Here is a 57,671-nt window from a genome sequence, read left to right as displayed (position 1 = left end):
ATACCGCGACCTCGTTGCGCGTGTCAGCGGCAACCGTCTGGTCCTCACCTACAACCCGTTCGAAGCCGGATGCCTGTGGCTATATGCGGAAAAGGAGTGGGAGCGGGTGCGCGACGACGTGATGTCCAAGCCCAATACCCAGCGCGTGGTCCGCACGCTGCAGCAGAAACTGGTGGGTTCTTCGGCGGTGCTCGAGCTGGACGCCAACTGCCGTCTGAGCATTCCGGCCAGCCATCGCAATGCAGTGGGCATCGAGAAAAAAGCCGTGCTGCTGGGCATGGGCGACAAGTTCGAACTCTGGAGCGAGCAGGCACATCGCGCACTGATCCAGCAGACATTGTCTGACGGGGATCTGGGCGATGAATTGCTCGATCTCAGGTTGTGAGCCGGGGTGCCCGGATGCGCGGTGAAGCGCAGCCCGGTCACCCGGTGTCGCAGTCCCCGGCGGCCCATGTGCCGGTGCTGTACACGCAGGTGCTGGATGGCCTGCAAGTGACCGAAAACGGAACGTATCTGGATGGCACGTTCGGGCGTGGCGGGCACGCGCGCGGCGTGCTGGAACACCTTGGCCCGGGAGGTCGACTGCTGGTGATGGACAAGGACCCCGACGCGATCGCGGTGGCCGAACACAGCTTCGGTGGCGATGCGCGCGTGTCCATCCATCGCGGCAGTTTTGCCGGACTCGGCCAGGTGGTTGCCGCCGCCACCGTCGACGGCATCCTGCTGGATCTGGGCGTGTCTTCGCCGCAGCTGGACGTGGCCGAGCGCGGTTTCAGTTTCGGCAAGGACGGCCCGCTGGACATGCGCATGGATCCGGACAGCGGCCAGAGCGCAGCCGAGTGGCTGGCGCAGGCCAGCGACCGCGAGATCGCCGATGTGCTGTGGACCTATGGCGAAGAACGCCAGAGCCGCCGTATCGCGCGCGCCATCGTGGCGCGGCGCGCCGAACAGCCGCTGCTGCGCACCGCGCAACTGGCCGACCTGATCGCTTCGGTGATGCCGCGCGGCGACAGCAAGACCCACCCGGCCACACGCAGCTTCCAGGCCATCCGCATCCACATCAACCGCGAGCTGGCCGATCTGGAAGCCGGGCTGGATGCCGCCCTGGGCGCGCTCAAGCCGGGCGGCCGTCTAGCGGTGATCAGCTTCCACTCGCTGGAAGACCGCATCGTCAAACAATTCATGGCTCGTTACGCCAAGGCGCCGCCGAGCAACCGCCGCTTGCCCGAAGCCCAGCCGTTCGTTGCCACGCTGCAACTGGTGAGCGGCGCGATCAAGGCCGACGACGCCGAATTGCACGTCAACCCGCGCGCACGCAGCGCGGTATTGCGGGTGGCTGAAAAGCTGGGATTCGGGATTCAGGATTCGGGGTTGGAGAGGTGCTCTGCGCGAATCCCCAATCCCCAATCCCCAATCCCGGCATCTCCAGGAGACGCCCAATGAGCCGCTTGCTGCTCGTCGTGCTGCTTGCCTGCAGCATCGCCTCGGCGATCGGTGTGGTGTACATGCGCCACATGCATCGCAAGCTGTTCGTGCAGTTGTCCAAGCTCGAACACACACGCGACGAATTGAATATCGAATTCGGCCGGCTGCAGCTGGAGCAGGCCACGTGGGCGGAAAGCAACCGGGTCGACCAGGTCGCGCGTGCGCGCATCGGGATGAAGTTCCCGGAGACCAACGACATCGTGGTGGTGCGCCCATGAGCATGCGGCAAGACAGCCGTTTTGCACGGCGCAGCCGCCCGCAGGGTGGCGCTTATGCAGGTGCGCCCATGACAAAACGGCAGGACAGCCGTTTTGCACGGCGCAGCCGCCCACAGGGTGGCGCTTCTGCAGGTGCCGCCATGACAAAACGGCAGGACAGCCGTTTTGCACAGCGCAGCTGCCCGCAGGGTGGCGCACACGGAGGTGCGCCATGAAAACCGGCCGCAACCGTCCCCGTAGCAATTTCAATCTCCGTGGTCGCCTGACCCTGGTTGGTATCGCGCTCGGCCTGTGCTCGGTGACGCTGATCGGGCGCGCGGCCTACGTGCAGCTGGTCAATCGCGATTTTTACCAGCGTCAGGGCGAAGCGCGTTACCTGCGCGAACTGCCCATCGCCACCTCGCGCGGCATGATCACCGACCGCAACGGCGAGCCGCTGGCGGTGTCCACGCCGGTGGAATCGATCTGGGTCAATCCGCAGGAACTGCTGCGCAACCCGGACCGCATTCCCGAGCTGGCAAAAGCGCTGGGGCAGCCGCTGGACGATTTGAACGCCAAGCTGGCACAGAAGGCCGGCAAGGAATTCATGTACCTGCAGCGCCGGATCAATCCGGACAAGGCGCATGCGATTGTCGATCTGAAGATTCCTGGCGTGTTCTCGCAGCGCGAGTTCCGTCGCTTCTATCCGCAAGGCGAGGCGATGGCCCATGTGCTGGGCTTCACCAACATCGACGACCGTGGCCAGGAAGGCCTGGAGCTGGCTTTCGACGAATGGCTGCGCGGCAAGCCCGGTTCCAAGAAGGTGGTGCGCGATGCGCGCGGCGCCATCGTGGAAAGCGTGGACCTGGTGCGTCCGGCGCAGCCGGGCAAGGACCTGACGCTGAGCATCGACCGCCGCATCCAGTTCCTTGCCTACAAGGAACTGCGCAATGCCTTGGTCGAAAACAACGCGGCCGGCGGTTCGATGGTGGTGATGGACGTGACCACCGGCGAAGTGCTGGCGATGGTCAACCTGCCCACCTACAACCCCAATTCGGTCACCGGCATCAATCCGTCGGCCCGCCGCAACCGTGCGGTCACCGATCTGGTCGAGCCGGGTTCGACGATGAAGCCGCTGACCGTGGCCACCGCGCTGACCGCCGGCGTGGTGACCAAGGACACCGTCATCGATACCAACCCCGGCTACATGTCGGTGGGGCGCTTCACCATTCGCGATGTGCCGCGCAACAACGGCGTGCTCAACGTCACCGGCGTGATCACCCGCAGCTCGAACATCGGTGCGGCCAAGATCGCGGCCAAGGTGCCGGACCAGACCTTCTACCAGTCGATCCGCAACTTCGGTTACGGCAGTGCGCCGCATAGCGGGTTCCCCGGCGAATCGGCCGGCGTGGTGCTGCAGCCGGCGCGCTGGAGCGGCCCGTCCAAGACCACGATGTCCTACGGCTACGGCCTGTCGGTGACGCCGCTGCAGATTGCGCAGGCGTACGCCACGCTCGGCAACGGCGGCAAGCTCACCCCGCCGACCTTCGTGCGCGGCCAGCACAACGAAACCCGTCAGGTGATCACGCCGGAAGTGGCGCGTCAGGTCATCGACATGATGGAGACCGTGGTGACCCAGGGCGGCGCCAAGGGTGCGGCAATTCTGGGGTACCACGTGGCCGGCAAGACCGGCACGGCGCGCAAGAACGGCGCCAACGGCTACGAGCGCGGGCATTACAACGCCCTGTTCGCCGGGCTGGTGCCGGCCACGCGCCCGCGCTTTGCCACGGTGATCGTCATCAACGATCCGCAAGGCAAGGTGTATTACGGCGGCCTGGTGTCGGCGCCGGTGTTCCATCGCGTGATGGAAGGCGCGCTGCGCTTGATGGACGTGCCGCCGGACGATATCCAGTCGTGGCTGGCCGCACAGGCTGCCGGCAAGACCGGCCAGCCGGTGGTCAAACCGCAGTCGGTCGATCCGGACCCGGCGCTGGTGCCGGACCCGGTGGATGAAGTCTCTGCCGGCATCCCGACCGCCCTGGCGCCTGCGCCGGCTGCCGCACCAGCGCAGCCCGCGCCGTTGCAGGAGAGCCGCCAGTGATCCGCTCCATGGCGCTCTCGCAGTTGCTGCCGGACGTGGCGTTGACGCACGACGTGCAGGTGTCCGGGCTGGTGATGGATAGCCGTGCCGTGCGTCCGGGCGATGCATTCGTGGCAATCGCCGGTTTCGGTGCGCATGGTCTGGGCTTTGTCGAACAGGCGCGCGCCAATGGCGCAGCGGCGGTGTTGTTCGAGCCGCCGGCTCCCGATGGATTGCCGGTCCCGGCCGATGCGATTGCCGTGCCCGGTTTGCGCGCGCGCCTCGGCGTGATGGCCGATCAATTCCATGGCCGGCCGTCGCAGGCGATGCGCATGGTCGGCGTCACCGGGACCAACGGCAAGACCTCCACCGTGCAGCTGCTGGCGCAGGCATTGACGCTGCTCGGTACGCCCACCGGCACGCTCGGCACCTTGGGCGTCGGCCTGTATGGCGCGGCCGTGCCGACCGGATTCACCACACCGCTGGTGTTGCCCACGCATGCCTTGCTGGCGCAGTTGCGCGAAGACGGCGCGCAGGCCGTGGCGATGGAAGTCAGCTCGCACGCGCTCGATCAGGGCCGTGTGGATGCGGTGCATTTCGACGTGGCGGTGTTCACCAATCTCACCCGCGACCATCTCGATTACCACGGCGACATGGCGCAGTACGGCGCGGCGAAGGCCAAGCTGTTCGCCCGCGCGGGGTTGAAAGCGGCCGTGGTGAACCTGGACGATGCATTCGGCCACACCCTGTTCGCGGCGCTCGATCCCGCGCTGCGCGCCATCGGTGTGAGCTCGCGCGCGCATGCCGACGCCAGCGTGAGCGCGCAGGCACTGCAGCTGGACCACAACGGCATCAATTTCGCGCTCAATATCCGGGGCCAGGTGCATCCGGTGCATTCGCCGCTGCTGGGCCGTTTCAACGTGGATAACCTGCTGGCCCTGGCCGGCGCGTTGTGGGCGATGGAGTTTGCGCCTGCGCAGATCGCCAGCGTGCTCGGCCAGTTGCAGCCCATCCATGGCCGCATGAACCGCTTGGGTGGCGCACATGGCGCACCGTTGGTGGTGGTCGATTACGCACATACGCCCGATGCGCTGGAGCAGGCATTGAGCAGCCTGCGCTCGCATGCGCAGGACCGCCTGATCTGCGTGTTCGGCTGCGGTGGCGAGCGCGACACCGGCAAGCGCCCGCAGATGGCGGCGATCGCCGAGCTCAAGGCCGACGTGGCGATCGTGACCGACGACAACCCGCGTGGCGAAGACGGCAATGCGATCGTGGCCGATATTTTGCGCGGCTTCGCGCGACCGGATGCGGCCATCGTGCAGCGCGACCGCGCCGCTGCGATCCATCAGGCCATCGGCATGGCCAGCCCATCGGACATCGTGTTGATCGCCGGCAAGGGCCACGAGCCGTATCAGGAAGTTGCCGGCGTGCGGCACGCCTTCGACGACGCCCTCGTGGCGGCGCAGGCGCTGCTGCCGCGGACCGTGTTGGGAGTGCGCCCATGAAGCTCACGCCCCTGTCGTTGATTGCCCATTGGGCCGGCGGCGAGCTGCACGGCGACGACGCCATGATCGATGCGGTCGGCAACGACACCCGCACGCTCGCCGACGGCAGCCTGTATGTGGCGCTGCGCGGCGAGCGCTTCGATGGGCACGACTTCGCCGCCGAGGCGGTGGCGTGCGGCGCCAGCGGTGTGCTGGTCGATCGCCTGCTGCCGGCGCTGAGCGTGCCGCAGGTGGTGGTGAACAACACCGAGCTGGCGTTGGCGCGCATCGCCGCCGGCATGCAGCGCGACCGTGCCACGCGCGTGCTCGCGCTGACCGGCTCCAACGGTAAGACCAGCGTCAAGGCGCTGCTGCTGTCGATCCTGCAGGAAGCCGGGCGCGTGGATGGCACCACCGTGTACGCCACGCCGGGCAACCGGAACAACGAGATCGGCCTGCCGCTGGCGGTGCTTGCCGCGCCCGACGATGCGGACGTTGCGATCTACGAAATGGGCGCCGGCAAGCCGGGCGATATCGCCTATCTCACCGAGATTGCGCAGCCGCATGTGGCACTGGTCAACAACATCGCGCCCGCGCATCTGGAACGCCTGGGCAGCTTGCTCGGCGTCGCACAGACCAAGGGCGCCATCTACGCCGCATTGCCCGCCGATGGTGTGGCGGTGATCAACGCCGACGACGCTTTCGGCATGTGGTTCGAACAGCAGTTGCAGAGCCAGCCGGTGCAGGGACGTCGCGTGCTGCGCTATGGCGTGCAGGCCAGTGCCGAGATCACTGCGCGGCAACTGCGTCTGCACCCTGGCGGTGCGCAGTTCACCCTGGTGACGCCGCAGGGCGAAGCGCAGATTGCGCTGCCGTTGCCGGGCCGCCACAACGTGCTCAACGCACTGGCGGCAACCGGCCTTGCACTCGGTGCCGGCATCGCCTTGCCGGTGATCGCGGCCGGTCTGGCGCAGGCGCGCCCGGTCGCCGGCCGGCAGATCGCACAGACCTTGCCCAATGGCGCGGTACTGATCGACGACAGCTACAACGCCAACCCGGGCTCGCTGGATGCGGCCATCGACGCCTTGGCCGCGGCACCGGGCGAAGGCTGGCTGGTGCTGGGCGACATGCGCGAACTCGGTGCCGAAGGCGTCGCATTGCATGCCGCTGCGGGACGTCGCGCGCGTGCGGCCAAGCTGCAGCGGCTGTACGCGCTGGGCGAACTTAGCGCCGCCGCGGCGCAGGCATTCGGCGAAGGTGGCCGCGTGTTCGCCACGCATGCCGAGTTGATCGACGCCTTGCAGGCGGATCTGGTCGGAGCCGCCAGCCAGCAACAGCAAATGCAGCAACACGCATCAGGAAATACGCAGGAACATGCAGTGAATCAAGAACAGCAATCGCCGTCTGTGGCCGCTCTTTCCGGCGCCGCCCCCATCACGATCCTGGTGAAGGGCTCGCGCGGTAGCGCGATGGACCGCGTCGTCACCGCGCTGCTCGCATCGGCGGAGGGCGCATCCCATGCTGCTTGAGCTGGCCCGTTGGCTGCAGCAACTGGAGAGCCTGTTCGGGCTGTTCAACTATCTGACCTTCCGCGGCATCTTGGCTGCGCTGACGGCGCTGTTCCTGTCGTTGTGGATGGGCCCTGCGGTGATCCGCAAGCTCGCCCAGTTCAAGGGCGGCCAGCCGATCCGCCAGGACGGCCCGCAAACGCATTTTTCCAAGGCCGGCACGCCGACCATGGGCGGTTCGCTGATCCTGCTCACCGTCACCTTGTCGGTGCTGCTGTGGGGCGACCTGCGCAACCGCTACGTGTGGTTGGTGCTGGCGGTCATGATCTGCTTCGGTGCGATCGGCTGGTACGACGACTGGATCAAGATCGTCAAACGCGATCCCAATGGTTTGAAGTCGCGCTGGAAGTATCTGCTGCAGTCGATCTTCGGTCTGGCCGCTGGCTTGTTCCTGTACTACACCGCCGACGTGCCGGCGGCGATCACGTTCTACATCCCGATGTTCAAGTCGATCGCGCTGCCGCTGGCCGGCGTGAGCTTCGTGGTGATCGCCTACTTCTGGATCGTGGGCTTCTCCAACGCGGTGAACCTCACCGATGGCCTGGATGGATTGGCCATCATGCCGACCGTGCTGGTGGCCTGCGCGCTGGGCGTGTTCGCGTATGCGTCGGGCAACGTGGTGTTCGCCGAATACCTGAAAATTCCGCTGATTCCAGGTGCCGGCGAGCTGATCATCATCTGCTCGGCGATTGCGGGGGCAGGCTTGGGCTTTTTGTGGTTCAACACCTACCCGGCGATGGTGTTCATGGGCGACATCGGCGCGCTGTCGCTGGGCGCGGTGCTCGGCACCATCGCGGTGATCGTGCGTCAGGAGATGGTGCTGGTGATCATGGGCGGCGTGTTCGTGATCGAAACGCTGTCGGTGATGATCCAGGTGGCCAGCTTCAAGCTGACCGGCAAGCGCGTGTTCCGCATGGCGCCGATCCACCATCATTTCGAGCTCAAGGGTTGGCCGGAGCCGCGCGTGATCGTGCGCTTCTGGATCATTTCGGTGGTGCTGGTGCTGATCGGCCTTGCCACGTTGAAGGTGCGCTGATGAACGACATGTCCCGCCAGGCCACACGACTGGACGCCATCGGCGGCCGCTACGACCCGTGGCTGCTCGGGGCCGCAGTCACGCTCGCGTCGCTGGGTGTGGTGATGGTGGCGTCCAGTTCGATCGAGCTGGAAGCCAGCCCGTTCTACTACCTGACCCGCCACCTGCTGTTCCTGGGGGGCGGCATCGCGCTGGCATTCTGGGCGATGCGCACCGAGCTGAAGACCATCGAACAGCACAACCAGATGTTGTTGCTGGCCTGCTTTGTGCTGCTCGTGGTGGTGTTCGTGCCTGGCCTGGGCAGCACCGTCAATGGCGCCAAGCGCTGGATCAACCTGGGCGTGTCGCGGTTCCAGGTGGTCGAATCGGTGAAGGTGTTCTACATCATCTGGCTGGCAAGCTATCTGGTGCGTTTCCGCGACGAGGTCAACGCGACCTGGCAGGCGATGCTCAAGCCGGTATTCGTGGTCGGCTTCCTGGTCGGCCTGTTGCTGCTGCAGCCGGACTTCGGCTCCTCGATGCTGCTGCTGAGCGTGACCGCCTGCATGCTCGTGCTCGGCGGTGCACCGATCGGGCGCATCATCCTGCCGATCCTGCTGTTGCTGCCGGCGCTGGTGGCATTGGTGATCTTCGAGCCGTACCGCATGCGGCGCGTGACCTCCTTCATGGACCCGTGGGTAGATCAGCTGGGCTCCGGTTACCAGCTGTCCAACGCGCTGATGGCCATCGGCCGCGGCCAGTGGACCGGCGTGGGCCTGGGCGCTTCGGTACAGAAGCTCAACTATCTCCCCGAATCGCATACCGACTTCATCTTCTCGGTGATCGCCGAGGAATTGGGCTTTGTGGGCGTGTGCGGCGTGATCGGGCTATATGCGCTGCTGGTCGGTCGCGCCTTCTGGCTGGGCATGCGCTGCGTGGAAATGAAGCGGCACTTCTCCGGCTACATCGCTTTCGGCATCGGCCTGTGGATCGCGATGCAGAGCTTCGTGTCGATCGGCGTCAACCTGGGCATCCTGCCGACCAAGGGACTGACCCTGCCGCTGATTTCGTCAGGCGGCTCGTCGGTGCTGATGACCTGTCTTGCGATGGGCGTGCTGCTGCGGGTGTCCTACGAGGCCGATCGCGCCGAGCGCCTGCGCAGCAAGTTGTCTCCGCAGGGCGCGGCCAGCTCGTCAGCCGAGCCGGCCGAGCCGGTGGTCGATTCGGTGCCGCCGGCGTACGCGCCTGCGCACAGGCCGCAACGCGACACTGCCGCCGCGCCCGCACCGGCCGCCGCCCCGGTTGCCGCCCCGGTTGCCGCCGCCTACGTAGCGCCGGCGTCGGCCATCCTGCGCGGCACCAGCCGCATGCAACCGCGTGTGGAACCGACGTTCGGGAGGATTGCGTGAGCGTTTCTGCCAATGCGGCGCAAACGCACGCACAGCCATCTGCGGTGCTGCGGCCGGTCATGATTCTGGCCGGCGGCACCGGCGGGCACATCTTCCCGGGCTTGGCCGTGGCCAAGGTGCTGCGCGCGCGCGGCGTGCCGGTGACCTGGCTGGGCGCCGATGGCGCCATGGAAACCCGCCTGGTGCCGCAGCACGATATTCCCATCGATACGCTGGCCATCAGCGGCTTGCGCGGCAAGGGCGTGGTGAAGTTGCTCGGTGCGCCGGTGCGGGTGATGCGCGCGGTGCGCGCTGCCGGCTTCGTGCTGCGCAAGCGCCAACCGCGTGCGGTGATCAGCTTTGGCGGCTTTGCGGCCGGCCCGGGCGGCCTGGCCGCGCGCCTGCTCGGTGCGCCATTGCTGGTGCACGAACAGAATCGCGCACCCGGCATGACCAACAAGGTGTTGTCGCGTTTCGCGCGCCGCGTGCTGACCGGTTTTCCGGGCAGCTTCGCTGGCGAAGAAGCAGTGGGCAACCCGGTGCGCGCGGAGATCGCCGCATTGCCTGCGCCGGCCGATCGTTTGGTCGGTCGCACCGGCCCGGTACGCGTGCTGGTGCTGGGCGGCAGCCAGGGCGCGCGCGTGTTGAATCAGGCGCTGCCGGCTGCGCTGGTCGCACTCGGCCATCCGGCGATCGAGGTGCGCCATCAGTGCGGCGAAAAGCTGCGCGCCGAGGCCGAAGCGGCCTATGCACAGGCAGGCGTCAACGCCAGCGTCGAACCCTTCATCGCCGACATGGCCGCTGCCTATGCCTGGGCAGATCTGGTGGTGTGCCGCGCCGGCGCGTCCACCCTGGCCGAACTGTGCGCCGCCGGTGTCGGCAGCGTGCTGGTGCCATTTGCCGCCGCCGTCGACGACCATCAAACCCGCAATGCCCAATACCTGGTCGGCGCCAACGCCGCCGTGCTGCTCAAGCAGGACGACAGCCTGGCAGTGCACTTGCAGCAGGTGCTGCAGACCCTGCTCGCCGACCCGGCCCGGCGCCTGTCGATGGCCATCGCCGCCCGCACCCTGGCCAAGCCGGACGCCGCCGAGCGCATCGCCGACATCATTCTGCAAGAAGCCGGGAGTGGTGAATCGGGAATGGGGAATGGGCAGAGCTCAGAACAAACGCAGGAACACATCTTGATGCACGCAGACAAGCGCACCGACCAAGCATCCGTCGCCGCTGGCGCTCAGCTCCATACGATTCCCGATTCCCGATTCCCGATTTGCGCCACCGCAGGAGGTGCAGCGTGATCCGCCGTCTGCAAGACAGTGGCGATCTGGTGCGTGCGTTCCCGCGCGTGCATTTCGTCGGCATCGGCGGAACCGGCATGAGCGGCATTGCCGAGGTGATGCTCACGCTGGGCTATGAAGTGTCCGGCTCGGACAACGCCGACAACGCGGCCACGCGCCGGCTGGCCAAGCTGGGTGCGCGCGTGATGCGCGGCCATTCGGCGGCCAACGTGCTGGGCACCGATTGCGTGGTGGTGTCCAGCGCCATCCGCGAAGACAACCCCGAGCTGATGGAAGCGCGCAGCCAGCGTATTCCGATCATGCCGCGCGCGGCGATGCTGGCCGAGCTGATGCGTTTCCGTCGCGGCATTGCGGTGGCCGGCACGCACGGCAAGACCACCACCACCAGCCTGGCGGCTGCGGTGCTGAGCGAAGGCGGGTTGGACCCGACGTTCGTGATCGGTGGCCAACTGCTGGCCGCAGGCGCCAACGCCAAGCTCGGTGGCGGCCAATGGCTGGTGGCCGAAGCCGACGAGAGCGATGGCAGCTTCCTGCGCCTGAATCCGTTGATGGCGGTCATCACCAACATCGATGCGGATCACCTGGAAAACTACGGCAACGATTTCGCCCGCGTGCAGGCCGCATTCGCCGAATTCCTGCAGCGCCTGCCGTTCTACGGCCTGGCGTTGCTGTGCATCGACGACCCGGAAGTGGCTGCACTGGCCGGCAAGACGCCGCGCCACGTGATGAGCTACGGCATGAGCGAAAACGCCGACGTGCGCGCCGAAGATGTGGTGCAGGACGGCCCGCGCATGCGCTTTACGCTGCGCCTGCCCGAAGGCACCACCACGCCGGTGACGCTTGCACTGCCGGGCCGCCACAACGTGCTCAATGCGCTGGCGGCTGCCGCAATCGGCTGGCAGCTCGGCGTGGCGCCGGACACCATTGCGCGCGCGCTGGAAAACTTTGCCGGCATCGGCCGTCGGTTCAACGATCTGGGCGAAGTCACCACCGGCACAGGCGCGCGCGTGCGCGTGGTCGACGATTACGGCCATCACCCGCGCGAACTCGAAGCCGTGTTCGCTGCAGCACGTGGCGGCTGGCCGGACAAGCGTCTGGTCGTCGCCTTCCAGCCGCACCGCTATAGCCGCACCCGCGATCAGTTCGATGCCTTTGCCGCAGTGCTCAGCACTGTCGACGCATTGGTGCTGAGCGAGGTCTACCCCGCCGGCGAAGCGCTGATTCCGGGTGCCGACTCGCGCGCACTGGCGCGCGCCATCCGTGCGCGCGGCCGCAGCGAACCGGTGGTGGTCGGCCAGATTGCCGGTCTAGCCGAAGTGTTGCCGGACGTCCTGCAAGACGGCGATCTGCTGTTGATGATGGGCGCCGGCGATATCGGTTATGTGGCCCAGCACATCATCAACAACGGGTTTGTCGGAGAGCAGGCATGAGCGCGTTGGTCGGCAACGCCCGCACCAGCGATCCGGCAACCTTTGGCCGTGTCGCCGTGCTGCTCGGCGGCACCTCGTCCGAGCGCGAGGTGTCGTTGAATTCCGGCAGCAACGTGCTGGAAGCGCTACGCGCACGCGGCGTCGATGCGCAGCCGGTGGATGGCATTGCGGCGTTGGCCAAGGCATTGGTCGCGCAGCAGTTCGATCGGGTGTTCAACGTGCTGCACGGACATAACGGCGGCGGCGAAGACGGCATCGTGCAGGGCCTGATGGAAGCCTTCGGCGTGCCATATACCGGCTCGGATGTGCTGGGTTCGGCGCTGAGCATGGACAAGATCCGCACCAAGCAGGTGTGGTTGTCGCTGGGCCTGTCGACGCCGCGCTATGCGCGGCTGGCCGCCGGCGCGAGCGCAGAGGACATTCATGCCGCTGCACGCCAGATCGGGTTGCCGATCATCGTCAAGCCGGCCAATGAAGGTTCCAGCGTCGGCGTCAGCCGCGTGTTCGACCAGGCACAGCTCGAAGAAGCGGTGACCCTGGCGGCGCGCTACGACGGCGCGCTGTTGATGGAGCAACTGATCGAAGGCGACGAACTCACCGTGGCCGTGCTCGGCGACACCGCATTGCCGTCGATCCGCATCGTGCCCAAGGGCCAGTGGTACGACTACAACGCCAAGTACATCGCCGAAGACACGCAGTACCTGTGCCCGGGGCTGGAAGGCGAGGCTGAAGCGCAGATCCGCCAACTCGCGCTGGACGCTTTCCACGCGGCCGGCTGCCGTGGCTGGGGCCGCGTGGACGTGATGCGTGATGGCAGCAGTGGCCAGCTGTATCTGCTCGAAGTCAACACCGCTCCCGGCATGACCAGCCACTCGCTGGTGCCCAAGGCTGCCAGCCAGCTCGGCATCGATTTCGAAACGCTGGTCTGGCGCGTGCTGGAGCAGACGCTGTGACGCCGGGAATCGTGAATCGTGAATCGGGAATGGGTAACAGCGGATGCGCTGTTGCCGTTGCGATTCCCTATTCCCGATTCCCAATTCCCGCGCGCGGAGCGCGCCCATGAACGCCACCCTGCGCATCCTGGCCTGGTTGCTCGCGCTGGCGTTGGTCGCGCTGCCGGTGGTGGCTGTGCTCAATGGCTGGGTGGGTGCCGAGCGCTGGCCGTTGGCGAAGTTGCGTGTGTCCGGCGACTTCAAGCGGGTGCCGGCCGAAGAGTTGCGTGCAGTGGTGTTGCCGTATGCGCGTGCCGGCTTTTTCGCGGTGAAACTGCAGCAGGCGCAGGATGCCATCGCGCGTTTGCCGTGGGTGGAAAGTGCGCAGGTGCGCAAGCGCTGGCCAGATGTGCTGGAAGTGCATGTGACCGAGCACAAGCCGTTCGCGCGCTGGGGTACCGACCGCATGCTGTCCGAGCAGGGCCGGCTGTTTCGCACCCCGCCGCTGTTGAAGGATTTCAAGTTGCCGCAGCTGGGTGGTCCGGACAGCAAGACCCAGGATGTGGTGGCGCTGTACAACGAATCACGCGCCCTGTTCGCACCGACCGGGCTGGATGTGGAGCGCCTTGAGATGGACGCGCGCGGCAGCTGGTCGCTAGGGCTGAGCAATGGCGTACAGATCGTGGTCGGCCGCGACGATGCACGCGCACGGCTGCAGCGCTTCGCACGCGTGCTGCCGCAGCTGTCCGACCCACTGCGCCCGATCGCCCGCGCCGACTTGCGCTACACCAACGGATTTACCGTTGAACGGCGGGGATTGGAGAGTGGGGATTCGGGATTGGAAAAAGCGCAGCCCCGGCATCGCGCAGCATCTTCTGGACCTCCCGTCGCCCTGGCTCTCCCGCGTTCTCCCAATCCCGAATCCCGAATCTCGAATCCCGGCTTTAAGACATGAACCGCAAAGGCGACAAATCCCTCATCGTTGGACTGGACATCGGCACCTCCAAGGTCGTCGCGCTGGTCGGCGAATACTCGCCCGGCAATCCGATCGAAGTGATTGGCATCGGTTCGCATGAATCGCGCGGTCTCAAGCGCGGCGTGGTGGTGGATATCGAATCCACCGTGCAGTCGATCCAGCGCGCGGTGGAAGAGGCCGAGCTGATGGCCGGCTGCGAGATCCGCTCGGTGTACGCCTCGATTTCCGGCAACCACGTGCAGTGCAAGAACTCCCCCGGCATCGTGCCGATCCGCGATGGCGAAGTGACCTGGAGCGATCTGGAGCGCGTGCTCGATGCCGCCAAGGCCGTGGCCATTCCGGCCGATCAGCGCATCCTGCATGCGATTCCGCGCGAGTACGTGCTGGACGATTCGCAGGAAGGCATCCGCAACCCGGTCGGCATGACCGGCGTGCGCCTGGAGGTGCATGCGCACCTGGTGGTGTGCGCGCAGTCGGCGGCGGCCAACATCACCAAGTGCGTACAGAAGTGCGGCCTGCAGGTCGACGATCTGGTGCTGTCGTCGCTGGCATCGTCGGTGGCGGTGTTGACCGCCGACGAACGCGAGCTGGGCGTGGTGCTGGTGGATATCGGCGCCGGCACCACCGATCTGGCGGTGTACGTGCAAGGCGCGATCTGCCACACCGCTTCGTTGCCGATCGCCGGCGACCACGTCACCAACGACATCGCGCACATGCTGCGCACGCCCACGCCGGAAGCCGAGCAGATCAAGGTCCGCTACGCCTGCGCGCTGGCGCAGCTGGCCACCGCCGAAGAAAGCATCCAGGTGCCCTCGGTGGGCGACCGCCCGCCGCGACGCATGCCGCGCCACGCACTCGCGCAGGCAGTACAGGGCCGTTACGAAGAAATCTTCGAGATGGTGCAGGCCGAACTGCGCCGCTCCGGTTTCGAGGAAATGGTGCGCGCCGGCATGGTGCTCACCGGCGGCGCCTCGAAGATGGAAGGCGTGGTGGAACTGGCCGAAGAAATGCTGCAGATGCCGGTGCGCGTGGGCATCCCGCAGCACGTCACCGGCCTGGGCGAAGTCGTCGGCAACCCGGTGCACGCCTCCGGCGTTGGCCTGTTGCTGATGGGCAGCCAGATCGAACACCCGCGCCGGCCATCGATTCCGACCGGGCGCGCAGGCAGCCTGTTCAAGAAATTGAAGAATTGGTATCGCGGGGAATTCTGAGGCGCCGGGATTTGGAATTCGGGATTCGGGATTGGCAAGAGCGAAAGAAAAGCAGAGTGGCAGCAACGATTAAGTGGAGAGCGGCGAGCGGGTAGGCGGTAAAATTTTTTGCAGGCATTGCGTCGAGGAGTAGGTGCGGTGAGTCGTAGAGCGCAACAGCGCATCCATGGCCCAGGCACACGAATCCCGACTTTCAAACAACAACACTCGCCGTGATGCGGAGTGGGGCAGGGACCAGCGCTTTTGCGACTCCCCAATCCCCATTCCCCAATCCCGGCTCAAGAGGACACTGACATGGCACATTTCGAACTGATTGAAAAAATGGCTCCCAACGCGGTCATCAAGGTGGTTGGCGTCGGCGGCGGCGGTGGCAATGCCGTCGCGCACATGGTCAACACCAACGTCGATGGCGTGGAATTCATCACCGCCAACACCGACTCGCAGGCGATCAAGAACTGCGGCGCCAAGCTGCAGCTGCAGCTCGGCACCAACGTCACCAAGGGCCTGGGCGCAGGCGCCAATCCGGAAGTCGGCCGTCAGGCTGCGCTGGAAGATCGCGAGCGCATCATGGACGCGCTGCAGGGTGCGGACATGGTCTTCATCACCGCCGGCATGGGCGGCGGCACCGGCACCGGCGCCGCACCGGTGGTGGCGCAGCTGGCCAAGGAGATGGGCATCCTGACCGTGGCCGTGGTCACCAAGCCATTCCCGTTCGAAGGCCGTCGTCGCATGCAGGTGGCGCTGAAGGGCATCGAGGAACTGAGCCAGCATTGCGACTCGCTGATCACCATCCCCAATGAAAAGCTGATCACCGTGCTGGGCCGCAACGCCACTATGATCCAGGCGTTCCGCGCAGCCAATGACGTGCTGCAGGGCGCCGTGCAGGGCATCGCCGACCTGATCGTGCGCCCCGGCCTGATCAACGTCGACTTCGCCGACGTGCGCACCGTGATGTCGGAAATGGGTCTGGCCATGATGGGCACCGGTTCGGCACGCGGCGATGATCGCGCGCAGGCCGCTGCCGAAGCCGCCATCCAGAACCCGCTGCTGGACGATGTGAACCTGGCCGGTGCCAATGGCATCCTGGTCAACATCACCGCCGGCCCGGACTTCACCATGTCCGAGTTCGACGAGATCGGCCGCACCATCGAAGCCTTCGCGTCGGAAGATGCCACCGTGGTCGTCGGTACCGTACTCGACCCGGACATGCAGGACGAAGTGCGCGTGACCGTGGTGGCCACCGGCCTGAACCGTGCGGTTGCCCGTCAGACCCAGCGTCCGGATCAGCGTGCACCGATCAAGCTGGTGCGCAATGCCACCACCGGCCAGCCGGAATTCGGCGACTTCGACACCACCAGCGGCGACGCGGTCTCCAAGGCGGTCGGCGGCAGCATGGGGCTGGGCCTGCGTCGTCCGAGCAGCGACTCGGTCGGCAGCGGCAGCCACAACAGCGGTGGCTCCTCGACACCGGCGGCAGACCTGCCCAACGATTACCTGGATATCCCGGCGTTCTTGCGCCGCCAGGCCGACTGAGGAGCGCCGGCTGCGTCGCTACGGTGGCGCAGCCCGCCCTGCCCGAAGCCCGCTTCGGGTTGCACTGCCATGTCATGTCATTTCTGCCGGGTCGGGGCCGACCCAGCAGCTTTTGTCATCGCGTGACTGACTGATTACGGTTGCCGTCACGCGCGACTTGTTAAAATTCGGATAATCTCAGCGGATTAGACAGTCGGTTCAGCGTCTGTCTGCATTGTTCATCCAGACTTCGCATATGACCCAGCAACGCACTCTCAAGAACACCATTCGCGCCACCGGCGTCGGCCTGCACAGCGGCGACAAGGTGTACATGACGTTACGGCCGGCTCCGGTCGATCATGGCGTGGTGTTCCGACGGGTGGACCTGGAACCGGTCGTCGAAGTCCCCGCAGATGCCGAACTGGTCACCGAGACCACGCTGTGCACCGGGCTGACCTGCAACGGCGCCAAGATCCAGACCGTCGAACATCTGATGTCCGCATTGGCGGGCCTGGGTGTGGACAACGTCATCGTCGAACTGTCCTCGGCCGAGTTGCCGATCATGGATGGCTCGTCCGGCCCGTTCGTGTTCCTGCTGCAGTCGGCAGGCATCGTCGAACAGAACAAGCCCAAGCGCTTCATCCGGATCAGGCAGACCGTGGAAGTGCGCGACGGCGACAAGGTGGCCCGCTTTGAGCCCTACGAGGGCTACAAGCTCGGCTTCACCATCGAATTCAATCACCCGATGATTCCGGCCAAGCAGTCGCGCCAGGAAATCGAGTTTTCCACCTCGGCCTACGTCAAGGAAATCTCGCGCGCGCGCACCTTCGGTTTCATGCGCGACCTGGAGTACATGCGCGAGCGCAATCTGGGCCTGGGCGGCTCGATGGACAACGCCATCGTGCTGGACGAGTTCCGCGTGCTCAACGAAGACGGCCTGCGCTACACCAACGAATTCGTCCGGCACAAGATTCTGGACGCCATCGGCGACCTGTATCTGGCTGGCGGCGCCATCCTCGGCGCCTATGAAGGCTTCAAATCCGGCCATGCCCTCAACAACAAACTGGTGCGTGCGCTGTTGGCCGACCAGGCCGCCTGGGAATGGGTCAGCTTCCCGGAAGGCACCGAGCAGCCGCCGGTGACCTACGCCAGCCCTGTCTACGCTTGATCTCAGGGAATGCCCTGGTTGGCGTTCGAAGTGTGAACCCGGTCGTATTTCCGGCCCGTTCTTAACATTTATTTAAGGCTTCTCTAACTCCTGCGGGCCACATGCCCGCTAGGATGCGTCGGGTCATGTGCGGTCTTCGCAACTCTTTCACGCACTGGCGGCCGCCCCGGATGGGCGGCGAGGCTTCACCGTTTGGTCGGTAAGACGTCCTGCAGAGAAGCCAACGCGTCGCGCAAGCCTTTGTGCGTCGCCTCGGATACAGGTTTGGGACGGTCGCGGTTCTGCTGCGTTGGGGAATGCAGCGGCACGGTTGCGGTCTTGACGGTCACCGCGGTGGCCTTCAGTCCGACGGATCGGGCGGCATCCAGGATTTGGGTTTCGGCAAGCCGCACCTTGGCGTGCCAGACCGGCGAATCCACCAGAAAAACGAGCTGTTCGCCTCGGACATTGGCCAACCGGCAACGGGTGGACAGATGAGGTGGTAACAGGGGGCGCAACTGCCGGTCCAGCGCATCGAGCCACAAGGCTCGGCGCAAGGGGTCGCCAGCCTTTTCCCCCAGCGCGGCCTCGATGGCCGGTTGTGGAGTGGAAGGGTTGCGTGCGTTGGACTTGGGCTTGGACATGACACTCATATGGCGTTGAACAAAGTTGTAATCAAATCGCGGCAGACCCGGGCGCAGCGTGTGGCCCGACAGTTCCAGGACTTTGCAGCGGATCGACCGATGGTGGTGCTTGGCGCGGTGCTGGGCCTGGGCATGTTGATCGGCGTCGGTGCAAGCACCGCCACGGGCATGGTGACCAATTCGGCGCTGCAGGCCAAGGTTGCGCAGCAGCAGGTCGAGCTGGCCCAGGCGCAGCGCGCCTCGCAGGCGCAGGTCAATGCGCTGGCCGCCCGTCTGGGCGAGCTGCAGGCGCAGGCCACCCGCCTCAACGCGTTGGGCGAGCGCCTCACCGAAATGGGCAAGTTGAAGGACGGCGAGTTCGACTTCGACGAGCCGGTCGGCGTCGGTGGCGGCGATGAGCCGGTCAGCGACATGCCGGTGCAAGACTTCAAGGAAACGCTAGGGCAGGTGGAGCAGCAGTTCTCCGCCTCGGGCCAGCAATTGAACGTGTTGGCCTCGCTGATGTTCGATCATCAGCTGGAGCAGAATTCGGTGCCCTCGCGGATGCCGATCCGCAACACCTACATCACCTCCGGTTTCGGCGGTCGCGCCGACCCGTTCGACGGCGGTTCGGCCTTCCACAAGGGCGTGGACTTCCATGCCAACGTGGGCGACCCGGTGCTGTCGGTTGCCGATGGCGTGGTCAGCTACGCCGGCGTACGCGGCGGTTACGGCAACGTGGTCGAAGTGGATCACGGCAACGGCTATGTGACCCGCTACGCGCACAACTCGCGCCTGGTGGTGAAGGTGGGCGATCTGGTGCGCGCCGGCCAGCAGGTCGCCCGTGCCGGTTCCAGCGGCCGCTCCACCGGTGCACACGTGCATTTCGAGGTGTGGGCGGACGGGCGCGTGGTCAATCCGCGCAAATTCCTGGGGGAAACCACGCCGGTGGGACGTCAGGGGCGTGGTTGACGAGGGCGCGGGCCGCGCTTGATTCGTGAAGGCCCGCCCCAAGCTACAATAGGGTGTTGCCATCGACAGGGCGCAGTGCGCCCTGTTTCGTTTACGGCGGTCGGGTCTGTGGGGACCGGCGTCGGTCAAACCGTTCCTTTTCAACCGGTTTCTTCAATGATCAACAGTCTGCTTACCCGTGTCTTTGGCAGTCGTAACGAACGCCAGCTGCGCCAGCTCAACCGCCTCGTCACCCAGATCAATGCGCTGGAGCCGACGATCGAGAAGCTCTCCGACGCCGAGCTGCAAGCCAAGACTCCGGAGTTCAAGCAGCGGCTTGCCGCCGGCGAGTCCCTGGACAAGATTCTTCCCGAAGCCTTCGCGGTATGCCGCGAGGCCAGCCGACGCGTGCTGGGCATGCGCCATTACGATGTGCAGCTGATCGGCGGCATGGTGTTGCACCTGGGCAAGATCGCCGAGATGCGCACCGGCGAAGGCAAGACCCTGGTGGCCACGCTGCCGGTGTACCTCAACGCGCTGCAGGGCGAGGGCGTGCATGTGGTTACGGTCAACGACTACCTGGCGCGCCGCGACGCTGCGCAGATGGGCAAGCTGTACAACTGGCTGGGCCTGAGCGTGGGCGTGGTGTATCCGGGCATGCCGCACAGCGACAAGCGCGAGGCCTACGGCGCGGACATCACCTACGGCACCAATAACGAATTCGGCTTCGATTACCTGCGCGACAACATGGCGCTGTCGCGCGCCGACCGTTACCAGCGCACCCTGCATTACGCGATCGTCGACGAGGTCGACTCGATCCTGATCGACGAAGCACGCACCCCGCTGATCATCTCCGGCCCGGCCGACGAGTCGCCGGAGCTGTACATCCGCGTCAATCGCATCGTGCCGCAGCTGACCCGGCAGGAAAGCGAAGAAGGCGAAGGCGATTTCTGGATCGACGAAAAGGGCAAGCAGGTGCATCTGTCCGAGGCGGGCATGGGCCACGCCGAAGAGTTGCTGTTGCAGGCCGGCATCCTGGAAAACGCCGAAGACGGGCTGTATGCCGCGCAGAACCTGAGCGTGGTGCACCACCTCAACGCGGCGCTGCGCGCGCATGCCATCTATCAGCGCGATGTGGATTACATCGTGCGCGATGGCGAAGTGGTGATCGTGGACGAATTCACCGGCCGTACGCTGTCCGGGCGTCGCTGGTCGGACGGCCTGCATCAGGCGGTCGAAGCGAAGGAAGGCGTGCCGGTACAGCGCGAGAACCAGACCCTGGCCAGCATCACCTTCCAGAACCTGTTCCGCATGTACAAGAAGCTGTCCGGCATGACCGGTACGGCCGATACCGAAGCCTACGAATTCCAGAGCATCTACGGCCTGGAAGTGGTGGTGATTCCGACCAACCGCCCGACCGTGCGTAAGGATCATCCGGACCAGGTGTTCCTCAACCGCAAGGGCAAGTTCAATGCGGTGCTGGCCGACATCGAAGACTGCGCCAAGCGCGGCCAGCCGGTGCTGGTGGGTACCACCTCGATCGAGACCTCGGAGATGCTGTCCGAGCATCTGCGCAAGGCCGGGGTGAAGCACGAAGTGCTCAACGCCAAGCAGCACGAGCGCGAGGCCACCATCGTGGCCAACGCCGGCCAGCCTGGCGCGGTGACCATCGCCACCAATATGGCCGGTCGTGGTACCGATATCGTGCTGGGCGGTTCGCTGGAATCGGAGTATCACGCCCTCGGCGAAGACGCCACCGAAGACGCGCGCTTCAAGATCAAGACCGACTGGCAGCGTCGTCATGACGCGGTCAAGGCGGCTGGCGGCCTGCACATCATCGGTACCGAACGCCACGAATCGCGGCGTATCGACAACCAGCTGCGCGGCCGCGCCGGTCGTCAGGGCGACCCGGGTTCGTCGCGCTTCTATCTGTCGCTGGAAGACAATCTGATGCGCATCTTCGCCTCGGACTGGGTCCAGAAGGCGATGCGCATGATGGGCATGAAGGAAGACGACGTCATTGAAGATCGCCTGGTCAGCCGGCAGATCGAAAAGGCGCAGCGCAAGGTGGAAGCGCATAATTTCGACATTCGCAAGAACCTGCTGGATTTCGACGACGTCAACAACGACCAGCGCAAGGTGATCTACGCACAGCGCGACGAATTGCTGGACGCCGAGTCGGTCAAGGACAATGTCGACGGCATTCGCGGCGATGTGATCTACGACCTGGTCGCACGCTTCGTGCCGCCCAATTCGGTCGACGAACAGTGGGACCTGAAGGGCCTGGAGGCCACGCTGGAGTCGGAGCTGGGCATGACCTTGTCGCTGACAGACATGGTGCGCGCGCAGGAAGAAATCGATGCCGAGCAGATCGCTGCCAAGGTGCAGACAGCGGTGGATGCGCACTTCGCCGAGAAGGAGGCCGCCATCGGCGCGGACACCATGCGCGCGCTGGAAAAGCACGTGATGCTGACCGTGCTGGACCAGGGCTGGAAGGAGCATCTTGCCAAGATGGATTACCTGCGCCAGGGCATCTATCTGCGCGGTTATGCGCAGAAGCAGCCCAAGCAGGAATACAAGAAGGAAGCCTTCGAGCTGTTCTCCGAGATGCTGGAGAACGTCCAGCGCGAGGTGATCAATTTGCTGGCGCGCGTGCGCATTCGCAGCGAAGAAGAAGTGGCCGAACTGGAAGAGCAGGAACGGCTGCAGGCGCAGGCGCGCTTGATGGCCTCGCAATTCCAGCACCAGGAGGCGGGCGGCTACGGTGCCGACGAGGAAGTGGAGCAGATGCAGGGCGGCAACGCGCCGGTCCCGGTCTCGCAGGTCACTCGCGACGAACCCAAGGTGGGCCGCAACGACCCATGCCCCTGCGGCAGCGGCAAGAAGTACAAGCACTGCCACGGTCAACTCAGCTGATGCTGAGTTGACCGTGGAGCAGCCCGCTTTGCGGGCTGCTCACCCGCTATCCGCGTTGCGGATAGCGGGCTCACGGTGCTGCTTCCGATCCCCTGCGCCTTCGGCGCGCCCCCCTTACCAAGGGGGCTTTGCTTTCGGAATACGGCGATAGTTTTTTGCTAGTCGGGGAGTTGGGCGGTAAGTGCGGCGTTGGTTCGCCGCTGAGGCGGAGATTAGGACTTTGGGATTCGGCATTGGTATTGGCGATACCTGTGCAACGCCTGCGTTAGCCAATCCCGAATCCCGCGTCCCGGCCTCATTGCGCCGAACGGCCCACTCGCGGCACTCTTGCAGCCATGCCTGATTCTCTTCGATCCATTCACGTCGTTGCCGGCGTGATCACCGACCCACGCGGGCGCATCCTGCTCACCCGCCGCACCGAAACTCGCGACATGCCTGGCCTGTGGGAATTTCCGGGCGGCAAGCGCGAGCCTGGCGAGACCTCCGAACAAGCGCTGGTGCGCGAGCTCAACGAAGAGCTCGGCATCGAGGCGCAGGTGGGCGATTGGGTGATGGATGTGCCGCAGCTCTATCCGGACAAGCGGCTGCGCCTGGAAGTGCGTCATATCACGAGCTGGAAAGGCAGCCCGCGCGGCCGCGAAGGGCAGGCCATGACCTGGGTGGCGGCAGACAAGCTGGCGCGTTATTCGATGCCGCCGGCCGACGTGCCGGTGGTGGGCGCGCTACGTCAGCCCGACCGTTACCTGATCACGCCCGAACCGGAGGACGACGCGCGCTGGCTGGAGGGCCTGGAGCTCGCATTGCACAACGGGATCACGCGGATCCAGCTACGTGCGCGGCAGCTTGCGCCTGCGCGTTGGCAGGCGCTGTTGCAGCAGGCGATGCGCTTGCGTGGCCGCGCGCGTGCGCAACTGTTGCTCAATCGCGATATCGCCCAGGCCGCGGATCTTGGTATCGGCGTGCATCTGGGATCGGAGCAGCTGGCCGGTTTGCAGGAACGCCCGCTGCCCGCAGAGCAACTCGTGGCTGCGTCATGTCATGGCTTGGACGACTTGCGCCACGCCCAACGGATCGGCTGCGACTTCGCGGTGCTGGGCCCGGTGCAGGCGACCGCATCGCATCCGGGCGCCACACCCATCGGCTGGGACGGTTTCGAGACCTTGCGCGAACAGGTCTCGCTGCCGATCTACGCGCTCGGCGGCATGCAGATCGAAGATGTGCGGAAGGCGCGCTCGCATGGCGGCCAGGGCATCGCGGCGATCCGCGCGCTCTGGCCGCAATGAGTGCACCGCAGCGTCTGACCGCCGAACCGCCAGCGCAATGCCCTCGCTACCTGCCGCGGCGTACAGCGATCCAGCGGTGGTTGCGCGCGCAGCCCCGATGCCACGCAGACGCCGCTAGAACGTCACCCAGAAGCAGTTGTATTGCCGGCGTAGCCGCAGCACGCTGCGCGCCGGCGTGCCGCTGGCGAGGTTCTGTTCCAGCCGCAGTCCCCAGGGGCGCGGGCGGCTGGGCGGAGTAGGGAGCGGCGCGTCGATGGCGCTGCCATCCAGCGACGGTGTGGGCGTGGTGGTGTCGGCGTCCCAGGTCGGGGTGTCGCTTTGCGGATACATCGGCACGATGTCCAGCAATGGGCGCTGCACGATGGCTTCCAGGCGGCTCAGCACCTGATTGGCGGCGGCATCGGATTGTCCGCTCCATAGATACAGGCTGGACAGGCGGTTGACGTCGCGGCTGTCGACCGCCAGTTGCAGCAACGACACCAGTTCGCTCAGCCGCCGCGGGCAGCCGTAGCGATACAGGCCGGTACTGCCCTGCGGGCGGATGGCAGGCGGTGCGCGGCTGGCCGCGCCGACGTCTTCGCAGCGCCGGTCGGTGAACAGGGTTTGCCCGTCCGGCGCGACGCAGCGATGGATTTCCTGCGCCTGCACGCGCGCGGCGGGACAGGCGCAGAGCGAGAACACCAGGGGCAGAAGGCGATGCATCGGCGCAGCGTAGCCGGGCGCGTGTGAGCTGGCGACATGCATGCGCGCGGGTGTGCGAGGGCGAGGACTGGAATGCGAAGCAGGTGCTCAGCGTCCGAGCAGCTGCAACACCTGCGTGGTCGGCTTGGCCAGATTGAGGGTGTAGAAATGCAATGCCGGCGCGCCGCCTGCGATCAGGCGCTCGCACAAGGCCGCCACGACCTCTGCGCCGAAGGCGCGCACCGCGTCGGCGTCGTCGCCGTAGGACTGCATCTTCTTGCCGATCCAGCGTGGAATCTCTGCGCCGCACTGCTCGGAAAACCGCCGCAGCTGCGAGAAATTGGAGATCGGCATGATGCCGGGAATGATCGGTATCTCCACGCCCATCCGCTGCACTGCGTCGCGGAAATGAAAGTAGGCATCGGCGTTGTAGAAATACTGGGTGATGGCCGCATCGGCGCCGGCATCGACCTTGGCCTTGAAATAGCGCAGGTCGCTGAGCGCGTCGGCCGCCTGCGGATGGGTTTCCGGATAGGCGCCGACCTCGATCCGGAACGCATCGCCGTGTTCGGCGCGGATGAAGGCGATCAGGTCCGAGGCGTAACGCAGGTCGCCGGGATGGCCCATGCCCGAGGGCAGGTCGCCACGCAGCGCGACGATGCGGGTGCAGCCGATGGCGCGATACAGCTTGAGCAGCTCGCGGATCTCCTGCCGGCTGCCGCCGACGCAGGACAGATGCGGCGCCGCTTCGAAGCCATGCTTCTGCTTGAGGTGGCGCACCGTTTCGGAGGTGTAGCTGAGCGTGGAGCCGCCGGCGCCGAAGGTGCACGACACGTACTCCGGCGCGTAGCCCTTCAACCTGGCTGCGGTGCGGTCCAGTTGCGCGCGCTGATCATCGGTCTTGGGCGGATAGAACTCGAAACTGAGATGCGTCATCGCGGCGGTTCCGGCGGATCGTCTGGAGATAATATCGCTTCATCGCGATGAATGCATATCTTGCTGCGACGGTTCCGACGCGCCTTTTCGCGGGGCGGGCGAGGGCGGCAGCACGCGGAACGGCAGGTTGGCATAGCCGGCGCGGCCGGCGTTATCGCGCACTTCCACAAACAAACGGTAGTTGCCCGGCGCTGGCGCGATCAAACGCACCTCCTCGGCCGTACCGCGTGCGCCGCTGCGATCACCGGCCACGCGGTTTGGCGCAATGGCGGCATCGACCAGCGGTGGCAGCGTCTCGGGATCGCCACCGATGCTGCGCGCGGTGCTTTCGGTGCGCACATGCCAGTCGTAGCGAAGTACGGATGCGCCGCTGGCACGAATGCTTGCGATCACGGTCTGGCCCGGGCGAAGGCGCACGCTGTCGGTAGCGCGTTGGCCAGCCAGCGTGAGTGCCGACACCGCCGGCGCACGGCTGGCCGGCCACCGGCCGGTCCACAGCAGTTGCAATGTGTCCACGCTGGGCGTGGCCTCGCCCGACGGCAGGAACAAGCCATACTAGGTGGGCGTGCGCTCCTGCTTGTCGCCCCACAGGAACACGAACGAGCCCAGCCCCTGGCGGGTGTCGCTGGCGATGTAGCTGCGGTAGCGCTGTTCCAGCAATAGCGCCTTGCGCGTGCTGTCGTCCTCGATCGGTGCGCCCCAGCGAGTGGTCGGCGATTCCCAATGCCCGGTGGGGCCCCACTCGGTGACCACGTAAGGGCCGCGCCACCCGCTCTCGTGCAGCTTCTGCGGCAGCGCTGCGATATCGCCGTAAAGCTGCACGGCGATCAGGTCCAGTGCCGGGGCGCGCGTCTTGAGTTGGTCGATCAGTTGCTTGTCGAAACCGGCCAGCGTGGTGGTGACCGGATGATCCGGGTCGATGGCATGGATCGCCTCGGCGATCTCGCCGACCGCGTTCCAGACCTTGGGATTGGTGTAATCCAGATTGAGTTCGTTACCGACCACCCACATCAGCACCGCCGGATGCGCCGCCGATTGCCGTACCTGCGCGAGGACGCGCTGCAGTTGCTGTTTTACCGCCGCTGCATCGTCGTAATCGAAGCCATGTCGCTGGTTGCCGAGCTCGATGCCGACCGCCACTTTCAGGCCGTTGCGTTGTGCGCGATCGAGCAGGGCGCGCTGGCGTTGGGCGTCTGGATCCACGCGCCAGGTGCGCAATGCATTGCCCCCGCGTGCGGCCAGCGTTTCCATGCTGCCATTGCCCAGGCCGGCACCCTTGATCACGAAGGGAGCGCCATCCACCAACAAGCGGTAGCCGTGTGCTTCCTGCGCAATGCGCACCTGCGCCGCGCTTACCTGCGTGCTCGCGGATAGTGCAAGCATGTAGAGGGCGATGACGCGCGCGTTCCATGGCAGTTGCATGGCGACTCCTGGTGGTCAGCAAGACACCAGCATAGGCCGGGACACCGAAGTGCGGGCGGCCGCGCAGCATCTGCCTGGTTGGGGTTGCTTGCGGGCAATCGCATCCGGTTCTGGGGCATCGTGGCTGCAATCGCGCGCCGCTTGTGTGCTTGAACCTGCGGCGCATTCGGTGAGCGCAAGCATTTCGCGCCATTTGGTCGCAATGCGACACGCAAGAAGAGGCGGTGGGCTTGGCGCCGAATCCTGGCATCGGCTAAGGGCGCGTTGGCGCACAGCGTCGACGACCTTGTGCCTGCATTGGCCGCGCAACCCAAGGTGGATGGCGCCACGCTGCTGAGCGATGTTGCCGCATGGCGGTTACCTTTCTCAGGCCTGTCGTCGAAACCCGGCCAACCACTGCGTGCGATGTGGCGTTGGCGGCTGTCGATTCGACGAAGACAAGGTAGACGGCATCTGCATTGCGAGTGCATGGCCTGGCTGCAGCCGCCCGATTGTGGGCGTGCATCCTTGCGATGCTGTCGACGATGACCGCTTGTCCAGTGCGCACTGTCCCTTCGAACACGACGGAGCACCACGACGTCATCGAAGACACACCATCGCTCGCTCGCTTGCCGCCGCTGCGGCAATGCCTGCTGGAAACCGTGGGGTGCATCTGCGCCAGGCGTTGACGTCTGCCCGCCTACACTGGGCGCACTTTCCATGGAGCGCCTTCATGAGCGATACCACGATGACCGCCATCGCCATCCGCGAGGGCAAGGGCGACGCCGACGCGCTGTACGCCACCGAGCAACCGCGCCCGCGTCCTGCGCCAGGGCAGGTGCTGGTCCGCGTGCATGCCGCCGGCATCAATCGCCCCGATCTGCTGCAACGCGCCGGGCACTATCCGCCGCCGCCTGGCGCACCGGAGACGCTGGGACTGGAAATCGCTGGCGAGATCGTCGAACCGGCCGGTCGCTGGAAAGTAGGCGACCGCGTGTGCGCACTGCTGGGTGGCGGCGGCTACGCGCAATACGCCGCCGTCGATGCGCGTCACGTCCTGCCGATCCCCGCCGGCATGGATCTGGTGCACGCGGCGGCGTTGCCGGAAACCATCTTCACTGCCTACGCCAATCTGTTCGAACACGGTCGGCTCGCGGCAGGCCAATGGCTGCTATTGCATGGTGCGACCTCGGGCATCGGCGTCACGGCGATCCAGATGGCCAAGGCGGCGGGCGCGCACACGTGCTGGCCACCGCGCGCTCGGCCAGCAAGGCGGCACAGGCGCGCGAGTTGGGCGCCGATGTGGCGATCGATTCCACCACTGCGTCGTTTGTCGAGGTGGCCAAGGCGCACGGCGGCGTGGACGTTGCGCTCGACATGGTGGGCGCTGCGGTGTTCGCCGACACCCTGGAAGCGCTGAACCCGCGCGGACGCATCGTCTACATCGCCTCGCAGGCCGGCGCCACCATCGAGGTGCCGATTCCGGTGCTGATGCGCAAGCAGGCGGTCATTACCGGCTCGACGCTGCGCCCGCGCCATGCCGATGAGAAAGCCCGGTTGGCCGCAGAAGTGGAACGCGTGGTGTGGCCCTGGATCGAACAGGGCAAGCTGCGCGTGTTGCTCGACAAGCGCTTCCCGCTGAGCGAAGCGGCTGCGGCACATCGTTACCTGGAGCAGGGCAGTCACCTGGGTAAGGTGGTGCTGGAGATGTAGGACGCAGCCACTGGCATCGCCAGGATCGGCGCCAGCGGCTGCAGGCGCCGTGCGCCCGGCGATCGACAAGCCGCGGCCGCGCCCTGGCGCGCAATCGGACAGGGCGCTCGGCACGAGATTCGCGTGTCAGTTCGCGGCCGCATCGTTTCACGCACACAGAGTTCGCACTGTTGCGTCTGAAACCACTGCCGCCTCGTGAGAATCCGCAGCCTGTTAACTCACGATCAATGGCGGCAAACGAATGATGACGCGCTCTTTCTCTCAGGCCGTCCTGGCCTGCGCCGTCGCCCTGGGTATGACCGGTATCGCGCAGGCAGCCGAACAGGCACCTGCGCAACTTGGCGTCGGTGGCGCGCTGGCGCCGCAACGCATCCTGCAGGTGGGATTGGTGCTCAAGCCGCAGGTGGCCATGCGCCAGCAACATGCTGCGGTGGAGCAGTGGTTGATGCGCGATGGCGGCGATCCGCTATTGCGCGGTCAACTGGCCCGCGCATCGGCTGCTTCCACCAGCGCGATCGCGCAGGTCAAGGCCTATCTGAGCCGGTATGGCATCACCGATGTGCGCCAGGCCACCGATGGACGCTTGCTGCAAGTCCGTGCAACAGCGGCGGCGTTGCAGGCCGCCCTTGGCACCCCGCTGCGTGTAGTGAGTGCCGATGGCCGCGTCGGCGTTGCCGCCGCGCAGGGCGCGGTCGCAGTGCCGGCCGGCTTGCAGGCCGTGGTGCAAGGCGTGGTTGGCCTGGACGGTACCGCCGGCGCAAAAGTCGCGCCGCACGGGGCGCCGCTAGCCGCCGCGCGCACATCGTTGTTGAACAGCAGCGCCGTGGTGGCCGCCAAGAGCAGCGGCGCAGAAGTCGTGCGCCACAGCATCGAAGAGCTCAATAGCGCCTACGGCGCCGATACGCTGGCACCGGCCAGCGATATCGTCGGCGCGGTCATTGCCGCCGGCAATCTGGAAAATACCCTCGCGCGGCTGCAGAGCTTCCAGGCACTGCACGGCCTGCACACCCCGGTCGCGGTAGTGATGGTGGGCGACCCCGGTGCACCGGGTTATCAGTCCAATGCTGCCAGCAAGGATTCCGAAGTCGAGTGGGACATGGATACCCAGTTGCTGGTCGGTAGCGCCGGCGGGTTGAAACGCCTGGTCATCTACAACATCCCGGATTTTTCCTGGAAGAGCATCATTGATGGTATGGCACGCGCGGCCGACGACAACCTGGCCCGCGTGGTCAGCATGTCGATCTACGGGCAGGAAATCCAGGTCAACGACGCGGTCTTCCAGGCCATGGACGCCAGCCTGACCAAGGCGGTGCGCCAGGGGCAGAATTTCGTGATCTGCAGCGGCGACGACGGCGTCTACCTGCCGCTGAGCGCACGCGCCAACGCGCCTTATTACGATACGCTGGCGGGGCGCCCGGACCTGCGCCAGGTCGGTTGGCCGGCGTCGCACCGCTACGCGATTGCGGTGGGCGCCACCGAGTTGCTGACCCAGGGCGGCAATCCCGGCAGCTACGCCTCCGAGCGCGTCTGGAATGCCGGTGTCGGCCGCCAACTCAGCCAGGGCGGCGTCAGCAAGATTGCCTATGCACCGCAGTGGCAGCGCACCCTGCTGCCGGGGCAGACGGCCTCCGGCTACCGCGCGGTACCCGATGTCAGCTTCAATGGCTCGTTCTACAGCAGTGCGCAGATCCGCGGCACCGATGCGCAGGGTAACGAGGCTGCCTGGTATGTGTGGGGTACCAGTGCCGCTACCCCGACCTTCGCCGGCTATATCGCCCGGCTGTTGCAGTCGCATCCCAATTTGGGCTTCGTCGCGCCGCAGATCTATCAGTATGCGAGCCAGCGCCACGATGCGCAGCGCGCCCATGACGTCGTGGTCGGCAGCAATGGCCTGTATCGCGATGGATACAACGCGAGCTACGGTTGGGACTTCGCGTCGGGCTGGGGCAGCATGAACATCGGCGACTTCGACCGGTTCCTGACGCAGGCATCGCCATGACCTTCACTGCGCGGTGAGCGTGCCGCGCGTGCGGGACTCCAACCACCGCCATTCCGGTCTTGGGTAACGATGCTGACGCCTAGCGTGGCGGCTTGCGGGCGACCACCGCTTCGATGTGGTGCCCGTCGGGGTCGATGACGAACGCGGCGTAATAATCGTCGCCGTAGTCCGGTCGCAAGCCTGGCGCGCCATTGCAGCGGCCGCCGTGCTGTAGCGCAGCGCGATGGAAGGCGTCCACCGCTGACGCATCGGTGGACGAAAATGCCAGGTGGAAGCCGGCCCCCGGAGCGCACCGTGCGGCCTGACGTTGCTTCAACGCCAGGCAGTCTTCGCCGCCGGGCCTGCCGTAGCCGACCGCCTGGTCGCGCGTGCCCGGCTCCAGATCCGACCACACCCGCACATAGCCAAGCGCGCCCAGCGCCGCGTCGTAAAAGGTTGCCGAGGCGTCGATTGCGCGAACGCCCAGCGAAACGTGATGCAACATCGGTGCAGCCTGCAAGGGTGACGGCACAGCGGCGTGCCGTGGCGATGCTGGTCTGCATGCGGGCCAGCGTCAATGGCGTGTCGGTGGCGTGGTGGTCAGTGGCGCCACGCGTCGCTGCCGTGCCCAGTGCGCCTGCAGCCCTCCACGCCATTGGTGGTGCAAGCAGGCCGGCCCGTACGCAACGATCAGCGCAGGTATAGCAAAACAAGCAGGAGCGATGTCTCGCGGTGGGTCGCGCCCTGACCTTACACTGCGCCGTCGCGTGGGCTCCCCGCATCGCGCCCCTGCAGCGTTGCCCAAGCCGTGTGCGTGAGCAGGTGCTTGCGCCGCTTGCCACCTCCTACCAGCACGAAGGTTTCGATGAAGCATCCAGACGCATTGCGTATTGCCCTTGTCGGGATCGGCAAGATCGCCCGCGACCAGCACGTGCCGACCATCGCGGCGCGCGACGATGTGCAGCTGGTGGCCACCGTGAGCCGGCATGGCACGGTCGACGGTGTGCCCGCCTATCACACCCTGGAAGACGCATTTGCCGCCCAGCCGCAGATCGAGGCGGTGGCCTTGTGCACACCACCGGTCGGACGGCACGCATTGGCGCAGGCCGCGTTGATGGCCGGCCGCCACGTGTTTCTGGAAAAACCGCCGGCCGCCACGCTCGCCGAAATTCATGATCTGCAAGACGTGGCGCAGCGTGCACAACGCACCGTGTTCACCAGCTGGCATTCGCGCTGCGCCGCCGGTGTCGAGCCTGCCCGTGCATGGCTGGCCGACAAGCAACTCGTGCGGGCGCACATCACCTGGAAGGAAGACATTCGCCACTGGCATCCGGGCCAGGACTGGATTCTGGAACCCGGCGGCATGGGTGTGTTCGACCCCGGCATCAATGCGCTCTCCATCGCGACCCATCTGCTGCCGCGCAGCTTGGCGCTGCGCGATGCCGAACTGCACACTCCGGAGAACCGTCAGGCGCCGCTGTATGCCAGGCTCGCGTTCGTCGACACCGCAGGACTCCCGGTAACGGCAGAATTCGATTTCCTGCAGACCGGGCACCAGCGCTGGGATATCGAAGTGGAAACCACCGCGGGCATGCTCATGCTCAGCGAAGGCGGAGCCACGTTGCGCATCGAGGGGCAACTGCAGGCGCTGCCTGCGTCCAGCGAATACGACGGCTTGTATGGGCGCTTCGTGCAGCTGGTGCGCGCGGGCCAATCGGAAGTGGATATTGCACCATTCGTGCACGTGGCAGATGCGTTCATGCTCGGCGCACGCCAGGTCACCGCACCGTTCGCCTGGTAGGTCGGTCAATCCGCTTGCCCAACGGTGAACACCGCTGGTCAACGCCAGTCAACGCCAGCAGTCCTGCGGCCGTACGCCATCTGCAGAAGTTGGGTTCGGCGCGCACAAGTCGTGCGCCGCTGCCAGCCTCGTTCGCCCACCGCATTGCGTGGTGCCGCACGAAACGCGCCGGCTGCAACGCGTGGAGCGGTCCATCGATGCGAGCGCGTATGTGCGCTGCACCCAACGGCATCCTGGCGCAGTCGATCGACGCGAGCTCGTAGGAACAACGAAGCCCCGACGCCGGTTCGCGTCGGGTGCCTGGTCTTGATCGTGTTGCAGCATCGTCGTGCGAAGTCGCAAGGCACGTCGCAGTCACCGTTTCAAGCGACGAGAACACTGCAACGTCGTGTCATCGCCATCTTGTGATGGCCGCTCAGCGGCGCCACATGCGCGCGCCACGCGCCGGCAGCGTAAAGGTGTAGGAACTACTGGAAATGCGCACTACGTTGCCCGAGCCCAAGGCATCCACGTAATCGGCATTCCAGTACAACACGCTGTTGTTCATTCCCACCGTGGTGGTGACCGGGTTGCCGCACTTGTTGATGCCCACGATGCCCAGGCTGCCGCGACGGAACAGGATGTGGCAGGAGCTGGACGACAAGACCTGCATGTCGGTGCCCTGCACGCCATTATGGAAGCCGATCATGCGGCGCAGGTCGTCGCGTAGATAGGCGTTGACCCAGCGGTTGTCGCCACTTTCGTTGTTGTCGGTATAAAGCATCGGCATTCCGCCGTTGCGACCGATCAGGTACGCGTAGGCCAGCGTTTCATCTACCGGGTCGAGAATCGCATAGCGGAATCCGGCGTTGTTGGGAATGTCGTGGGTCACTGCAAAGGTCACGGCGCGATTGCCCGGCAATGCCTGTCCGGACGCGGCTGGATCCACCAGCTGCTGCATGCTGGCGCCAATGGCGAACGCGTTGCGCACCGCATTGAACAGCGGAAAGTCGTAGGCCGCATGCGGGGTGGATTGCAGGTACGGCGCCAGGAACTGGTCGTAATCGCCATTGCCCGTACCGCCGCCGGTGATCACTTCGCCGAAGACATACACACCCGATCGGATGCCGGCATCGAAGACGCGATTGAGATGGTCGAACGTCATGTGATTGGCCGCATCCACCCGGAAGCCGGTCACGCCGATGCTCTTGAGCGCCTGCAGATAGGCGCGTTGCTGCTGCACCACCCAGTCGTTGCCCAGCAAATCCGGCAGGCCTGGATCGCTGCCGCCGCCGCAGATGCGGTAATTGCGCACCTGGTAAGCGTCGTTGTAGTTGCTGATGCACTGCCCCGGGCCGAAATCGCTGGTGCTGAGGAAGTTTGACTGCAGCGTGCCGAACAAGCGCAGCGAATCGTAACGGCCGGGGTTTGCGGCGTACTGCGACAGGACCGCACTGCCTGGGTAATTGAGGTCCGCGCGCGTGGCCGCTTCGTTGGCCATGTGGTTGAACACGATGTCGGCATAGGTTTCCACGCCGTTGCTGGCCAGCGCCTGGACCATCTTCTTGAATGCAGCGGTGTCGCCGAGCGGATTGTCGATCAGGCGGATGTCCTGGGGTTGATAGCGCGCCCACCAGGCACTTCCTTCGGAGCGGTACGCGGGGGCGACCAATACCTTGCGATAGCCGGCATCGGCAATCTGCTTGGCGCGGGCTTCGACGGTGGCATACGGCCAGTTGAAGGCGTGCAGGATGACATCGGCCTGCGCATTGGCGGTGGTCACCAGCAGGACCAATGCAGTCAGCAAGAGACGGACACTGCGTTGTATCAGTGAAGGTGGAGCATGAGCAGGCGTGTTGCGCATTGGATCGATCTCCAGTGGTAAGCGCAGGCCGACGCGCACTGCGCGATGCCCGCATCAAGGCTTCCGGCCCCTGTTCCGGAAAGCGCGCGCACGGTGTGCAGCGCGCGGTGATGCTAAGCGCGCATCGCGGCGCAGCATTGGTGTTGTGCATACGTATTCACTGCCGAGGTCCGGCAAACTGGGCGCAGGGTTCGGCGCCAACGGCGCGATTGGTCGCAAAAAAGCAGTGAACTATGCGGGCGTTGCAATCCACCGCATCGGCCATCTCAATCAAGGCCTGGCGATAGGCCAAGCTCATCGTCGGCAAGCAGCGCGTACGACGGCGGCATCTCGCCATACCGTCGCTGGTGACATAGGTCAGCTGCTTCGCGCTGCTGCCGGCAGCGTGCACGTCACCGTTGCACGCCTCGCCGCCCTTGTGCGGCAATGCCAAGGTGACCATCGCGTGCCTCAGGTGCTTCGCCGGTATCGCGCCGCGCGTCAATGGCCCACCGCATCGGCGAAAGCCGGAATGGGCGGCTGGCAGCGGCACGGCCACGATCCGGACCACCGGCATTGCCAACGGCTCGGCCCGGCTACGACGATGGGGCGGCGCTGGCCGCGTTAAACTAGCCGCCAGTCCACTGCCCCAGCCTCCCGATGCGCAATCCATTGCAAGAACAGCTGCTCAAGGCCGGCCTGGTGAAAAAAGCCCAGGTGGACAAGGTTGCACGCGAACAGGTCAAGCAGCGCCATGCCAAGGGCGCGGCGGTGCAGCCGGCGGCGACGGACAAGGTTGATGCGGCGCGCCTGCAAGCCGAACGTGCCGAGCGCGATCGTGCGCTGGCCGAAGAGCGCAACGTGCAGGTGCGCCGACAGGAAGTGCTTGCCCAGGTGCGGCAGATCGTGGAGACCAACAAGGTCAAGCGCGAAGGCGAGATCGATTACCGCTTCAACGACGGCAGCGTGATCCGCAGCGTGCTGGTGAACACGGCGTTGCGCAGCCAGTTGGCCAGCGGCGCGCTGGTGATCGTGCGGTACGGTGATGGTGTTGAGCTGATTCCGCGCGCGGCCGCCGACAAGGTTTACAGCCGCGATGCCGATGCCGTGGTGCTGGACCACGGACGCAACAGCGCGCCGGCCGCGCCCGACAGCGATGACGAGTACTACAGCCAGTTCAAGGTGCCGGACGATTTGATCTGGTAGCGCCGGCGAACCCCCGCATTGGGTGGTTGCCAGACGGATCCAGCTCCACCGCATGCGCCACACCGCTGCGTGATGCGTACCTGCATGCTGTCGGTGGGTGCTTGGTGACTGCTGGGAACCATCCTAAGCACTCGGGCCAGTCCGATCGCCGCGCGGTCGTTGATGGTGATTCAACGTAGTCGTGCGAACGCATGCGCGCTACCCTGGCGCTCTTTGTCGCCGCACAGTCTGCTCATGTCGATCGTCTTGACCCCGTTCGCCCGCGCCCGCCTGTTTCCGCGCGATGGGCGTCGCAATGCCATCCAGGACTGCAGGCCTGAGCAGTTCATCCAGCGGCTCAACGACGAGGCGCCGCTACGCGTGATCGAGGGCTATGCGCCGTTTTGCCAATTGCATGTGCACCGCAACTGGACTTCGACCCGCCGCCTCACCATTCCCATCACCGATGACAACCGGCACCTGCTGCGTTCCGGCTACGAGGCGCGCAGCACGCAGGAATTGGCCGTGCTGGTGCGTTGGTTCGAAGGTGTCGAGCCACCGGTGGCCGCCTATCTGCTGCCCATCCTCTACAGCCGCGAGCAGTTGGCCAAGGAAGGCACGCCCGTCGAGGCAGACTGGGGTGTGGTCGGTTGTCTCTACACCGCAGAGCCGGACGAGATTCCGATGGCACCGATCACCATGTTGCGCAATGCCCTGGGCGTGGAAGAGGGTGGCTCGGGTACGCCGCTGGACCGCGATGCGTATCGGCGTAGCGTCGCGTTCTGGGAAGCGAACGCGAACTGGCGGCCCTGACTCGTCCGCTGGCAGTGCAATGGCGGATCGCCACAGGCCACCGGTGTGGTTCACCACCAGTCCATGACTGCAGCGGCTTTGATGGAAGACCTGATTGGTGTCATCTGCCTGCGCTCGCCGCGTTGGACGCTGCGTTTGGCCTAGCATGATCCATGCTCGCCGCAGCAGTTACGGGGCGGCCGGTGGCAGGAAGGCCTCTTCGGCGAGCCGTTCCAGATAGTTGCGCATGCAGTGTTCGATCAGTGCCGGCTCCGTTGGCAGCCGACGCGCCTGTGCGCCACCGACGCCGCGGGCATGGACGCGGGGATACGGCAGCGCCGGCACTGGCAAGCCCAGAAATGCGCACAGGCGTTCCCAGTGCGATTCGGCGTCGGCATCGAGCAGCAAGAGGCGAGGCGCCGGTACTCGCTCGATCACGCTCTGGTTCCAGCGACGGAAGTAATCGGTCATGAAGGCACGGTCACCGAGGCGTGCCTCCATGTCGCGACGCAAGAAGCGACTCAAGCGTTGGCCATCGGCGCCAAACAGCGACGGCACACTGCCGTCGCCGGAGAAGATCGTCGCGCTGACCGAATCGAACCACGCGTCGGGATCGCGCACGGTCAGGATCACCTTGGCGTGCGGAAAGTGCGCGGACAATTCCTCCCAGAAACAGCAGCCGGGGTAGTCGGTCGTCGCCGCATAGCCGGCGAACAGTGCGTCCCAATCCGGGTGCCCGTCGATCGCCGCCTCCCAGCGCGGCAAGTGTTGACGCAGATTCGCTGCCAGTTCCATTGCATGGTAGCAGCGGCCCACACCGAGCCGCTCAAGCGCCAGCTTCAGGGAGAGGGTACCGGTGCGGCCCAGACCGGCGCCAATAAGTTGGAGGCTCACGACGTTCGCGCCTGGCCGTGGGCCAGCCACTGCGCGGCGTCTCCGCCGAGTTCCGCATGTGCGCGCTGCACATACGCGCGACTGAGTGCACTCGGCAGGACAGTACGCCAGCGGCCACAGCGGCCCTGGTTGAAGAATGCCTTGCCGCCTTCGCGCCACAGCCCGGTACAGTGCGGCACGTAGCGCGCGGCGTGCTGTCGCATGTAGTCGAAGCGGCAGTGCGCCACGATCCTGTCCCATTGGCCGGGTGGAACTGGAATGTCGAGAAAGGCGGCGATGCGGCGGACCTCGCCGGGCAGGTCGTCGAGCAGGTCGTTGTAATGAAGGTGCAGCACGTTCGCATCTTCGCGCCGCTCCCACCACGAACGGACGCCTTCCCATAACGGCCAGAAGGGCGCGCCATCATGTTCCAGCCAATGCGCCACATAGGCATCGCGCGTCAGACGCGGTGGCGGCGGCACGCGCAGCTTGCCGGGCTCGGCACCGCCGGCATCCAGACGTGCCTGCGCCTCCTGGCTCAACGCGCATTGGTGGTCATACAGACTCAGCGCAATGTCGCGTCCATCGCGGCCAATGTACAGATACTTGGCACGCGCGCTGGTGACCAGTGCATCAGCTGGCAGGTGTGTCTTCATGAAGCGTCGGTGCCTCTGCGCGTCCAGCAGCGCGAGCTTGCTCGCCTTATCCGGATAAACGCCGTCGACCCAGGGTGAAATGGCCGAGACATCAACCTGCGCTTCGCCGCCGAAGATCAGTTGCGCCACGATCTGCTGCAGCCAGGTCGTGCCAGCCTTGGCATAACTGGCGATCACGATATCGCCTTCGCGCAGGGCCAGATCGTTCCAGACGCTGGAGTCGAAGAATCGGTTTGGATATTCCCTGCTCTTTTTACGAATCTGTGGATCGTTCATGTGGCGGTGCCTAGCGAGACGCGATGTCGTCGGGTCGTGGCCGCAGTGCGATGCGTACATCCAGTGGCCGCAACACGAGCGCAGGGAACGGCGTGGGGTGAGCGTCGGCAGCCAGATGCAGGCTGCGCGCACGCAACACGGTGGCGATGACTGCGGTCATCTGGGTCAGGGCCAGCATGCTGCCGATGCAACTACGTGGGCCGCCGCCGAATGGGAAGTAGCTGTAGCGTGCCAGCGAATGGGTGGCGCTGTCGTCTAGCCAGCGTGCGGGCAGGAAAGCCTCCGGATCGGGAAAATGACGTTCGTCGCGGTGTACGACCCACGGGCTGATCAGCAGTTGGGTGCCGCTTGGGACGTGGAAGCCATCCAGAGAGGTGTCGCGTTGCGCAATCCTCGCGGTCATCCAGGCTGGCGGATACAGGCGCATGGCCTCTTTCAGGCAGGCCCGCGCCTGCGGCAAGCGGTCGAGCAACCCGATGCCGGTATCAGCGTCGTCCAGTCCGTCTGCTTCCTGTGCAACGTGCCGTGCCACGTTTGGATGCTGCGCAAGCAGCAGCAAGGTCCAGGTCAGTGCGGCCGCCATCGGTTCCAGCGCCGACATCAGCATCGCCGCTGCCTCGTCGCGGCACCAGCCGCTGCCACCTTGTGCAGCGTCGGCCAGTAACAGAGACAGGACCGATGCCGGATGTGGGGGCTGCTGCCTGGCGCGCATCAAAATTTGTTCCAGCGCCATGTCGAGATCCGCGCGTGCGCGGCGCATGCGCTGTCGATGCGCCGATGGCCACCATGCCGGCGCCGGGGATTGATCGCGCGTCTGCTGCAGAATCGCATCGACCATCGGCAGCATGCGCAGCAGGTCAGGTGCATGTGCCGGATTCCCAAGCAGAAAGCCGGCGCCCAGTTGCGCGCATAGTTCAGTCATCAGCGCGCGCATGTCCTGTGCAGCGACGCACTGGCACTGGTCGCGTAGAAGCGCCATCGTGGCAGCCGATGCCTGTGCTGCAGAGTCGCGCACTAGGGCTGCACGAAACGCAGGCTGCAGCATCTGCCGCTTGTGCCGCCAGACTGAGCCAGTGCTATTCATCACCGAAGCGGGAAATGCCGCGCGTCGTGCGCTCGGGTCAGGATCGGTCTTGCCGTAAAGCGTCCCGTCATCACTCAGCACCGTAGCGATCGTGGCCGGTGCGGCGAGCAGATACGTGTGTCTTGCGACCCTGACCACGTCGCCATGCATGCGCGCGCACGATTGCAGGAACGCCAAGGGATCTTCAGAGAACTGCCGGCGGTTGCCGAATGCCCAGTGTCCAACCGGGCCAGGGGGAAGTGCGTGCCTGCGACCTGAGTTCATGCGTGTTTGGCTGTTGCCGACGACCCAGCAGGCGGTGCGCTATATGGACGCAGAGCGGACCAGCAGCGATACCACGCTGTCACGGGAGGCCTCTCCCCCGTGACAGCGTGGGAGGTTAATAGGTGTAGATGTAACCGAGCTTGCGGCCGCCGATGGCCTGGATCCAGCGCCGCAGAGCATGAAAAAGACGTTTCATCACGGTCTCCTTGTAAGGTCGAAGTCAACGGCATGCTGATTTGTGGAATGTTGTTGAGGACGAATGGTTGTCCAGCGACGTGTCAATAGACTAGCTATGACCTGCATTGGTCAAACCCGATTGCGCAAACCCGTCGCGGTAGACGTAGTATTTCGATTCATTGTCTCCGCCGCGAACGCCCCAGCTTCATCGCCGCGTACTATCGCCATACTGTTTTAAACGCGAGCGCGCAGTATGCCCGGCAATTCTCAATACGATCGGATGGCTGCGTTCTACGATGGCTTCCATGATCGTTGGCCGACACAGGCACTGCAGCGATGCGTGCAAACCCTGGCCGACCTCGCCGATGGACGTGCATCGCTGGAGTTGGGCATCGGCAGCGGGCGTATCGCACTGCCGTTGGCCCAATGTGGCGTGCCAGTGACCGGCATCGACAATGCGCGCGCAATGCTCGACGTATTGCGTACCAAACCTGGCAGCGATCAGCTACAACTGATCTGCGCTGATTTTGCCGACATGCCGTTGAGTGGGGCGTTTGGTCTGATCTACACGGTGAATTCGTTTGGGTACCTGCTCACCCAGGCCGAGCAGTTGCGCTGCGTCGTCAATGCCACGCGTTGCCTTGCGCCCGACGGCATGCTCGTGATCCAGAGCGCGGTCCCTGGCGCCGAAGTGTTCGACGGTAGCGGAAAGATAAGCCAGGTGCTCGACCTTCCGGAGACGCAGAGCGAGGGCGCCGCCGTCATGCTGGTGTGCTCGCAACCCGATCCGGTGAAACAGCGAATCGATCAACGGGTGGTCGTCATGAGCGAGGATGGGACGCGCATCTTTTCCGAGCGTCGACGCTACGTTTGGCCGTCGGAACTCGACCTGATGGCGCAGATCGCGGGTTTGCGACTGCACGCTCGATGGGGCGGTTGGGGCCGCGAGCCGTATGACGCGCGCAGCCGCATCCAGATCTCGGTGTACGTGTTGGCGGATACAGTCATGCAGTGAGGCCCTGGTGCTGTTTCGCTGCAAGCGGTGGAAGGTGGCTAGTCCGGCAGGCCGATGGTTGTGGTGATGCTTCTACGGGCTTGCGGTGGTGAGGGGTAGGCTGACCTAGCTCAGGTGTGGCACAGCATCTCAGTCAGGCATGGTTCCCGCTGATCACACAAAACGGGCGCCTTGCGGCGCCCGTTTTGTGTGCATGGCGATGGTTTGCCGATGGATCAGTAGCGGTAATGATCCGGCTTGTACGGGCCAGCCACGTCCACGCCGAGGTAGTCGGCCTGGTCCTTGGTGAGGGTGGTCAGCTTCACGCCGATCTTTTCCAGGTGCAGACGCGCGACTTCTTCATCCAGGTGCTTGGGCAGGATGTAGACCTTCTTCTCGTAGGTGTCGCGCTTTTCCCACAGGTCGATCTGGGCCAGGGTCTGGTTGGCGAACGAGTTGGACATCACGAAGCTCGGGTGGCCGGTGGCGCAGCCCAGGTTCACCAGGCGGCCGTCGGCCAGCAGGAAGATCGCGTTGCCGTTGGGGAACACGTACTTGTCCACCTGCGGCTTGATGTTGATCTTCTGCACGTCCTTCAGCGCCTTGAGCGCATCGACCTGGATCTCGTTGTCGAAGTGGCCGATGTTGCACACGATGGCCTGGTCCTTCATCGCCTGCAGGTGCTCGACGGTGATGATGTCCTTGTTGCCGGTGGTGGTGACGTAGATGTCGGCACGGCCCAGGGTGGATTCGATGGTGTTGACTTCGAAGCCTTCCATCGACGCCTGCAATGCGCAGATCGGGTCGATTTCAGTGACGATCACGCGGGCGCCATAGGCGCGCAGCGAGGCAGCGCTGCCCTTGCCGACATCGCCGTAGCCGCAGACCACGGCGACCTTGCCGGCCAGCATCACGTCCATTGCGCGCTTGAGGCCATCGGCCAGCGACTCGCGGCAGCCGTAGAGGTTGTCGAACTTGCTCTTGGTGACCGAGTCGTTGACGTTGATAGCCGGGATCAGCAGCTTGCCGGCTTCGGCGATCTGGTACAGGCGGTGCACGCCAGTGGTGGTCTCTTCGGAGACGCCCTTCCAGTCCTTGACCACGCGGCCCCAGTAGCCCGGGCGCTCCACGGCGACGCGCTTGAGCAACGCCTTGATGACGCCCTCCTCGTGCGAGGAGGCCGGCTCGTCCACCCAGGTGCTGCCATTTTCGAGCTCGTAGCCCTTGTGGATCAGCAGGGTGACGTCGCCGCCGTCGTCCACCACCAGCTCGGGGCCGGTGAGGGTGCCGTCGGGCAGGGTGAAGGTCAGCGCGTCCAGGGTGCAGTCCCAGTACTCTTCCAGCGTCTCGCCCTTCCAGGCGAACACGGGGGTGCCGGTCGCGGCGATCGCCGCGGCGGCGTGGTCCTGCGTGGAGAAGATGTTGCACGAGGCCCAGCGCACATCGGCACCGATGTCCTTGAGCGTTTCGATCAGCACGGCGGTCTGGATGGTCATGTGCAGCGAGCCGGTGATGCGCACGTCCTTCAGCGGCTTGGTCTGCGCGTGCTTGCGGCGGATCGACATCAGGCCCGGCATTTCGTGCTCGGCGATGTCCAGCTCCTTGCGGCCCCAATCGGCCAGGGAGATATCGGCAATCTTGTAGTCGGTGTGCGGGGTGATCTTTGTGACAGCGTTCATGCAATGGCTCCGGTAGGCAAACGAATGTCTGCAATGCCGGGCGCCGTTGAACGGTAACTGCTGGTCGAGCCTGGCCGTGTACCTGCACCTGTGGTGCAGTGAGCGGATCAGTCCGCCCTACCGGTCGCAGCGCCCCTCGACGAGAGGGCCCGATTATATCGGCAGCACCCCCGCGTGGCATGAATTGCGGCCGACCCCCTACCAACGGCAGGGGAGCGGCCGACAGGCGGCTGCTATGGTCCGGAGTCGATCATCAGCGGGGACGGACAATGCGGGCGAAACGGCATGCGCAAGGCTGGCGGCAGCACACATGGGCATTGGCAGGGGCGCTGGCATTGAGCGCACCGGTGATGGCCGGGGCGGCTAGCCCGGCCGCGACCAATGTGGCAGTCGTGCAACCAGGCCCTGCGCCAGGCGGCGGTTATCAACTGCCCTCCAAGGCGCTGCAGGCGGTGGTGGACGCCCCGCGTGCGCCGCTGCTGCAGCTCTCGCCCAGGCGCGATCTGGCCGCGATGCTGCAACTGCCGGCACTGCCGGACATCGCCGAGGTGGCCCAGCCGGAGCTGAAGCTGGCCGGCCTGCGCATCCATCCGAAGACCTTCGCGGCCAGCCGCTTTTCGTTCGCCAGCAAGCTGTGGCTGCTATCGGTGGCCGACGGCAGCGAGCGGCAGATCGCCGGGTTGCCCTCGCCGTTGTCGCTGGCCGATCTGAGCTGGTCGCCCGACCAACGCCATCTGGCGTTCCGCCGCGAAGATGCTGCCAGCGGTGCCAACGAACTGTGGCTGGTAGACGTGGCGGCCGGGCAGGCGCGGCGGCTGGTGGCCGGCTTGAACACCAGCGTCAACGACGACGTGCGTTGGTTGCCCGATGGCAGCGGTTTGCTGCTGCAGCAGCAAGTCGCCGGGCAGGGCACGCCACCGAGCCGCGATGCGACGCCGACCGGCCCGGCCACCCAGCAGACCAGTGCGGCCGCCGGGGTGCGCTCGCTGCCCACCTACCAGGATCTGCTGCGCAATGAAGCCGATGCGCGCGTGTTCGAGTACTACGCCACCGGCCAGCCGATCATCGTCACGGTGGCCGGGCAGGTGCGCCCGATCGCCACGCCGGGCATCTATCTCAACCTGTCGGTGTCGCCGGATGGCCGTTACATCCTGAGCGAACGCAGCGAGCGGCCGTTCTCGTATCTGGTGCCGGTTGACAACTTCGCGCGCCGCATCGAGGTGCTGGACCTGCAGGGCAAACTGGTGCGCCAGATCGCGCAGCTGTCGTTGGTGGAAGGCCTGCCGACCGGTAACGACGCGGTACCGGTCGGGGTGCGCGATATCGCCTGGCGGCACGATGCACCGGCCACGCTGGTGTGGGCCGAAGCGCAGGACGGTGGCGACCCGGCACGCGAGAGCAAGGTCCGCGATGCGGTGCGGATGCAGGCCGCGCCGTTCAACCGCACACCGGTGACGCTGGCGCAGTTGGGCAGCCGGTTCGAAGGCATCCAGTGGGGCCGCGGCGATCTGGCGATCTTGAGCGAAAGCTGGTGGAAGACTTGCCGCACCAAGCAATGGCGCATCGCACCGGATCAACCGCAACGCGCGCCCGAACTGTTGTGGGACCGCTCCTCGCAGGACCGCTACAAGGACCCGGGCACGCCGGCGACGGTGGCCGACGGCAAGGGCCACCCGCTGCTGCAGACCAGCAGCGATGGCAACAGTCTGTTCCTGTTCGGCAAGGGCGCTTCGCCGGAAGGCGATCGCCCCTTCGTCGATCGATTCGATCTGCGCAGCAAGCAGGCCACACGGCTGTTCCACTCGCAGGCGCCGGCCTATTCGGCACCGCTGGCCTTGCTGGACGCGCAGCCCACGCAACTGCTGCTCAGCCGCGAATCGCCGGAGGAACCGGCCAACTATGTCGTGCAATCGCTGGGCGATGGCGCCGCCGCGGTGCGCGCGTTGACGCACTTCGCACACCCGCTGCCGCAATTGCGCGGCGTGCAGAAGGAGCAGATCCGCTACAAGCGTGCCGATGGCGTGGACCTCACTGCCACACTCTTGCTGCCACCTGGTTACGACCCCAAGCGCGATGGCCCACGGCCGTTGCTGATGTGGGCCTACCCGGGCGAATTCAAAAGCGCCGACACCGCCAGCCAGGTCACCGACTCGCCGTACCGTTTCAACGCGATCAGTTACTGGGGGCCGCAGGCGTTTCTGGCGATCGGCTATGTGGTGCTCAACAACCCGAGCATGCCGATCGTGGGCGAAGGCGATGCAGAACCCAACGACACCTATGTGCCGCAGCTGATCGCCGATGCGCAGGCGGCCGTGGACGAAGTGGTGCGGCGCGGCGTCACCGACCGCGAGCACATCGCCATCGGCGGGCATTCCTACGGTGCCTTCATGACCGCCAACCTGCTCGCGCACACGCGCCTGTTCAAGGCCGGCATCGCACGGAGCGGCGCCTATAACCGCACGCTCACTCCATTCGGTTTCCAGGCCGAGGAGCGCAATTACTGGCAGGCGCAATCGGTGTACCAGGCGATGTCGCCATTCAATTACGCCGACAAGATCAAGGACCCGCTGCTGCTGATCCACGGCCAGGACGACAACAATACCGGCACCTTTCCGATCCAGAGCGAGCGCATGTTCGCCGCGATCAAGGGCCTGGGCGGCACTGCGCGCCTGGTACTGTTGCCCAACGAATCGCATGCCTACCGCGCGCGGCAATCGATCATGCAGATGCTGGCCGAAAGCGAGCAGTGGTTGAAGACCAATGTCGGCGATCCCGCGCAGGCGGAAGTGCCGTCCAAGCGTTGATCGTCGGCGCGCGCAATGCGGTGCGAACGCAACTCGGATCGTCGCACCGCACCTAGGAGCGCACCCGGGCGCGACCAGGCGTTACCGGTAAAGCTCCATCGCGCCCGGGTGCGCTCCTACGCATTGCTTGCCGGCGCCGGGCGACGGATTCCAATGGCGCGCACGAACGTGGGCGGCACTTGATGCAGGATGGTTTGGTCTGAAACCGTCCTGCGCGTCGCGATCATCTAATCCTTTTGGGTTAGTCTTCGACGACTTTGCGCTTGAAGAGGGTGTGCGTTTCCGATGAACGAGTACCGCAGCAGTCTTGTGTTCGCTACCCCCGATCTTCCCTTGCGCGACGATGTGCGTCGGCTCGGTGCACTGGTGGGTGATCTGCTCGCCGAGCAGGTCTCTGCGGAATTCCTCGATGAAATCGAACGCGTGCGCACCACCGCCATTTCGCGGCGTGAAAGCGATGCCCCGCCGTCCACGTTGAGCGAGCAATTGGCCGGGCGCGAGCCGCGCGACGCCGAAGCGCTGGTCCGGGCATTCAGTACGTATTTCCAGGTGGTCAATATCGCCGAGCGCGTGCACCGCATCCGCCGCCGTCGCGAATACCAGCGGAGCGGCACCGACACGCCGCAGCCCGATGGCCTGCACGACGCATTGCGCCGGCTCAAGGCGCAGGGCGTGACCCTGGACGAACTCAGCCAATGGTTGCCGCGCATCGACGTGGAGCCGGTGTTCACCGCGCATCCCACCGAGGCGGTACGGCGCGCGCTGCTGGAGAAAGAGCAGCTGATGGTCGCCAGCCTGGTCGACAACCTGGACGGCATGCGCACGCCCAACGAACGCGCCAGCGATGCCGCGCGCTTTCGCATGGCCCTGACCGCGTCGTGGCAGACCGCCGATTCCTCGCCGGTGCGCCCCACCGTGGACGACGAGCGCGAGCATGTGGGCTTCTACCTCACCCAGGTGCTCTACCGCATCGTCCCGGTGATGTACGAAACGCTCGAACACGCCATCGAAGAAACCTACGGTAGCGTGCCGGCATTGCCGCGCCTGCTGCGCTTCGGCACCTGGGTGGGCGGCGACATGGACGGCAATCCCAACGTGGATGCCACCACCATCGCCGGGACGCTGGACGCGCAGCGGCGCGCGGTGCTGGACCGCTATCAAAAAGAACTCTGGCAGTTGGCCAGCCTGCTCAGCCAATCGACCACGCTGGTGCAGGTGAGCGGCGAACTCACCGCGCAGCTGGAACGCTACCGCGCGTTGCTCCCCGACGCCGCCGCGCGTTCGCGCCCGCGCCATGGCGACATGCCGTACCGCCTGCTCAACGACCTGATGCGCGCGCGCCTGCAGGCCACCCTGGACGATGCCGATGGTGCCTATGCCGCTCCATCGGAGCTCGAACACGATCTGCAGCTGATCCTGGACAGCCTGCAGGCCAACAAGGGCCTGCATGCCGGGTGGTTCGCGGTACGACGCCTGTTGTGGCGCGTGCGCAGCTTTGGTTTCCATCTGGCGCGGCTGGACGTGCGCCAGGAATCGAGCGTGCATGCGCGCGCAGTGGCCGATGCCCTGGACCAGACCGACTGGGACGCACAGGACGCCGCCCAGCGCGCCGCCGTGCTCGGCCCGTATGCCGCAGGGCAAGACCCCTTGCCGCGCGTGGAAGATGAAGGCAATGCACGGTTGGATGCGGTATTCGCCGCGCTTGCCGATGCACGTACGCGCCACGGCGCCGATGCATTGGGCAGCTACATCATCTCGATGGCGCATAACCGCGCCGACGTCTTGACCGTGCTGGCACTGGCGCGTCGTGGCGGCCTGGTCGACAACGCCGGCGCTGTGCCGCTGGATATCGTGCCGCTGTTCGAAACCGTGGACGATCTGCGTGGTGGCACCGGCACCGTGCAGGACCTGCTGGCCGACCCGGTCTATCGCCAGCATCTGGCCGCGCGCGGCGATACCCAGATGGTGATGCTGGGCTATTCGGACAGCGGCAAGGACGGCGGCATCGCCGCCTCGCGCTGGGGTCTGCAACGCGCGCAGGTCGAGCTGCTGGAAGCGGCCGCCGAGCTGGGCGTACGGCTCACCTTCTTCCACGGCCGTGGCGGCTCGATCGCGCGCGGCGGCGGCAAGACCAGCCGCGCGCTGGATGCCGCACCGCGCGGCAGCGTGGATGGACGCTTGCGCGTCACCGAGCAGGGCGAGGTAATCCACCGCAAATATGGCATTCGCGCATTGGCGTTGCGCTCGCTGGAGCAGATGACCGGCGCGGTGTTGCTCTCGAGCCTGCGCCCGCGTGCGCCCGAGCCGCGGGAGGCGCGTTGGCGCCCGGTGATGGATCTGGTGGCCGAACGCAGCACGGTCGCGTATCGCGCCTTCGTTGGCGCGCCGGAGTTCATGCAGTACTTCCGCCTGGCCACGCCGATCGATGTGATCGAACGCATGACGCTGGGTTCGCGCCCGTCGCGGCGGCTGGGCCAGGACGCGGCGCTGTCCAACCTGCGTGCGATTCCATGGGTATTTGCGTGGAGCCAGGCGCGTGCGGTGATTCCCGGCTGGTACGGCGTGGGCAGCGGCCTGCAGGCGGCGGTGGATGCCGGGCATGAAGATACCTTGCGCGAAATGGCGCAGGACTGGCCGTTCTTCCGCACCTTTCTGGACGACATCGCCATGGTCTTGTCCAAGGGCGATCTGAACATCGCCGAGCTGTTCTCGCGCTTGTCCGGCGACCTGCACACGCGGTTTTTCCCGCTGATTGGCGACGAACTGGCATTGACCAAGGGCTGGGTGAAGGCGCTGCTGCAACAACGATCGCTGTTGCAGCACGACCCGCGGCTGGCGTTGTCGATCCGCCTGCGCAATCCCTACATCGACCCGATCAGCGTGCTGCAGGTGGATCTGCTGCAACGCTGGCGCGCCACCGATGGCGAAGACCAAGCGCTGCTGCGTGCGCTGGTGGCCTGCGTCAATGGCGTCTCGCAAGGCGTGCAGAACACCGGCTGATTGCAGGCCCGGCTGCAGGGGCGGGCAGGGAACAGATCCACCGCAAGCCAACGGCGACCATGCCGTTGGTCGGAGAACGCGCACACACGGCAAGCGGACTCTGGCGTTAACGGACAAATCTGTCCGATAATGCCGGCATGATGACTTCCCGCCCCGATGCCGCGCTGCGCCGCCGGCAGATTCTCGATGCCGCCGACGAGGTGTTCAGCGAACATGGCGTCAATGCCCCGCTAGAGCTGGTGGTGGAGCGCGCCGGATTGGGGCGCGCCACGCTCTATCGCAATTTCCCCGATCGGCTGGCGCTGATGACGGCATTGATGGCGCGTGGCCTGGATGGGCTGGAGCGCCTTGCCGCCGACCTCGCCGACCGTCCGGATGGCCTGGCGGTGCTGCTGCACGATGTCGCCGAGCACATCGCCCAGTCGTCGCCGCTGGTGGATTTCTGGCGCTCGATCGAACGCGCGCACCCGGCGGTGGAGGCAGCAGATCGGCGTGCGGTCGGCATCTTTCTGCCATTCGTCCATCGCGCCCGCGACGCCGGGCTGTGCCGGGCCGATGTCGACGAGGAGCAAGTGCTGTTGGTGATCGACATGCTGGGGAGCTGTCTGCGCGGCAACGATGAGGCAGAACGCAAACGGCTTGCGCATCGCTCGGCCGATCTGTTGATGCATGCGCTGGGCATGCAGGTGCCCGTAGGCGGCACGCGATGACACCGGCCACCCGCGCCCGCATCGGTCGCTGGGCACTGCGCGTTGCGCTGGTGCTGGCCGCCGGATGGGGTGGCCTGGCGATTTATTACGCACTGAGCGGCAACGCCTTCGTCCGCGCCGGGTGGGTGGCCTCGTGGTGCGCGATGGCGGTGGCAGCGTTATGGGGGCTGCGTCGCGGCCGCGAGAACTGGGCCCTGGTGGGCATCTTCAGTGCCGCATTCGTGGTGCTTGCGGTGTCGTGGTGGATGATGCAGCCCAGCCAGGACCGCGACTGGGCCGACGATGTCGCCCAGCGTCTGCAGCCGCAGGTGCAGGGAAGCATCGTCACCCTGCACAACGTGCGCAATTTCGACTGGCGCAGCGAGACCGACTACGTGCCGCATTGGGAGACGCGGCACTACGATCTGAACCGCCTGGTCAGCGCAGATCTTGCGCTCTCGTACTGGATGGGACCGGCGATTGCGCACACGCTGGTGTCGTTCGGCTTCGATGACGGTTCGCACGTGGTGTTTTCGCTGGAAATCCGCAAGCAACGTGGCGAATCGTTTTCCGCGTTGGGCGGATTCTTCCGCAGTTTCGAAGAAACCCTGGTGGCCGCCGACGAACGCGACATCCTGCGCGTACGCACCAACGTGCGTGGCGAAGACATGTACCTGTATCGCCTGGTGATTCCCAAGGCCGGATTGCGCCGCATGTTCATGGGTTACGTGGAGCTGGCCAACGAACTCGATCGCAAGCCGGCGTTCTACAACACGCTCACCAGCAACTGCACCACGATCGTATTTGCGCTGGTGCGGCAATTGCAGCCCACATTGCCGCTGGATCACCGCCTCCTGCTGTCCGGCTATGTTGACCAATACGCCTACGACCATCACGGCCTGATGCCCGGTTATCCCTTCGCCACCTTGAAGCAGCACGGGCATTTCACCGCGCGTGCGATCGCCGCCGACAAGGCCACGGATTTTTCGGCGCGCATCCGTGCCGGCATGCCGCTGGCGCCGGCGCCGGCGCCAGGCGCAACAGCGACCACGCCACGATGATGCCGCGCATGCCCCGGTCCCGTGCCGCCGCATTCCTGGCGGGAGTGCTGGCAAGTGTGTGGTTGAGCGGCTGCGCCATGGTGACGGTGCAGTCGCGCAACAGCGGCGACTACATCGCGCAAACGCGTGGCGATGTGCTGAGCACCGGTGAATTGAGTCAGTCCGGCAGCGAGACCTTGCAGGTTGCCGGCCTGCAGCCCAAGGCTTGCCGCACCGCACCGCTGCCGTGCCTGCAGCAGCTCACCAGTGAGGGCGGTATCGGCGATGAGCGGCGTTTGGCCACGCAGGCGGAATTGTGGACCGCGCGTGCCATCGCGCTGAGCGGGCGCAACCCCACCACGATGAGCGATGCCGCGGTGGAGGCCTGGTTGGAAGCAGCGCGGCATGCGTATGCGTACCTGTTTTTTACCGCGCGCGCGCCCAGCGCGCGGGCGTTCGAGAACCGCCAGTCGCAGGTGCGCGATTACTACAATTACGCCGTGCAGCAGGTGGTGGAGCGCCTGTTCGCACGGTCGCAACAAGCCGGCGAAACCACCCCGGCATCCACCACGGTCGGGCGCTGGCAGCTCGACGTCGATCTGTCCGCCTACCGGCTGCCGGGTGACGGCAATGCACCACGTGCGATCTTTGCCGCCTCGGCGCTGCGCTTCAATGGCCTGCGCAGCACCTACCGGCGCGATGGATTCGGCGCCGAGCTAGTCGCGGAAGTGGACCCGCAAGTGGTTGGCGACCCCGCTGGGCTGGCGTTGCAGCAGGCTGTCGCGGCGGGTGCGGCGACCGATCGCCCGTTACCGACGTTCAGCGAAATGCCGTACGCGCCGGCAACGATCTTGCTGCGTTTCGAGGGCGAGACGCTCGCCGAGGTGTTGCGCAGCCACCTGGTCACCGTGGTGCCGTACGACCCGTATCGCCAGAACGAAGTGGTGCTGCATGGTCAACGGGTGCCGCTGTCCGGCAACTTCACTGCCGCGTATGGATTGTGGCTGGCCAAATCCGGATTTGCGGAGCAGTCGCTGCGGTCGATGCTGGGCAGCGCACGCGGTATCGATCGTCCGCACCTGTATCTGATGCAGCCCTACGATCCCGACCGACGCGTGCTGCTGATGCTGCACGGCTTGGCCAGCAGCCCGGAGGCCTGGGTCAATGTGGCCAACGAAGTGATGGGCGATGAAACGCTGCGCCAGCGTTACCAGATCTGGCAGGTGTATTACCCGACCAATGCGCCGATGGCGATCACTCGTGCGGAAATTCAGTCGCTGGTGGACCGTAGCCTGCAGCACTTCGATCCGTCCGGCCGTGCGATCGCCTCGCACGACATGGTGTTGGTGGGGCACAGCATGGGCGGGGTGATCGGGCGGTTGCTGGTGTCGTCCTCTGGTGAGCAATTGTGGGATTCGCTGCTGCAGAACTACCGGCTGGACGGCGAACGCGGCGCGCGTATCCGCGCCAAGTTGTGGCCATTGCTGCACTTCTCGCCGATGCCGCAAGTCGACCGCGCCATCTTCATCGCCGCGCCGCATCGCGGTACGCCATTGGCCGAGGGCGGGCTGGGGCGGTTTGTCGGTAAATTGATACGCCTGCCGGGCGCGTTGCTGGATCGCTTCGGCGATGTGATGCAGGACCTGGCCAACAGCGAACGCGACGATCCGGGCGGCGCTCCCCGCCGCAAAGACCGCGCGCTGGTGCCCACCAGCATCGACAACCTGCGCGACACCGATCCGTTCGTGCGCGCCACGATGGACCTGCCGATCTCTCCAAACGTGCAGTACCACACCATCATCGGGCGCGAGAAGCCGCAGGTACCACTGGCCGATTCCGACGACGGCCTGGTGCCGTATCGCAGCGCGCATCTGGATGGCGCGGCCTCGGAACTGGTGGTGACCTCCTGGCACAGCGTGCAGGAAACGCCGCAGGCCATTCTGGAGATTCGCCGCATCCTGCATGTGCAGTTGCAGGCGGAGCAACAGGCCTCGCACGCGCCGGGCCGCTAGGCTGCAGGTCGGCCGATCCAGATTCGCGTGCTCCACTGGCGGCACCGGCATGCAGCCCGCGAGCCCCGTGTCTTAGCGCCATGTTGACCGCGCGCGTGCTATCCAGGCGGGTCTCGTACAGGCTCGAACAAGGAAGAGGCGATGCGCAAGCGGTCGGCGATGTTGTGGGTGCCGGTGTTGTTGGTCGGATGCGGGCATGGCGAAGCTCCAAAGGACGCCAGCGCTGCTGTCAGTGCAACCGGCCCTGCACCGGTGCAGCCTGCGGGCGCATCCAACGCTGCAGCGGCGGTCGACCAGGCCGCACCGGAATTTCCGGCCATCCCGACCATCGTGGTGCCCGACATCGTCGGCGTCACTCCCGCGCAACGTGCACTGGAAGCATCGCTGCAGGACATTCTCGACCCGATCCAAGGCGTCAGCCTGGCCCCGGCACGCTGCGGCGATGGCGGTAACCTGATCACCGATGCCGGCATCACCAGCGTCGACGCCAACGGCAACCTGGTGCGCAATGGCGAGGGCGGCCTGTTCGATCTCAAGGCCGACGGCAGTGGCACCGCCAACTTCGAGGGCGGGTTGGTCAACGTCAATGCCGATGGCAGCGGCACCATCAATGCGACCGGCGACGGTGGGTCCGGTGGGGCGCTCATCGATGTGCAGTCTGATGGTGGCGGCACCTACAACGGCCCGGCCGGCTTGATCAGTCTGGACGGCAAGGGCGCCGGCACCTGGAACAGCGAAAAGAGCGGGCTTGTCGACAATCGCGGCGATGGCAGCGGCATCTGGAACGGGCCACGCGGGCTGGTCACCATCAACGCCGACGGCTCGGGCACCTGGAACGGTCCTGATGGCCTGGTGCAGAACCGCGGCGACGGCACCGGCACGCTCGGTACGCCGCCGCGCGAAGTCCGCATGCCACCATTACCGAAAGTGCCGCCAGCAGGCCGCTTCCCGCCGCTGCAAAAGTTCGTGCCGCCCGGCACACCCTGCGGTTACCTGATCACCCTGAACGACCGCATCCTGTTCGACTTCGACAAATCCGACATCCGCGCCGACGCGGCGCGCGTGCTCGACACCCTGGGCGCCGCACTGAGCAAGGTCACGGCAAAAGACATGCAGGTGCGCGGGCACACCGATGCCAAGGGCAGCGATGATTACAACCAGGCGCTGTCCGAGCGCCGCGCCAATGCCGTGCTGGCGGCGTTGCGCGCCCGTGGCGCCGCGCAGTCGGCCAACGCAAAGGGCTATGGCGAATCGCAGCCGGTGGCGCCCAATACCGTCAACGGCCAGGACAACCCGGGCGGGCGGCAGCTCAATCGACGGGTGGAGATCTTCCTGCGTACCTGACGCAGGCGTGGCGGGCGCGGAGCGGGCTTGACCGCGTTGGTGCCGATTGCCTCGCGTGCACCGTGACGCGCGTCGGTCGCAGGCTGGCTGGTGGCCGGAGGCTGCCGGCTACACCCGCCGTCCGCGTGCGCAACCATCACATGATTGAGATGCGTCTGCGCCACAACCAGGGCCCGTGCATCGCGTCGCCAGCGCGCATGCCCTGCTGTCGGTGGATGTATGCGCCAGGCAGGCAGCGCACTCCGTCGACAATTTTCGCCTCCATACGGCAACGACTGTGCGGACTTGCGCATGCGTTGCGCGCATTTGTCATGTTCGCAATTACGGTCACCAAACTGACATGCCGCATCACCACCATGCGCGGCGCCTGCTTGCAGGCCTGATGCAGTTCCGCCTCCGCTGGCTGCGTCGCTTCCTCACATTCGCGGCGGCGCAGTCTTGGTGCGCTGCTGCATTCATCGGATTCGCTCATGATCGTTCGTTGTTCGCTGTTGCGTCCTTCGCGGTTGTCGCAGGCGCTGTGTTTGTCGTTGTGCGCCCTGTACGGCCATGCTGCGGCCCAACAGACGCAGGCCACCACGCCCGCACAGGGCGAGATGGCCACGCTGGACAAGGTCACTGTCGCCGCCACGCGCTATAACGCGACCGACATGCAGATGGCCGCCACCAATACGGTCAACGTGTTGTCGGCCGATGATCTCAAGACCACCGCCGTGCACAACGTCGCCGAAGCGCTGGGCCTGATGCCGGGCGTCAACGTGATCAATACCGGGCAGTCGTATTTCGGCGGCATCGACGGCGCCGCGCGCGGCGAGGGCATGTTCTCATCGGTGCGCGGCCTCAATGCCGAATACAACGTCAACCTGATCAACGGCATCAACGTCGCGCAAGGCATGCCGTACAGCCGCGGCGTGCAATTGAGCCTGCTGCCGCCTTCGGGCCTGCAGACCATCGTGTTGAACAAGACCTCCACCGCCGACATGGACGGCGATGCGATCGGCGGCACCATCGATTACCGCACGCCCAGCGCATTCGATTCGCCCGATCGCCAGGGCGGCAGCGTGACCTTGAGTGGACGCCTGGAAAGCCGTGCACGCGACTACGGCGATTCCGGGCTGGGCAGTGGCGCAGCCGGCGACTGGCATGCGCGTTTCGGCGATGCCGGGCAGTTCGGCGTGTCGGTCAGTGCGTACTACGACGAGCGCCATTTCGTGAACAGCGAAGTGGCCTCTGCCTCGGCTGCACGCAACGATGGCGCATGGAAATTCGCACGTGCCGATGCCAGCGGCAATCTGGCCGCCGGCGCCGACCCGCAAGAGGTCCTGCAGAGCACTGGCGTCAATATCGGTTACTCGCAGGGCGATACACGCCGCTACGGCGGCAACGCGGCCTTCGATTGGCGCGTGGATCCCAGCTTGCATCTGTATGCACGCATGACCTACGCCTTCGCCAAGACCGAGCAGAACACCGGCTACACGCAGTTCGTGCCGGCCAATGTCAGCTTCACGCAAATCGGCAGCAGCGGCGTGTATCAGCCGCAGATCAATCGCGTCGCAGTGCGTTACTGGTACGAAACCAACCCGGAACAGGCCGACCTTGCCACCGTGCAGTTCGGCGCAGAAAAGCAGTTTGGACATTGGACATTCGCGCCCAACATCTTCTACGGCACCGGTAATAACGACCGCCCGGATCACGTGGAAATCTCCGCGCGCAACGACCAGTACAGTTCGACCAACTTCGCCTACGGCGCCAACCGTTTCATCAGCTACAACGGCGATGGTTTCCCGATTCCATTGCTCACCCCGGCCATGCAGGCGCAGGCCTCGGACGTGGGTAGCCTGTATGCGCGACGCACCGGGCAGATTTCCAAGCAATACAGCGGCCAGGACAAGGGCGGCGGCAAGTTCGACGTGGCATATGACGTCGATGCGGGGCTGCTCAGCCGCATTGCCTTTGGCGTGAAGTATGTCGACAGCTCGCGCAGCTTTACCGATCGCGATTGGACCAATGCCAAGTACACCGACGGTACCTTGTTGCGCGATACCGGCCTGATCGCGCAGCGCTACGATGCGGTTTATCCAGGCCAATACGCGTTTCCCACCGTGCGCCTGAGCAATGCAGCGCTCAACGACCTGATCGCACGCACGCTCACCCCCGCCAGCTTCGACAGTTGCGGCCAGTTGGCGATCAACAACCTCAACTGCAATACCATGCGCGCCACCGAAGCGGTGAGCGCTGCCTATGCAATGGCCACCTTGCGCAGCGGTAACTGGGAAATCCTGCCCGGCGTACGCTTCGAACATACCGCCATCACCAACACGTTCTGGGCGCAGCCGGCCGCCATCAACGGTGCCGAGCAGGTCGGCGCATTCGCCAAGAACCACACGCGCTACAACGTCGCCTTGCCCAGCGTGTTCGTCAATTACCGGCCCGATGGCGATGGCGCGGTGTATCGCGGCTCGGTGTGGACCAGCTACACGCGCCCGGCCTTCGTACAACTGGGCGGCGGCCGCTCCACCGACATCTCCAGCGATGGCCAGACCACCATCACCGAAGGCAACCCGGATCTGAAACCGATCAAGTCGCTCAACGTGGACCTGTCGGGCGAATGGCAGAACGACAGCGGCGGCCACGCCATGCTGGCCGGCTATTACAAGCGCCTCACCGATTACATCTACGAGAGCGGTTCGAACGCCGCCAATGCCGGCGAAAGCGAAAGCGGCACTATCCGTTTCGTACGTCCGCAAAACGGCGGCGACGGCCGCGTGCTGGGCATCGAAGCGGCCGTGCGGCAAACCTTCCAGGGCCTGCCCGCACCGCTGGATGGCTTCGGCATCGGTGCCAACATTACCCGCCAGACCACGCGGGTGGACCTGGGAGAAGAAGGTTTCGCGCACGAACGTATCCAGAACGCGCCGAACCTGCTCGCCAATGCGGAGCTGTTCTACGAAAAGGGGCCGTGGTCGGTCAACCTGAGCTATCACTACTCCGGCCAATACGTGTCGGTGTACGACTATCTCAATCAGGGCGCAAACTGGGACAACCTGTGGATCAAGCCGATCACCCGCGTGGACCTGCATCTGGGCTATGCACCGAACGATCACCTGCGCGTGGATCTGTCGGTGGCCAACCTCACCAAGCAGCACAGCTACTGGGCACACGTCGGCCACGAGACCGATGCGATCTCCGACATCGTCGATTCCGGCATGACCAGCCTGTTGACCGCCAAGTATGTGTTCTGAGCGCGCACGATTCGCATGCGCCGACCTGCCAGGCGCGCAGCAAGATGCAGATGTCATGACGGACGCGCGGCATGGCGCAGACCGCGCACGCGCTTGCGATGGAACGGGGCAGTGGGCATTGCAACGCGCGTTGCCGGCCAGCGGTGGGGAGCTGGGATGGGCTGCCCGCGTTGTCGCGAGCGTGGGTGCCGCGATGGGGATCGCGGCACCCACGCGGCAGGCAAGGCGCAGGCAGTGGGTCGGCATTGCACCGAGGGCTTGTACGCCCCGTGGCACGCCGGTGGCAACCGGCAGCGTGCTGTGCCTGGTGTTGGCGGCTGCGTTGGCGTTGGGCGGCTGCACCGCATCGATCCCGAGCGTGTCCACAGCGCGCGCATCCACACGCAGTGGCGATCAATCGAACGGCACCGCCGGCAAACAGGTGGGCACCGAAGCGCCGGCATCCGCGCAGACCGCGCAGCTGGAGCGCGTCGTGGTGGTGTTCCGGCATGGCGTGCGCGCGCCGCTGCAAGGCGAGGCGGCCGCCGCGCACTATGCCGACCAACCCTGGCCGCAGTGGTCCACGCCTGCCAGCCTGCTCACTCCGCATGGTCGTCAAGGCGTGCGTTTGAGTGGCGAGTATCTGCGCCAGTGGTTGGTGCAGCAGGCGCTGTTGCCGCGCAGCGGGTGTCCGGCAACCGGCAGCATGTCGGTGTGGGCCAATACCGATCAACGCACCATCGAGAGTGGCGCCCTGCTGGCCGACGCGCTCGCACCCGGCTGCGGCGTCGTCGCCGGGCATCGGGAGGCTGGCAGCAACGACCCGCTGTTTCGACCGATCGAAGCCGGCACGTTGCCGTTCGATGCGGCGGCAGCGGTCGCATCGATCCAGCAACAGACCGGAGGCCCTGCCGCCTTGCTGCAAGGCCATGCTGCCGAGCTGCAGGCACTGCAGCAGATTCTGGGCTGTACGCGCACGCCCTGCGATTTCGCGCAGATGCCTTCCACGCTGGCGCCGTCGGCAAACGGGCGCGGGCTTAAGTTAGGTGGGCCCATTGACCTGACCTCCGGCACCGGCGAGGTGTTGCTGCTGCAATACGCAGAGGGCCTGCCGCTCGCGCAGGTCGGTTGGGGCCGTGCGACGCCCGAGCGCCTGGCCCAGGTCTCACGCTTGCACGCATTGCTGTTCGACATTTACGCACGGCCGCACTACATGGCCTCGCGTTCGGGCGCACCGCTGGCGCGCGAGGTCTTGCAACGTTTCGGCGACGCGCAGGCGCCGAAGGTCTCGGTGTTCGTCGGCAGCGACACCCACATCGCCGCGTTGAGCGGCCTGCTGGATGTGCATTTCCATCTGCCCGGCTACGGCGCCGACGACCCGCCACCGGGCGGCGCCTTGTTGCTTGGTCTGTGGCGCGAACCCGGCGGCGAGCGGGTGGTGCGCGCCCAATACCTGGCCCAATCGCTGGATCAACTGCGCACCCTGGCACCGCTGGATCTGGCCCATCCGCCGTTGCAGCAGGAACTGTCGCTGGGCTTGTGCGCTCCGGAGCAACGTATGGCCTGCCCATTGGCGGATTTTGCGATGGCGCTTGAACAGCAGTTACAGCTCGATCGATAGCAACAGGTTCGCGACCGCTGTTCTGCGGTGGTCCACATGGCATGTGGCTTCGCCCCGTACCCTCACCCCAACCCCTCTTCCGCGGGGAGAGGGGCTTGAGCGGCGGCGGCGTCGTTGTCCCTTCTCCCGCAA

General features: G+C 65.6%; 40 protein-coding genes, 4 pseudogenes and 1 riboswitch (1 of these 45 running past the window's edge). Of the genes and pseudogenes, 32 read left to right on the top strand and 12 right to left on the bottom strand.

Going from position 1 to position 57,671, the window contains the following annotated elements:
• The 15 genes and pseudogenes from J7360_RS03045 to lpxC form a co-directional block, all read left to right on the top strand.
• Positions 1–385: the 3' portion of a division/cell wall cluster transcriptional repressor MraZ gene (locus J7360_RS03045; RefSeq protein WP_081027600.1), read on the top strand. 71 nt of this gene lie to the left of the window's left edge; 385 of the gene's 456 nt are visible here — the last part of the coding sequence; its start codon lies beyond the left edge, outside the window; it ends in the stop codon at positions 383–385.
• A 14-nt stretch (positions 386–399) separates the two neighbouring features.
• The gene (gene rsmH, locus J7360_RS03040) at positions 400–1,443 is read left to right on the top strand and encodes a 16S rRNA (cytosine(1402)-N(4))-methyltransferase RsmH (RefSeq protein ID WP_057660570.1); all 1,044 of its coding nucleotides are present in this window, start codon (positions 400–402) and stop codon (positions 1,441–1,443) included.
• Positions 1,440–1,703 carry a cell division protein FtsL gene (ftsL, locus tag J7360_RS03035; RefSeq protein ID WP_005910928.1) on the top strand — a complete coding sequence of 88 codons (264 nt, stop codon included), beginning with the start codon at positions 1,440–1,442 and terminating at the stop codon, positions 1,701–1,703. Before rsmH ends, ftsL begins: the two co-directional genes overlap by 4 nt.
• 211 nt (positions 1,704–1,914) lie before the next feature.
• Positions 1,915–3,783 (top strand): penicillin-binding protein 2, encoded by a 1,869-nt coding sequence (locus tag J7360_RS03030; protein ID WP_057660568.1) that lies wholly within the window; start codon positions 1,915–1,917, stop codon positions 3,781–3,783.
• An 8-nt stretch (positions 3,784–3,791) separates the two neighbouring features.
• Complete coding sequence (locus J7360_RS03025; RefSeq protein WP_209033274.1) at positions 3,792–5,267, top strand: UDP-N-acetylmuramoyl-L-alanyl-D-glutamate--2,6-diaminopimelate ligase; 1,476 nt, start codon at positions 3,792–3,794, stop codon at positions 5,265–5,267.
• Positions 5,264–6,775: a UDP-N-acetylmuramoyl-tripeptide--D-alanyl-D-alanine ligase gene (murF, locus tag J7360_RS03020; protein WP_022558304.1), complete on the top strand. Its 1,512-nt coding sequence runs from the start codon at positions 5,264–5,266 to the stop codon at positions 6,773–6,775. The genes J7360_RS03025 and murF overlap by 4 nt, the downstream gene beginning before the upstream one ends.
• On the top strand, positions 6,765–7,850 hold the full coding sequence (gene mraY / locus J7360_RS03015) for a phospho-N-acetylmuramoyl-pentapeptide-transferase (RefSeq protein WP_003485285.1): 1,086 nt from the start codon (positions 6,765–6,767) through the stop codon (positions 7,848–7,850). The genes murF and mraY overlap by 11 nt, the downstream gene beginning before the upstream one ends.
• Positions 7,850–9,238 carry a putative lipid II flippase FtsW gene (gene ftsW, locus J7360_RS03010; protein WP_209033224.1) on the top strand — a complete coding sequence of 463 codons (1,389 nt, stop codon included), beginning with the start codon at positions 7,850–7,852 and terminating at the stop codon, positions 9,236–9,238. The genes mraY and ftsW overlap by 1 nt, the downstream gene beginning before the upstream one ends.
• A complete protein-coding gene (gene murG, locus J7360_RS03005) occupies positions 9,235–10,515 on the top strand; it encodes an undecaprenyldiphospho-muramoylpentapeptide beta-N-acetylglucosaminyltransferase (RefSeq protein WP_057660562.1) in 1,281 nt (426 codons plus the stop codon). The genes ftsW and murG overlap by 4 nt, the downstream gene beginning before the upstream one ends.
• On the top strand, positions 10,512–11,945 hold the full coding sequence (murC, locus tag J7360_RS03000; protein ID WP_057660560.1) for a UDP-N-acetylmuramate--L-alanine ligase: 1,434 nt from the start codon (positions 10,512–10,514) through the stop codon (positions 11,943–11,945). Before murG ends, murC begins: the two co-directional genes overlap by 4 nt.
• A complete protein-coding gene (locus tag J7360_RS02995; protein WP_057660557.1) occupies positions 11,942–12,898 on the top strand; it encodes a D-alanine--D-alanine ligase in 957 nt (318 codons plus the stop codon). The genes murC and J7360_RS02995 overlap by 4 nt, the downstream gene beginning before the upstream one ends.
• A gap of 106 nt (positions 12,899–13,004) precedes the next feature.
• A pseudogene (locus tag J7360_RS02990) lies at positions 13,005–13,724 on the top strand (cell division protein FtsQ/DivIB); the annotation flags it as partial.
• A 104-nt stretch (positions 13,725–13,828) separates the two neighbouring features.
• Positions 13,829–15,064: a cell division protein FtsA gene (gene ftsA / locus J7360_RS02985; RefSeq protein WP_003485272.1), complete on the top strand. Its 1,236-nt coding sequence runs from the start codon at positions 13,829–13,831 to the stop codon at positions 15,062–15,064.
• A gap of 294 nt (positions 15,065–15,358) precedes the next feature.
• Entirely contained in the window at positions 15,359–16,597 is a 1,239-nt protein-coding gene (gene ftsZ, locus J7360_RS02980) for a cell division protein FtsZ (RefSeq protein WP_003485270.1), read from the top strand.
• Between the two features lie 235 nt (positions 16,598–16,832).
• Positions 16,833–17,744 carry a UDP-3-O-acyl-N-acetylglucosamine deacetylase gene (gene lpxC / locus J7360_RS02975; protein ID WP_007968718.1) on the top strand — a complete coding sequence of 304 codons (912 nt, stop codon included), beginning with the start codon at positions 16,833–16,835 and terminating at the stop codon, positions 17,742–17,744.
• A gap of 185 nt (positions 17,745–17,929) precedes the next feature.
• Here the strand turns inward: lpxC and J7360_RS02970 are convergent, their stop codons facing one another.
• The gene (locus J7360_RS02970) at positions 17,930–18,376 is read right to left on the bottom strand and encodes a DUF721 domain-containing protein (protein WP_005910885.1); all 447 of its coding nucleotides are present in this window, start codon (positions 18,374–18,376) and stop codon (positions 17,930–17,932) included.
• On the opposite strand from J7360_RS02970, the gene J7360_RS02965 reads away from it, so the two are divergent.
• From J7360_RS02965 to J7360_RS02955, 3 genes are all read left to right on the top strand, one after another.
• Positions 18,377–19,318, top strand: coding sequence for a M23 family metallopeptidase (locus J7360_RS02965; protein WP_007968721.1), 942 nt, complete (start codon positions 18,377–18,379; stop codon positions 19,316–19,318). It abuts the gene before it with no gap.
• 156 nt (positions 19,319–19,474) lie between these two features.
• Positions 19,475–22,213 (top strand): preprotein translocase subunit SecA, encoded by a 2,739-nt coding sequence (gene secA, locus J7360_RS02960; protein WP_057660556.1) that lies wholly within the window; start codon positions 19,475–19,477, stop codon positions 22,211–22,213.
• Between the two features lie 335 nt (positions 22,214–22,548).
• Positions 22,549–23,496, top strand: a complete 948-nt coding sequence (locus J7360_RS02955; protein ID WP_007973163.1) for a Nudix family hydrolase — start codon at positions 22,549–22,551, stop codon at positions 23,494–23,496.
• A 114-nt stretch (positions 23,497–23,610) separates the two neighbouring features.
• On the opposite strand, the gene J7360_RS02950 is transcribed toward J7360_RS02955, so the two are convergent.
• The 3 genes and pseudogenes from J7360_RS02950 to J7360_RS02940 form a co-directional block, all read right to left on the bottom strand.
• A complete protein-coding gene (locus J7360_RS02950; protein WP_057660554.1) occupies positions 23,611–24,240 on the bottom strand; it encodes a hypothetical protein in 630 nt (209 codons plus the stop codon).
• Positions 24,241–24,285: 45 nt separating this feature from the next.
• On the bottom strand, positions 24,286–25,113 hold the full coding sequence (gene metF / locus J7360_RS02945) for a methylenetetrahydrofolate reductase [NAD(P)H] (protein ID WP_005910875.1): 828 nt from the start codon (positions 25,111–25,113) through the stop codon (positions 24,286–24,288).
• A gap of 39 nt (positions 25,114–25,152) precedes the next feature.
• Positions 25,153–26,535 (bottom strand): annotated as a pseudogene (locus J7360_RS02940) (glycoside hydrolase family 2 TIM barrel-domain containing protein).
• Positions 26,536–27,247: 712 nt separating this feature from the next.
• Here J7360_RS02940 and J7360_RS02935 point away from each other — a divergent pair.
• Together J7360_RS02935 and J7360_RS02930 are read left to right on the top strand one after the other, a co-directional pair.
• A pseudogene (locus tag J7360_RS02935) lies at positions 27,248–28,227 on the top strand (NAD(P)H-quinone oxidoreductase).
• A 241-nt stretch (positions 28,228–28,468) separates the two neighbouring features.
• The gene (locus tag J7360_RS02930; RefSeq protein WP_057660550.1) at positions 28,469–30,226 is read left to right on the top strand and encodes a S53 family peptidase; all 1,758 of its coding nucleotides are present in this window, start codon (positions 28,469–28,471) and stop codon (positions 30,224–30,226) included.
• Positions 30,227–30,305: 79 nt separating this feature from the next.
• On the opposite strand, the gene J7360_RS02925 is transcribed toward J7360_RS02930, so the two are convergent.
• The gene (locus tag J7360_RS02925; protein ID WP_089113052.1) at positions 30,306–30,710 is read right to left on the bottom strand and encodes a VOC family protein; all 405 of its coding nucleotides are present in this window, start codon (positions 30,708–30,710) and stop codon (positions 30,306–30,308) included.
• A 360-nt stretch (positions 30,711–31,070) separates the two neighbouring features.
• Here J7360_RS02925 and J7360_RS02920 point away from each other — a divergent pair, with 360 nt between their 5' ends.
• The gene (locus J7360_RS02920; RefSeq protein ID WP_007968729.1) at positions 31,071–32,006 is read left to right on the top strand and encodes a Gfo/Idh/MocA family oxidoreductase; all 936 of its coding nucleotides are present in this window, start codon (positions 31,071–31,073) and stop codon (positions 32,004–32,006) included.
• Between the two features lie 415 nt (positions 32,007–32,421).
• Here the strand turns inward: J7360_RS02920 and J7360_RS02915 are convergent, their stop codons facing one another.
• Together J7360_RS02915 and J7360_RS02910 are read right to left on the bottom strand one after the other, a co-directional pair.
• Positions 32,422–33,792: an alpha-amylase family protein gene (locus J7360_RS02915; protein ID WP_176215010.1), complete on the bottom strand. Its 1,371-nt coding sequence runs from the start codon at positions 33,790–33,792 to the stop codon at positions 32,422–32,424.
• 214 nt (positions 33,793–34,006) lie between these two features.
• The gene (locus J7360_RS02910; protein WP_176215009.1) at positions 34,007–34,405 is read right to left on the bottom strand and encodes a hypothetical protein; all 399 of its coding nucleotides are present in this window, start codon (positions 34,403–34,405) and stop codon (positions 34,007–34,009) included.
• Positions 34,406–34,488: 83 nt separating this feature from the next.
• Between J7360_RS02910 and J7360_RS02905 the strand changes: the two genes are divergently transcribed.
• Positions 34,489–35,034: a DUF2058 domain-containing protein gene (locus J7360_RS02905; RefSeq protein ID WP_007968732.1), complete on the top strand. Its 546-nt coding sequence runs from the start codon at positions 34,489–34,491 to the stop codon at positions 35,032–35,034.
• A 234-nt stretch (positions 35,035–35,268) separates the two neighbouring features.
• Positions 35,269–35,826 carry a DUF3228 family protein gene (locus J7360_RS02900; RefSeq protein ID WP_057660591.1) on the top strand — a complete coding sequence of 186 codons (558 nt, stop codon included), beginning with the start codon at positions 35,269–35,271 and terminating at the stop codon, positions 35,824–35,826.
• A gap of 168 nt (positions 35,827–35,994) precedes the next feature.
• Here the strand turns inward: J7360_RS02900 and J7360_RS02895 are convergent, their stop codons facing one another.
• From J7360_RS02895 to J7360_RS02885, 3 genes are read right to left on the bottom strand one after another with little or no spacing between them, the layout of a single operon-like run.
• A complete protein-coding gene (locus J7360_RS02895) occupies positions 35,995–36,699 on the bottom strand; it encodes a sulfotransferase family protein (RefSeq protein WP_007973176.1) in 705 nt (234 codons plus the stop codon).
• A complete protein-coding gene (locus J7360_RS02890; RefSeq protein WP_209033222.1) occupies positions 36,696–37,610 on the bottom strand; it encodes a sulfotransferase domain-containing protein in 915 nt (304 codons plus the stop codon). The genes J7360_RS02895 and J7360_RS02890 overlap by 4 nt, the downstream gene beginning before the upstream one ends.
• A 10-nt stretch (positions 37,611–37,620) precedes the next feature.
• Positions 37,621–38,958 carry a cytochrome P450 gene (locus tag J7360_RS02885; protein ID WP_081027593.1) on the bottom strand — a complete coding sequence of 446 codons (1,338 nt, stop codon included), beginning with the start codon at positions 38,956–38,958 and terminating at the stop codon, positions 37,621–37,623.
• 430 nt (positions 38,959–39,388) lie between these two features.
• Here J7360_RS02885 and J7360_RS02880 point away from each other — a divergent pair, with 430 nt between their 5' ends.
• On the top strand, positions 39,389–40,150 hold the full coding sequence (locus J7360_RS02880; protein WP_057660542.1) for a class I SAM-dependent methyltransferase: 762 nt from the start codon (positions 39,389–39,391) through the stop codon (positions 40,148–40,150).
• Positions 40,151–40,365: 215 nt separating this feature from the next.
• On the opposite strand, the gene ahcY is transcribed toward J7360_RS02880, so the two are convergent.
• Positions 40,366–41,808 (bottom strand): adenosylhomocysteinase, encoded by a 1,443-nt coding sequence (gene ahcY, locus J7360_RS02875; protein WP_005921033.1) that lies wholly within the window; start codon positions 41,806–41,808, stop codon positions 40,366–40,368.
• A gap of 31 nt (positions 41,809–41,839) precedes the next feature.
• A riboswitch (S-adenosyl-L-homocysteine riboswitch) is annotated at positions 41,840–41,952 on the bottom strand.
• A gap of 125 nt (positions 41,953–42,077) precedes the next feature.
• On the opposite strand from ahcY, the gene J7360_RS02870 reads away from it, so the two are divergent.
• The 6 genes from J7360_RS02870 to J7360_RS02845 all read left to right on the top strand — a co-directional run bounded on the left by J7360_RS02870 (position 42,078) and on the right by J7360_RS02845 (position 52,697).
• Entirely contained in the window at positions 42,078–44,612 is a 2,535-nt protein-coding gene (locus J7360_RS02870; protein WP_057660538.1) for a prolyl oligopeptidase family serine peptidase, read from the top strand.
• A 285-nt stretch (positions 44,613–44,897) separates the two neighbouring features.
• Positions 44,898–47,612: a phosphoenolpyruvate carboxylase gene (gene ppc, locus J7360_RS02865; protein WP_057660535.1), complete on the top strand. Its 2,715-nt coding sequence runs from the start codon at positions 44,898–44,900 to the stop codon at positions 47,610–47,612.
• A 137-nt stretch (positions 47,613–47,749) separates the two neighbouring features.
• A complete protein-coding gene (locus J7360_RS02860) occupies positions 47,750–48,322 on the top strand; it encodes a TetR/AcrR family transcriptional regulator (protein WP_005910834.1) in 573 nt (190 codons plus the stop codon).
• Positions 48,319–49,362 carry a DUF4105 domain-containing protein gene (locus tag J7360_RS02855; protein ID WP_209033220.1) on the top strand — a complete coding sequence of 348 codons (1,044 nt, stop codon included), beginning with the start codon at positions 48,319–48,321 and terminating at the stop codon, positions 49,360–49,362. The genes J7360_RS02860 and J7360_RS02855 overlap by 4 nt, the downstream gene beginning before the upstream one ends.
• Positions 49,359–51,353 (top strand): alpha/beta hydrolase, encoded by a 1,995-nt coding sequence (locus J7360_RS02850; protein ID WP_209033218.1) that lies wholly within the window; start codon positions 49,359–49,361, stop codon positions 51,351–51,353. Before J7360_RS02855 ends, J7360_RS02850 begins: the two co-directional genes overlap by 4 nt.
• A 141-nt stretch (positions 51,354–51,494) precedes the next feature.
• A complete protein-coding gene (locus J7360_RS02845) occupies positions 51,495–52,697 on the top strand; it encodes an OmpA family protein (protein WP_209033216.1) in 1,203 nt (400 codons plus the stop codon).
• A 146-nt stretch (positions 52,698–52,843) separates the two neighbouring features.
• Here J7360_RS02845 and J7360_RS02840 read toward each other — a convergent pair.
• A pseudogene (locus J7360_RS02840) lies at positions 52,844–53,169 on the bottom strand (hypothetical protein); the annotation flags it as partial.
• Between J7360_RS02840 and J7360_RS02835 the strand changes: the two are divergent.
• Both J7360_RS02835 and J7360_RS02830 read left to right on the top strand, forming a co-directional pair.
• Positions 53,168–55,939, top strand: a complete 2,772-nt coding sequence (locus J7360_RS02835) for a TonB-dependent receptor (protein ID WP_007962759.1) — start codon at positions 53,168–53,170, stop codon at positions 55,937–55,939. The pseudogene J7360_RS02840 and the gene J7360_RS02835 sit on opposite strands and share 2 nt — an antisense overlap.
• Positions 55,929–57,539: a histidine-type phosphatase gene (locus J7360_RS02830; RefSeq protein WP_057660526.1), complete on the top strand. Its 1,611-nt coding sequence runs from the start codon at positions 55,929–55,931 to the stop codon at positions 57,537–57,539. The genes J7360_RS02835 and J7360_RS02830 overlap by 11 nt, the downstream gene beginning before the upstream one ends.
• The last annotated feature ends 132 nt before the right edge of the window (positions 57,540–57,671 follow it).

This window comes from Xanthomonas sp. D-99 (assembly GCF_017746145.1).
Taxonomy (GTDB): domain Bacteria; phylum Pseudomonadota; class Gammaproteobacteria; order Xanthomonadales; family Xanthomonadaceae; genus Xanthomonas; species Xanthomonas cissicola.
This window is presented reverse-complemented; position numbering and strand designations above follow the sequence as displayed.

What these genes read in the sequence shown, in the direction of transcription:
- J7360_RS02925 (WP_089113052.1), bottom strand. Translation starts at nt 30,710, where the DNA reads ATGTTGCATCACGTTTCGCTGGGCGTTCGCGCAATCGACGCCTCGGCA.
- J7360_RS02885 (WP_081027593.1), bottom strand. Translation starts at nt 38,958, where the DNA reads ATGAACTCAGGTCGCAGGCACGCACTTCCCCCTGGCCCGGTTGGACAC.
- J7360_RS02955 (WP_007973163.1), top strand. Translation starts at nt 22,549, where the DNA reads ATGCCTGATTCTCTTCGATCCATTCACGTCGTTGCCGGCGTGATCACC.
- J7360_RS03025 (WP_209033274.1), top strand. Translation starts at nt 3,792, where the DNA reads ATGGCGCTCTCGCAGTTGCTGCCGGACGTGGCGTTGACGCACGACGTG.
- ftsA (WP_003485272.1), top strand. Translation starts at nt 13,829, where the DNA reads ATGAACCGCAAAGGCGACAAATCCCTCATCGTTGGACTGGACATCGGC.
- J7360_RS02965 (WP_007968721.1), top strand. Translation starts at nt 18,377, where the DNA reads ATGGCGTTGAACAAAGTTGTAATCAAATCGCGGCAGACCCGGGCGCAG.
- J7360_RS02855 (WP_209033220.1), top strand. Translation starts at nt 48,319, where the DNA reads ATGACACCGGCCACCCGCGCCCGCATCGGTCGCTGGGCACTGCGCGTT.
- murF (WP_022558304.1), top strand. Translation starts at nt 5,264, where the DNA reads ATGAAGCTCACGCCCCTGTCGTTGATTGCCCATTGGGCCGGCGGCGAG.
- J7360_RS02995 (WP_057660557.1), top strand. Translation starts at nt 11,942, where the DNA reads ATGAGCGCGTTGGTCGGCAACGCCCGCACCAGCGATCCGGCAACCTTT.
- J7360_RS02870 (WP_057660538.1), top strand. Translation starts at nt 42,078, where the DNA reads ATGCGGGCGAAACGGCATGCGCAAGGCTGGCGGCAGCACACATGGGCA.
- J7360_RS02850 (WP_209033218.1), top strand. Translation starts at nt 49,359, where the DNA reads ATGATGCCGCGCATGCCCCGGTCCCGTGCCGCCGCATTCCTGGCGGGA.
- J7360_RS02845 (WP_209033216.1), top strand. Translation starts at nt 51,495, where the DNA reads ATGCGCAAGCGGTCGGCGATGTTGTGGGTGCCGGTGTTGTTGGTCGGA.
- rsmH (WP_057660570.1), top strand. Translation starts at nt 400, where the DNA reads ATGCGCGGTGAAGCGCAGCCCGGTCACCCGGTGTCGCAGTCCCCGGCG.
- J7360_RS02905 (WP_007968732.1), top strand. Translation starts at nt 34,489, where the DNA reads ATGCGCAATCCATTGCAAGAACAGCTGCTCAAGGCCGGCCTGGTGAAA.
- ftsZ (WP_003485270.1), top strand. Translation starts at nt 15,359, where the DNA reads ATGGCACATTTCGAACTGATTGAAAAAATGGCTCCCAACGCGGTCATC.
- J7360_RS02890 (WP_209033222.1), bottom strand. Translation starts at nt 37,610, where the DNA reads ATGAACGATCCACAGATTCGTAAAAAGAGCAGGGAATATCCAAACCGA.
- metF (WP_005910875.1), bottom strand. Translation starts at nt 25,113, where the DNA reads ATGACGCATCTCAGTTTCGAGTTCTATCCGCCCAAGACCGATGATCAG.
- secA (WP_057660556.1), top strand. Translation starts at nt 19,475, where the DNA reads ATGATCAACAGTCTGCTTACCCGTGTCTTTGGCAGTCGTAACGAACGC.
- J7360_RS02835 (WP_007962759.1), top strand. Translation starts at nt 53,168, where the DNA reads ATGATCGTTCGTTGTTCGCTGTTGCGTCCTTCGCGGTTGTCGCAGGCG.
- J7360_RS02970 (WP_005910885.1), bottom strand. Translation starts at nt 18,376, where the DNA reads ATGAGTGTCATGTCCAAGCCCAAGTCCAACGCACGCAACCCTTCCACT.
- J7360_RS02950 (WP_057660554.1), bottom strand. Translation starts at nt 24,240, where the DNA reads ATGCATGTCGCCAGCTCACACGCGCCCGGCTACGCTGCGCCGATGCAT.
- J7360_RS02860 (WP_005910834.1), top strand. Translation starts at nt 47,750, where the DNA reads ATGATGACTTCCCGCCCCGATGCCGCGCTGCGCCGCCGGCAGATTCTC.
- J7360_RS02880 (WP_057660542.1), top strand. Translation starts at nt 39,389, where the DNA reads ATGCCCGGCAATTCTCAATACGATCGGATGGCTGCGTTCTACGATGGC.
- lpxC (WP_007968718.1), top strand. Translation starts at nt 16,833, where the DNA reads ATGACCCAGCAACGCACTCTCAAGAACACCATTCGCGCCACCGGCGTC.
- J7360_RS02830 (WP_057660526.1), top strand. Translation starts at nt 55,929, where the DNA reads ATGTGTTCTGAGCGCGCACGATTCGCATGCGCCGACCTGCCAGGCGCG.
- ppc (WP_057660535.1), top strand. Translation starts at nt 44,898, where the DNA reads ATGAACGAGTACCGCAGCAGTCTTGTGTTCGCTACCCCCGATCTTCCC.
- ahcY (WP_005921033.1), bottom strand. Translation starts at nt 41,808, where the DNA reads ATGAACGCTGTCACAAAGATCACCCCGCACACCGACTACAAGATTGCC.
- ftsL (WP_005910928.1), top strand. Translation starts at nt 1,440, where the DNA reads ATGAGCCGCTTGCTGCTCGTCGTGCTGCTTGCCTGCAGCATCGCCTCG.
- J7360_RS02900 (WP_057660591.1), top strand. Translation starts at nt 35,269, where the DNA reads ATGTCGATCGTCTTGACCCCGTTCGCCCGCGCCCGCCTGTTTCCGCGC.
- J7360_RS02920 (WP_007968729.1), top strand. Translation starts at nt 31,071, where the DNA reads ATGAAGCATCCAGACGCATTGCGTATTGCCCTTGTCGGGATCGGCAAG.
- J7360_RS02910 (WP_176215009.1), bottom strand. Translation starts at nt 34,405, where the DNA reads ATGCCGGTGGTCCGGATCGTGGCCGTGCCGCTGCCAGCCGCCCATTCC.
- J7360_RS03030 (WP_057660568.1), top strand. Translation starts at nt 1,915, where the DNA reads ATGAAAACCGGCCGCAACCGTCCCCGTAGCAATTTCAATCTCCGTGGT.
- mraY (WP_003485285.1), top strand. Translation starts at nt 6,765, where the DNA reads ATGCTGCTTGAGCTGGCCCGTTGGCTGCAGCAACTGGAGAGCCTGTTC.
- ftsW (WP_209033224.1), top strand. Translation starts at nt 7,850, where the DNA reads ATGAACGACATGTCCCGCCAGGCCACACGACTGGACGCCATCGGCGGC.
- J7360_RS02930 (WP_057660550.1), top strand. Translation starts at nt 28,469, where the DNA reads ATGATGACGCGCTCTTTCTCTCAGGCCGTCCTGGCCTGCGCCGTCGCC.